At 68.7% G+C, this 56,605-nt stretch carries 51 protein-coding genes (2 of these 51 running past the window's edge); 23 read left to right on the forward strand and 28 right to left on the reverse strand.

What is annotated here, in order from left to right; genetic code table 11:
- Positions 1-451, forward strand: partial view of a winged helix-turn-helix domain-containing protein gene (locus Q8L83_RS12650; RefSeq protein ID WP_305287459.1) — the 3' end only. It extends 644 nt beyond the left edge of the window; 451 of the gene's 1,095 nt are visible here — the last part of the coding sequence; the start codon falls outside the window, past its left edge; the stop codon is at positions 449-451.
- Here the strand turns inward: Q8L83_RS12650 and Q8L83_RS12655 are convergent.
- The 3 genes from Q8L83_RS12655 to Q8L83_RS12665 all read right to left on the reverse strand — a co-directional run bounded on the left by Q8L83_RS12655 (position 441) and on the right by Q8L83_RS12665 (position 4,922).
- Positions 441-1,250: a hypothetical protein gene (locus Q8L83_RS12655; RefSeq protein WP_305287461.1), complete on the reverse strand. Its 810-nt coding sequence runs from the start codon at positions 1,248-1,250 to the stop codon at positions 441-443. The two genes, Q8L83_RS12650 and Q8L83_RS12655, sit on opposite strands and share 11 nt — an antisense overlap.
- A 71-nt stretch (positions 1,251-1,321) precedes the next feature.
- Positions 1,322-3,109: an ABC transporter ATP-binding protein gene (locus Q8L83_RS12660; RefSeq protein WP_305287462.1), complete on the reverse strand. Its 1,788-nt coding sequence runs from the start codon at positions 3,107-3,109 to the stop codon at positions 1,322-1,324.
- Positions 3,110-3,128: 19 nt separating this feature from the next.
- Entirely contained in the window at positions 3,129-4,922 is a 1,794-nt protein-coding gene (locus Q8L83_RS12665) for an ABC transporter ATP-binding protein (protein ID WP_305287464.1), read from the reverse strand.
- A gap of 404 nt (positions 4,923-5,326) precedes the next feature.
- On the opposite strand from Q8L83_RS12665, the gene ubiA reads away from it, so the two are divergent.
- The 7 genes from ubiA (at position 5,327) to Q8L83_RS12700 (ending at position 12,423) form a co-directional block, all read left to right on the forward strand.
- Positions 5,327-6,259, forward strand: coding sequence for a 4-hydroxybenzoate octaprenyltransferase (gene ubiA, locus Q8L83_RS12670; RefSeq protein ID WP_305287466.1), 933 nt, complete (start codon positions 5,327-5,329; stop codon positions 6,257-6,259).
- A gap of 85 nt (positions 6,260-6,344) precedes the next feature.
- On the forward strand, positions 6,345-7,184 hold the full coding sequence (locus Q8L83_RS12675) for a helix-turn-helix domain-containing protein (protein WP_305287468.1): 840 nt from the start codon (positions 6,345-6,347) through the stop codon (positions 7,182-7,184).
- Between the two features lie 47 nt (positions 7,185-7,231).
- Positions 7,232-8,182 (forward strand): fatty acid desaturase family protein, encoded by a 951-nt coding sequence (locus Q8L83_RS12680; protein WP_305287471.1) that lies wholly within the window; start codon positions 7,232-7,234, stop codon positions 8,180-8,182.
- A 66-nt stretch (positions 8,183-8,248) separates the two neighbouring features.
- Positions 8,249-8,911 carry a methyltransferase gene (locus tag Q8L83_RS12685; protein WP_305287473.1) on the forward strand — a complete coding sequence of 221 codons (663 nt, stop codon included), beginning with the start codon at positions 8,249-8,251 and terminating at the stop codon, positions 8,909-8,911.
- 40 nt (positions 8,912-8,951) lie between these two features.
- The gene (locus tag Q8L83_RS12690; RefSeq protein WP_305287475.1) at positions 8,952-10,220 is read left to right on the forward strand and encodes a S1C family serine protease; all 1,269 of its coding nucleotides are present in this window, start codon (positions 8,952-8,954) and stop codon (positions 10,218-10,220) included.
- 62 nt (positions 10,221-10,282) lie between these two features.
- Positions 10,283-12,058, forward strand: a complete 1,776-nt coding sequence (gene ggt, locus Q8L83_RS12695; RefSeq protein WP_305287477.1) for a gamma-glutamyltransferase — start codon at positions 10,283-10,285, stop codon at positions 12,056-12,058.
- A gap of 14 nt (positions 12,059-12,072) precedes the next feature.
- On the forward strand, positions 12,073-12,423 hold the full coding sequence (locus Q8L83_RS12700; RefSeq protein WP_305287478.1) for an MmcQ/YjbR family DNA-binding protein: 351 nt from the start codon (positions 12,073-12,075) through the stop codon (positions 12,421-12,423).
- Here the strand turns inward: Q8L83_RS12700 and Q8L83_RS12705 are convergent.
- Both Q8L83_RS12705 and Q8L83_RS12710 read right to left on the reverse strand, forming a co-directional pair.
- The gene (locus tag Q8L83_RS12705) at positions 12,420-12,716 is read right to left on the reverse strand and encodes a UrcA family protein (protein ID WP_305287480.1); all 297 of its coding nucleotides are present in this window, start codon (positions 12,714-12,716) and stop codon (positions 12,420-12,422) included. The two genes, Q8L83_RS12700 and Q8L83_RS12705, sit on opposite strands and share 4 nt — an antisense overlap.
- A 283-nt stretch (positions 12,717-12,999) precedes the next feature.
- On the reverse strand, positions 13,000-13,227 hold the full coding sequence (locus tag Q8L83_RS12710) for a hypothetical protein (RefSeq protein WP_305287482.1): 228 nt from the start codon (positions 13,225-13,227) through the stop codon (positions 13,000-13,002).
- A 95-nt stretch (positions 13,228-13,322) separates the two neighbouring features.
- On the opposite strand from Q8L83_RS12710, the gene Q8L83_RS12715 reads away from it, so the two are divergent.
- Positions 13,323-14,840, forward strand: coding sequence for a UbiD family decarboxylase (locus Q8L83_RS12715; protein ID WP_305287484.1), 1,518 nt, complete (start codon positions 13,323-13,325; stop codon positions 14,838-14,840).
- A 156-nt stretch (positions 14,841-14,996) separates the two neighbouring features.
- Here Q8L83_RS12715 and Q8L83_RS12720 read toward each other — a convergent pair whose 3' ends face one another.
- Positions 14,997-15,899 (reverse strand): EamA family transporter, encoded by a 903-nt coding sequence (locus tag Q8L83_RS12720; protein ID WP_305287485.1) that lies wholly within the window; start codon positions 15,897-15,899, stop codon positions 14,997-14,999.
- 163 nt (positions 15,900-16,062) lie between these two features.
- Here Q8L83_RS12720 and Q8L83_RS12725 point away from each other — a divergent pair, with 163 nt between their 5' ends.
- Entirely contained in the window at positions 16,063-16,464 is a 402-nt protein-coding gene (locus Q8L83_RS12725) for an MAPEG family protein (RefSeq protein WP_305287487.1), read from the forward strand.
- Positions 16,465-16,512: 48 nt separating this feature from the next.
- On the opposite strand, the gene katG is transcribed toward Q8L83_RS12725, so the two are convergent.
- A complete protein-coding gene (gene katG / locus Q8L83_RS12730) occupies positions 16,513-18,753 on the reverse strand; it encodes a catalase/peroxidase HPI (protein WP_305287489.1) in 2,241 nt (746 codons plus the stop codon).
- 180 nt (positions 18,754-18,933) lie between these two features.
- Here katG and Q8L83_RS12735 point away from each other — a divergent pair, with 180 nt between their 5' ends.
- The 5 genes from Q8L83_RS12735 (at position 18,934) to Q8L83_RS12755 (ending at position 23,310) form a co-directional block, all read left to right on the forward strand.
- Positions 18,934-20,265, forward strand: a complete 1,332-nt coding sequence (locus Q8L83_RS12735) for a TldD/PmbA family protein (protein WP_305287491.1) — start codon at positions 18,934-18,936, stop codon at positions 20,263-20,265.
- Positions 20,262-21,071, forward strand: coding sequence for a 3'(2'),5'-bisphosphate nucleotidase CysQ (locus Q8L83_RS12740; protein ID WP_305287493.1), 810 nt, complete (start codon positions 20,262-20,264; stop codon positions 21,069-21,071). The genes Q8L83_RS12735 and Q8L83_RS12740 overlap by 4 nt, the downstream gene beginning before the upstream one ends.
- Positions 21,072-21,090: 19 nt before the next feature.
- Positions 21,091-21,333 (forward strand): DUF4170 domain-containing protein, encoded by a 243-nt coding sequence (locus tag Q8L83_RS12745; protein ID WP_305287495.1) that lies wholly within the window; start codon positions 21,091-21,093, stop codon positions 21,331-21,333.
- 149 nt (positions 21,334-21,482) lie between these two features.
- On the forward strand, positions 21,483-22,517 hold the full coding sequence (locus tag Q8L83_RS12750) for a substrate-binding domain-containing protein (protein ID WP_305287496.1): 1,035 nt from the start codon (positions 21,483-21,485) through the stop codon (positions 22,515-22,517).
- Between the two features lie 37 nt (positions 22,518-22,554).
- Entirely contained in the window at positions 22,555-23,310 is a 756-nt protein-coding gene (locus Q8L83_RS12755) for an A24 family peptidase (protein WP_370868391.1), read from the forward strand.
- On the opposite strand, the gene Q8L83_RS12760 is transcribed toward Q8L83_RS12755, so the two are convergent.
- The 15 genes from Q8L83_RS12760 to Q8L83_RS12830 form a co-directional block, all read right to left on the reverse strand.
- Positions 23,296-24,033, reverse strand: a complete 738-nt coding sequence (locus Q8L83_RS12760) for a type II secretion system protein N (protein WP_305287498.1) — start codon at positions 24,031-24,033, stop codon at positions 23,296-23,298. The two genes, Q8L83_RS12755 and Q8L83_RS12760, sit on opposite strands and share 15 nt — an antisense overlap.
- A complete protein-coding gene (gspM, locus tag Q8L83_RS12765) occupies positions 24,030-24,500 on the reverse strand; it encodes a type II secretion system protein GspM (protein WP_305287500.1) in 471 nt (156 codons plus the stop codon). Before gspM ends, Q8L83_RS12760 begins: the two co-directional genes overlap by 4 nt.
- Complete coding sequence (gspL, locus tag Q8L83_RS12770; protein ID WP_305287501.1) at positions 24,500-25,621, reverse strand: type II secretion system protein GspL; 1,122 nt, start codon at positions 25,619-25,621, stop codon at positions 24,500-24,502. Before gspL ends, gspM begins: the two co-directional genes overlap by 1 nt.
- Positions 25,618-26,598 carry a type II secretion system minor pseudopilin GspK gene (gene gspK, locus Q8L83_RS12775; protein WP_305287502.1) on the reverse strand — a complete coding sequence of 327 codons (981 nt, stop codon included), beginning with the start codon at positions 26,596-26,598 and terminating at the stop codon, positions 25,618-25,620. The genes gspL and gspK overlap by 4 nt, the downstream gene beginning before the upstream one ends.
- Complete coding sequence (gene gspJ, locus Q8L83_RS12780) at positions 26,595-27,176, reverse strand: type II secretion system minor pseudopilin GspJ (protein ID WP_305287503.1); 582 nt, start codon at positions 27,174-27,176, stop codon at positions 26,595-26,597. Before gspJ ends, gspK begins: the two co-directional genes overlap by 4 nt.
- Positions 27,173-27,538: a type II secretion system minor pseudopilin GspI gene (gspI, locus tag Q8L83_RS12785; protein WP_305287505.1), complete on the reverse strand. Its 366-nt coding sequence runs from the start codon at positions 27,536-27,538 to the stop codon at positions 27,173-27,175. The genes gspJ and gspI overlap by 4 nt, the downstream gene beginning before the upstream one ends.
- Positions 27,522-28,019, reverse strand: a complete 498-nt coding sequence (locus tag Q8L83_RS12790; protein WP_305287508.1) for a GspH/FimT family pseudopilin — start codon at positions 28,017-28,019, stop codon at positions 27,522-27,524. The genes gspI and Q8L83_RS12790 overlap by 17 nt, the downstream gene beginning before the upstream one ends.
- Positions 27,994-28,440: a type II secretion system major pseudopilin GspG gene (gspG, locus tag Q8L83_RS12795; protein ID WP_305287510.1), complete on the reverse strand. Its 447-nt coding sequence runs from the start codon at positions 28,438-28,440 to the stop codon at positions 27,994-27,996. Before gspG ends, Q8L83_RS12790 begins: the two co-directional genes overlap by 26 nt.
- A gap of 24 nt (positions 28,441-28,464) precedes the next feature.
- Positions 28,465-29,670, reverse strand: coding sequence for a type II secretion system inner membrane protein GspF (gene gspF, locus Q8L83_RS12800; protein WP_305287512.1), 1,206 nt, complete (start codon positions 29,668-29,670; stop codon positions 28,465-28,467).
- Positions 29,657-31,150 carry a type II secretion system ATPase GspE gene (gene gspE / locus Q8L83_RS12805; protein WP_305287513.1) on the reverse strand — a complete coding sequence of 498 codons (1,494 nt, stop codon included), beginning with the start codon at positions 31,148-31,150 and terminating at the stop codon, positions 29,657-29,659. The genes gspF and gspE overlap by 14 nt, the downstream gene beginning before the upstream one ends.
- Before the next feature lies 1 nt (position 31,151).
- Positions 31,152-33,176 (reverse strand): type II secretion system secretin GspD, encoded by a 2,025-nt coding sequence (gene gspD / locus Q8L83_RS12810; RefSeq protein WP_305287514.1) that lies wholly within the window; start codon positions 33,174-33,176, stop codon positions 31,152-31,154.
- On the reverse strand, positions 33,173-33,976 hold the full coding sequence (locus Q8L83_RS12815; RefSeq protein WP_305287516.1) for a type II secretion system protein N: 804 nt from the start codon (positions 33,974-33,976) through the stop codon (positions 33,173-33,175). The genes gspD and Q8L83_RS12815 overlap by 4 nt, the downstream gene beginning before the upstream one ends.
- A gap of 179 nt (positions 33,977-34,155) precedes the next feature.
- A complete protein-coding gene (locus Q8L83_RS12820; RefSeq protein ID WP_305287518.1) occupies positions 34,156-36,744 on the reverse strand; it encodes a TonB-dependent receptor domain-containing protein in 2,589 nt (862 codons plus the stop codon).
- A gap of 73 nt (positions 36,745-36,817) precedes the next feature.
- Positions 36,818-38,299: a hypothetical protein gene (locus Q8L83_RS12825; RefSeq protein ID WP_305287520.1), complete on the reverse strand. Its 1,482-nt coding sequence runs from the start codon at positions 38,297-38,299 to the stop codon at positions 36,818-36,820.
- Positions 38,300-38,600: 301 nt separating this feature from the next.
- Positions 38,601-39,404, reverse strand: coding sequence for a potassium channel family protein (locus Q8L83_RS12830; RefSeq protein ID WP_305287521.1), 804 nt, complete (start codon positions 39,402-39,404; stop codon positions 38,601-38,603).
- A 250-nt stretch (positions 39,405-39,654) separates the two neighbouring features.
- Here Q8L83_RS12830 and Q8L83_RS12835 point away from each other — a divergent pair, with 250 nt between their 5' ends.
- Together Q8L83_RS12835 and otsA are read left to right on the forward strand one after the other, a co-directional pair.
- On the forward strand, positions 39,655-40,848 hold the full coding sequence (locus tag Q8L83_RS12835; protein WP_305287523.1) for a mechanosensitive ion channel family protein: 1,194 nt from the start codon (positions 39,655-39,657) through the stop codon (positions 40,846-40,848).
- Positions 40,848-42,233 (forward strand): alpha,alpha-trehalose-phosphate synthase (UDP-forming), encoded by a 1,386-nt coding sequence (gene otsA / locus Q8L83_RS12840; RefSeq protein WP_305287526.1) that lies wholly within the window; start codon positions 40,848-40,850, stop codon positions 42,231-42,233. The genes Q8L83_RS12835 and otsA overlap by 1 nt, the downstream gene beginning before the upstream one ends.
- Here otsA and Q8L83_RS12845 read toward each other — a convergent pair.
- From Q8L83_RS12845 to putA, 4 genes are all read right to left on the reverse strand, one after another.
- A complete protein-coding gene (locus Q8L83_RS12845; protein WP_305287528.1) occupies positions 42,230-43,486 on the reverse strand; it encodes an SLC13 family permease in 1,257 nt (418 codons plus the stop codon). The genes otsA and Q8L83_RS12845 overlap by 4 nt on opposite strands.
- 106 nt (positions 43,487-43,592) lie before the next feature.
- Positions 43,593-44,087 carry a RidA family protein gene (locus tag Q8L83_RS12850; RefSeq protein ID WP_305287530.1) on the reverse strand — a complete coding sequence of 165 codons (495 nt, stop codon included), beginning with the start codon at positions 44,085-44,087 and terminating at the stop codon, positions 43,593-43,595.
- A gap of 44 nt (positions 44,088-44,131) precedes the next feature.
- Positions 44,132-45,709 carry an FAD-dependent oxidoreductase gene (locus Q8L83_RS12855; RefSeq protein WP_305287532.1) on the reverse strand — a complete coding sequence of 526 codons (1,578 nt, stop codon included), beginning with the start codon at positions 45,707-45,709 and terminating at the stop codon, positions 44,132-44,134.
- A 152-nt stretch (positions 45,710-45,861) separates the two neighbouring features.
- Positions 45,862-48,942: a bifunctional proline dehydrogenase/L-glutamate gamma-semialdehyde dehydrogenase PutA gene (gene putA / locus Q8L83_RS12860; protein ID WP_305287533.1), complete on the reverse strand. Its 3,081-nt coding sequence runs from the start codon at positions 48,940-48,942 to the stop codon at positions 45,862-45,864.
- Between the two features lie 104 nt (positions 48,943-49,046).
- On the opposite strand from putA, the gene Q8L83_RS12865 reads away from it, so the two are divergent.
- Positions 49,047-49,508, forward strand: coding sequence for an Lrp/AsnC ligand binding domain-containing protein (locus tag Q8L83_RS12865; RefSeq protein ID WP_305287535.1), 462 nt, complete (start codon positions 49,047-49,049; stop codon positions 49,506-49,508).
- An 11-nt stretch (positions 49,509-49,519) separates the two neighbouring features.
- Here Q8L83_RS12865 and Q8L83_RS12870 read toward each other — a convergent pair whose 3' ends face one another.
- Positions 49,520-49,996, reverse strand: coding sequence for a hypothetical protein (locus Q8L83_RS12870; protein ID WP_305287537.1), 477 nt, complete (start codon positions 49,994-49,996; stop codon positions 49,520-49,522).
- The gene (locus tag Q8L83_RS12875) at positions 49,993-50,592 is read right to left on the reverse strand and encodes a PleD family two-component system response regulator (protein WP_305287539.1); all 600 of its coding nucleotides are present in this window, start codon (positions 50,590-50,592) and stop codon (positions 49,993-49,995) included. The genes Q8L83_RS12870 and Q8L83_RS12875 overlap by 4 nt, the downstream gene beginning before the upstream one ends.
- Positions 50,593-50,993: 401 nt before the next feature.
- Here Q8L83_RS12875 and Q8L83_RS12880 point away from each other — a divergent pair, with 401 nt between their 5' ends.
- The 5 genes in view from Q8L83_RS12880 to Q8L83_RS12900 are tightly spaced (at most 48 nt apart) and all read left to right on the forward strand, a layout consistent with a single transcriptional unit that may run on beyond the window.
- On the forward strand, positions 50,994-52,961 hold the full coding sequence (locus tag Q8L83_RS12880) for a methyl-accepting chemotaxis protein (RefSeq protein WP_305287541.1): 1,968 nt from the start codon (positions 50,994-50,996) through the stop codon (positions 52,959-52,961).
- Positions 52,962-53,009: 48 nt separating this feature from the next.
- Positions 53,010-53,309 (forward strand): STAS domain-containing protein, encoded by a 300-nt coding sequence (locus tag Q8L83_RS12885; protein WP_305287544.1) that lies wholly within the window; start codon positions 53,010-53,012, stop codon positions 53,307-53,309.
- Positions 53,306-53,671, forward strand: coding sequence for a response regulator (locus Q8L83_RS12890; RefSeq protein ID WP_293316234.1), 366 nt, complete (start codon positions 53,306-53,308; stop codon positions 53,669-53,671). The genes Q8L83_RS12885 and Q8L83_RS12890 overlap by 4 nt, the downstream gene beginning before the upstream one ends.
- 48 nt (positions 53,672-53,719) lie before the next feature.
- The gene (locus tag Q8L83_RS12895; protein ID WP_305287549.1) at positions 53,720-56,134 is read left to right on the forward strand and encodes a chemotaxis protein CheA; all 2,415 of its coding nucleotides are present in this window, start codon (positions 53,720-53,722) and stop codon (positions 56,132-56,134) included.
- Positions 56,135-56,148: 14 nt separating this feature from the next.
- A protein-coding gene (locus Q8L83_RS12900; protein WP_300577294.1) for a chemotaxis protein CheW crosses the window boundary here: on the forward strand, positions 56,149-56,605 show its 5' portion. It continues 11 nt past the right edge of the window; 457 of the gene's 468 nt are visible here — the first part of the coding sequence; the start codon lies at positions 56,149-56,151; its stop codon lies beyond the right edge, outside the window.

A 56,605-nucleotide genomic window follows, 5' to 3' on the forward strand; every position in this document is an offset into this window, starting at 1 on the left:
GGCCGGCGACCTCGTCCCTGTGACCGTGCGCGGCTGGGACCAGACCGCCTATCTCGACCCGGCCGCCCGTCGGCCCCGGCGGATCACCGGCGCAGCCCTGCTGTCGCCCTTCGACAACCTGATCTGGTTCCGGGAGCGGACAGAGCGCCTGTTCGGCGTGCGCGTGCGGCTTGAGATCTACACCCCGGCGGAAAAGCGCACCCACGGCTACTACGTCCTGCCCTTCCTGGAGGACGAGGCGATCACCGCCCGGGTGGACCTGAAGGCCGACCGCAAGGCCGGCCTGCTCCGCGTGATGGCGGCCCACGCCGAACCGGACGCTACGGCGGAGACGCCCGAGAGACTGACCACGGAGCTGCGCCTCATGGCAGGCTGGCTGGGCCTGACCGACGTGATGGTGGAGGCCCGCGGCGACCTTGCGCCAGCCCTGGAGGCCGCCCTCAGGCGTTGAGCGACTTCGGTCGCATCACCAGCCACGGCGTCGGGCCGAGCCGCCACTCCCAGACGGCGATCAGCTGGTCGAGGTGGTTGGAGGCCATGAGCCAGTCCGGCAGCGGCAGGGTCCGTCCGCCAAGGGCCAGCTGCGTGACATGATGGGTCGGCGCAAAACGCTCGGTCAGACGAGCGACGACGCCCGGCCGATAGACCTCATGGGCCTCGACGATGATGTGCGTGTGGGCCAGGGACGGGCTGAGGTCGGGGCGCAGCAGGTCGTCCTCGGCGCCCTCGACATCCATCAGCACCAGGCGACGCGGGCCGGCGAGGGCTTCGAAATCCTCCGGCCGCAAAGTCTCGCCGACGGTCACGCGGTCGCCGACGCCGTTCAGCGCCGCCATCTGGGCGCACGCGGCGCGCGCCTTGGGCTCGGTGTCGAAGGCGAGGATCTCGGCGTCCGGCGCCAGCAGGGCCATGCCGACGGCGTAGTAGCCCTCGGCGCACCCCACATCGATCACACAGTCCAAGCCTTCGGCCGCCAGGGCCACAAGGTACGGGTGGAGTTCGGCCTCGTAGGTCCCGAGTAGCCGGGGCGCCAGGGCGCCCTCGGTGGCGCCGGCCCCATAGGCCATGCCGACGAAGGGACCCTGGAGCACACGGCGTCCGTGGTGGGCCACAAACGCGTCCACGATCACAGAGGCGCGCCAGAGGGCCAGGACGCGGAGGGCCAGCGCCAGTTCGCGCGGCTCGGCCAGAGATGGGCCCCGATCGAGCCGTTCTCGCAGCCAGCGCACGACATTGTCGGCATAGTTCAAGGGAGCCCCGATCCTACTGAGCCCCACCCAACTTGACCGTGGCCTATTCGGCCCTCCGCGTCACGCTCAACCTAGCCGACGCCCTCCGTCACGGCGTGCAGGCGGGCATAGGCGCCGCCCTTGGCCACCAGTTCGGCGTGCCGGCCTTCCTCCACCACCCGGCCGCCTTCGAAGACCAGGATGCGGTCGGCCCCGCGGATGGTGGACAGGCGGTGGGCGATGACGATGGTCGTACGCCCCGCCATCAGCTCCTCCATGGCGCCCTGCACGTCCCGCTCGGTCTGCACGTCCAGGGACGAGGTGGCCTCGTCCAGGACCAGGATCGGCGCATCGGCGAGGAAGGCCCGCGCCAGGGCCACGCGCTGGCGCTCGCCGCCCGACAGCTTCACCCCGCGCTCGCCCACCAGGGTCTCGTACCCCTTGGGAAGGCGCATGATGAAGTCGTGCGCCCGGGCGCGACGGGCCGCCAGGGCCACCTCTTCCGGGCGGGCGTCGGGCCGCGCATAGGCGATGTTCTCCGCAATGGTGCGGTGGAACAGGGCGGGGTCCTGAGGCACCAGGGCGATGGCGCGGCGCAGGGAAGCCTGGCTGACCTTGGAGATATCCTGGCCGTCGATCAGGATGCGGCCAGACTGTACGTCGTAGAGCCGCTGCAGCAGCTTCACGAAGGTGGACTTCCCCGCCCCCGTCGCGCCGACCAGGGCGACCTTTTCCCCCGGCGCCACGATGAGGGTGAAGTTCTCATAGAGGGGCGAGGCCGCGGCCTTGTAGCCGAAGGTCACCCGGTCGAAGGCGATCTCGCCGCGCTCGCCGCGGAAGGTGGCCGCATCGGGCGCGTCGGCCACTTCGGGTGGGGTGACGGCGTAGCGGGCGACGTCCTCCACGTCGTCCAGGCCCTTCTGCATCATCCGGATGTTCTCGCCGAGATTGCGCAGATAGCCGCTCATCAGCATGAAGGCGGTGATGGCGAAGACCACGTCGCCGGCGGTGGCCTGGCCTTGCGACCATAGCCGCAGCAGCAGGCCCGTCAGGCCCGCCTGGAGGCCGACCAGCAACAGGTTGTGCCACAGCCAGACGTTCATGAATCGCGTCCAGGTGATCAGGGTCAGCCGCCGCCACAGGGCCGTGACGCCGCCGATCCGAGCCTCTTCGCGGGTCTCGGCCCCAAAGGCCTTCACCGTCGGGTTGGAGCCGATGGAGTCCGACAGGGCGCCGCCGATCCGCGAGTCCAGGGCCACCGACCTCAGGTTGGCCGGCCGCACATAGACCGTGGTCAGCCAGAGGTTGGAGACCAGGTAGAGGATCACGACGGCCAGGGAGAAGATCCCCACCAGGGGCCAGCGGGCGATCATCATCACCGACAGGCCGATCAGCACGATCAGGGCCGGTCCCAGCCACAGGATGACGGCGTCGGAGACCATGTCATAGCCCCACATACCCCGACTGAGCCGCCGCACGGTGGAGCCGGCGAAGGTGTTGGCGTGCCAGTCCGAGGAATAGGACTGGACCCGCTGGAAGCCCTCGTCGGTCATGTCCTTCATGTTGGCTGCGGCCATCGGATTCCAGAACCGGAAGGCGATGTTGCGCACCACGGTGAAGGCCAGGAAGACGCCGATGAAGATCGCCCAGGCCCGCCAGGCGAGGTCGGCCTGATCAGGACCTGCGGCCACGATGTCCATCAGCCGGCCCGCCGCCCAGGGCAGGGCGAGGTCGAAGCCGATGGCCACCAGGGTGAGCGTCACCGAGGTCCAGAACAGGACCGGCCGCCGCAGCCAGAAGGCGCCGATGAAGCCCAACACTTGGCGGTTCGAGAGGGTCCGCTCGGCCTGGTCGTCCGTATCGTCATAGTGGTCGGTCATGGTGTTCTCGTACTGGCGGTCATTCGGCGGCTTCGGAGACGGCGTGCAGGCGGGCATAGGCGCCGCCCCGGGCGAGCAGCTCTCCGTGGCGGCCCTCCTCGATGATGCGGCCCCGGTCGAAGACCAGGATCCGGTCGGCGCTGCGGATCGTCGACAGCCGGTGGGCGATCACGATCGTGGTGCGGCCGGACATCAGTTCCTCGGTGGCGGCCTGGACCTGGCGCTCGGTCTCCACGTCCAGGGACGAGGTGGCCTCGTCCAGAACGAGGATCGGGGCGTCGGCCAGGAAGGCCCGGGCGATGGCCACCCGCTGCCGCTCGCCGCCCGACAGCTTGACCCCGCGCTCGCCCACCAGGGTGTCGTACCCCTGCGGCAGGCGCGCGATGAAGTCGTGCGCCCGAGCCCGGCGGGCGGCCAGGGCCACCTCGTCCGGCGTGGCGTCCGGCCGCGCATAGGCGATGTTCTCGCCGATGCTGCGGTGGAACAGCGAGGGGTCCTGCGGCACCACGGCGATGGCCCGACGCAGGGAGCCCTGCGTCACATGGGCCACGTCCTGGCCGTCGATCAGGATGCGACCGCCGTCCAGGTCGTGCAGCCGCTGGAGCAGCTTGACGAAGGTCGACTTGCCCGAGCCCGTGGGACCCACGAGCGCGATCCGCTCGCCTGGCGCGATGGCCAGGCTGAAGTCCTGATAGAGCCGCTCCCCCTGGCTGGCGTAGCCGAAGCTCACCCGGTCGAAGGTGATCGCCCCTTCCAGCCCTTGAAAAGGTGGAGCGCCAGGCTTGTCGGCCAGCTGCGGGTCGGTGCGCATATAGACGGCCACGTCCAGCAGGTCGTCCAGACCCTTCTGCAACATGCGGGTGATCTCGCTGAAGTTCCGCATATAGCCGGCCATCAGCATGAAGGAGGTGATGGCGAAGGCGACATCGCCGGCCGTAGCCTCCCCTTGCGTCCAGGCCCACAGGATCAGCCCCGTCAGCCCGCCCTGCAAGATGACAAGCAGGACGTTCTGGCCCAGGCCCACCAGGTTGAACCGGTTCCAGGTGCGGATCACCGCCACCCGCCATTGCGCCACCGTGCCGGCGAACCTCTGGTCCTCGCGGGCCTCGGCCCCGAAGGCCTTGACCGTAGGGTTGGCGCCGATGGCGTCGGCGAGTGAGGCGCCGATCTGGGAGTCCAGGGCGTTGGACACCAGGTTGACCGGCCGCACGTAATAGGTGGCGGTCAGGACGTTATAGACCGCGAAGATGACGACCACGGTGGCGGTGAACAGGCCGGCCAGGGGCCAGCGCACGGTCATGGAGACCGCCAGGCCCGCCAGCACGATCAGGGTCGGCATGAGCATCAGCAGCAGGGCGTCGGACGCGCTGTCATAGCCCCACATGGCCCGCGACACCTTGCGCACCGTGGCCCCGGCATAGTTCGAACCGTGCCAGTCCGACGAGAAGGACTGCACCCGCTGGAAGCCCTGGGTCACGATCCGCTCCATGATCCGGGCGTAGAAGCCGTTCAGGATGCGGAAGCCCGTGGTGCGGACGCCGTAATAGACGACATAGAGCCCGGTCAGGAACGCCCAGGCCGTCCAGGCGGCCTCTGTCAGCCGGTCGGGCGAGGACACCGCATCCACCAGGGCGCCGGCGGCCCAGGGGATCGAGAGGTCGCAGGCGGTGCCCACCAGGAACAGGGAGGCGGCGGTGAAGAACCGCGGCTTGTCCACCATCCAGTGGCGCCACATGAAGCCGATCACCTGCATGTTGCCCAGGGGGCGGGTACGGGTGACGCCTTCGTCTTCGTCGAAGAATTCGCTGGTCATGGGAAAGGCCAAATATCTGGACCGCGGGCCAGGCGACCGGCGGCGATGGCGCAAGGCGCCAGGCGCGCCAAAGAGACGCGACGAGGGGCGGAATGCGGAGAGTGCCGGGAGCAGACGTCCCGGCGGATGCGGACGAACACGGGGAAATTCCTGAGGATGGGCGCCAAGGGAGACGCCGGCCCGGGAAGTTCCGCTCTGAGGTTGAGCTAGGTTCGGGTCGCGGCGACGCAGCGGTGGGGGTTCGGTGCAAACGGCATATTCATGCGAACCCTCCTGTCTGGTCGCGGGTGGTGGACGGCCGGAAGCTAGGCGGGGCGGGAATCGCAGTCAACCGCGCGTTGAACATCGTTTTGCCAACCGCTTTCACTGAGGCGCCGAAGACACGATCTGGTAGGAGAAGGGGCATGATCGCCCCCCTGCCTGATGCGGCCCCGACCAACTGGGTCGACCACCGCGCGCCCGCCGCCCTGAGACCCTGGCTGAAGCTCGGCCGTTTTGATCGGCCCACGGGAATCTGGCTGCTGATGCTGCCGGGCTGGCAAGGTCTGGCCCTGGCCGCCGCCATGAAAGGCGAGCTTCCCGACTGGCGCTGGCTGATCGCCTTCTTCGTCGGCGCGGCCCTGATGCGGGCGGCCGGCTGCGCCTATAACGACATCGTCGACCGGGATTTCGACGCCAAGGTCTCCCGCACCGCCGGCCGGCCGATTCCCTCGGGCCAGATCACCGTCCGCCAGGCCTGGGCCTTCGTCATCGGCTGCTGCCTCGTCTCGCTGGCCGTCCTGCTGGTCATGCCGCCCTTCGCCATCGCGCTGGGCGTCGGCTCCCTGGCGCTTGTGGCGGCCTATCCGTTCATGAAGCGGATCACCTGGTGGCCGCAGGCCTGGCTCGGCCTCACCTTCAACTGGGGCGCCCTCCTGGGCTTCGCCGCGGTGACCGGCGGGCTGCAGTGGCCGGCCCTGCTGCTCTATGCCGTCGGCATCTTCTGGACGCTCGGCTATGACACCATCTACGCCATCCAGGACCTGGAGGACGACGCCCTGGCCGGCGTGAAGTCGTCGGTCCGCCGGCTGGGCGCCTCCACCGCCAAGGGCGTGCTGGTCTTCTATATCGCAGCCTTTGTCCTGGCCCTTGCGACGGCCTGGGCCGCGGGGCTCGGCCCGCTCTTCCTGCCGCCAGCGGCGCTGTTTGGCCTGCACCTCTCCAACCAGGCGGCCAAGGTGCGGGTCGAGGATCCCGCAGGCGCCCTGGCGCTGTTCAAGTCGAACCCGGTGGCGGGGCTGGCGCTCTTTCTGGCGCTGGTGGCCGGCGGCTGGTCGGGGCCGCAGGGATTGTTCTGAGGCGACCATTACCTGCCGGGTCGTTGAACTGTGGACCTGGCCGCCGCACCCTTCGGCCTGATCGGCAAGCTGGGAGAGTCCGGCAGTGGCCCATGCGGCCACCTCGTCATCCGTGCGGCCCCTGGCCGACTTCCCGGCCATGCTGGGGCGCCTGCGCCGGGCGCGCGGGCTTTCCCAGCTCGGCCTCGCCCTGGCTGCGGAGGTTTCCCAGCGGCATGTTTCGTTCCTGGAGACCGGCCGCACACGGCCCTCGCGGGAAATGGTCGGCCGGCTCGCCGCCGCCCTCGACCTGGCGCTGAAGGACGAGAACGCCCTGCTGCTGGCCGCCGGCTTCGCCCCGGCCCACGGGGAGCACGCCTTCGGCGACGAGGCCGCGGCCATGGTCCGGCGGGTGACCGAACTGGCGCTGGCCGCCCACGCGCCCTTTCCCGCCTTCGCCGTGGATCGGGCCTGGCGGCCCCTGTCGGCAAACGGTCCGGCGCTCGCCCTCTTCGGCGCCCTGATCAGCGAGGGCGGGCTCGACCCGGCCGTCAGCCTCCTGCGCGCCGCGGCGACCAGCGAGGCCTTCAGAGGCGCCGTAGCCAACTGGTCGCAGCTTGCGCTTCATTTCCTCGCCCTGGCCGAGGCCGAGGCCTGGCGGGCGCCGCCCGGCCCCATGCGCGCCGAACTCGACGCCACCATCGCCGCCCTCTTGGCGCTGACGCCGGAGGGCGCGCGCCTGCACGCCGTTCAGCCCGTGGGTGCGGCCCTGATCATGCAGGTGCGCACGCCGGCCCTGTCGCTGGACCTCGTCTCCACCGTCGCCCAGTTCGGCGCGCCGCACGACACGGCCGCCGACGATCTGCGGATCGAGTTCTTCTACCCGGCCGATGCGGCCAGCGAGGCGGTGCTACGCCGCCTGGCCAAGAGCCTCGCCCAAACCTGACGCGGCGTCATTCTACCCCGGCGCCTGAAATCGTGGCATGATGGGTCATGGCCGTGGCGACCCGCATCGATCCCAAGACCCTGTTCACGCCCCAGGAATGGGCGAGCCTCTCCAACCGCTCGACCTGGAAGGGCCTGGCCCTGATCGCCCATGCCTGGGTAGTGATCCTGGCCGCCGCCGCCGTCGCGGTCATCTGGCCCCTGACCATTCCCCTGGCGGTGATGATCATCGGCGGCCGGCAATTGGGCCTGGCGATCATGATGCACGACGCCGCCCACGGCGCCCTGCACAAGAACCTCAAGGTCAATGACTGGGCCGGTGAATGGCTGACCGGCGGCGGCCTGCACCGCTACCGCCCCTATCACCTGACCCACCACAAGTTCGTGCAGCAGGCCGAGGACCCCGATCTCGTCCTCTCGGCGCCCTTCCCGATCACGCCCACCTCCCTGCGCCGCAAGATCGTCCGCGACCTGACCGGCCAGACCTGGTTCAAGCAGCGCTTCGGCCTGGTGCGCGGCCAGCTGGCCGCGCGCAAGGCGGGCGAGCCGCTGTGGCCGATCCTCAAAGCCGAGATCGTCCGCAAGCGTCGCCTGCTGATCGGGGCGGCCGTGACCATTGCGCTCACCGCGCCGTTCGGCCTGTGGTGGGCCTGGTTCGTCCTGTGGCTGCTGCCCCAGGCCACCTGGCTGCAGATGATCACCCGCCTGCGCAACATCGGCGAGCACGCCTGCGTGGCCAAGGACGAGCGCGACCCGTTCCGCTGCGCCCGCACCACCTATGCCGGCCCGATCGCGCGGGCCTTCGTCGCCCCCTATTGGGTGAACTATCACTGTGAGCACCACATCTTCATGCACCTGCCCTGCTACAGCCTGCCCAAGGCCCACCGGCTGCTGCTGAGCAAGGGTCTGGGGCCGCAGATGGAGATCCGCGGCAGCTATATGGAGGTGCTGCGCCTGGCCGCCTCCAAGCGCCCGCCTGCGACATTCGCCGCGGCCTGATCATTCCGCTTGCGCTGAGCCTGCTTCTTCGCCACTCGCCATCGGCGCAAGGTGCAGGAGAGCGGCGTGATCGAGCAGACCCCCGAGGGCCGCCGCGCCTTCATCCTGGCCAATACCCGCCAGCAGGCGCCGCCCCACACCCCTGAGCTCAGCCTCTATCTCGCCGATGAGGTCATGCCGATCTGGCGATTGACCGAAGAGGCCCTGGAAGAGATCGGCCTGCCGCCGCCCTTCTGGGCCTTCGCCTGGGCCGGCGGCCAGGCCCTGGCCCGCTACATCCTCGACAACCCCCAGATCGTGGCCGGGAAACGGGTGGTCGACTTCGCCACCGGCTCAGGGATCGTCGCTATCGCCGCGGCCAAGGCCGGCGCGTCCCACGTGCTGGCCGCCGACATCGACGCCTATTGCGGCGCGGCCCTGGCCCTGAACGCCCCGGCGAACGGCGTGGCCTGCGACTTCACCAGCCTCGACCTGCTGGACGCCCCGCCCCCGCCGGCCGACGTCTTTCTGGCCGGCGACATCTGCTACGAAAAGCCCCTGGCCGCCCGGGTCATGGCCTGGCTGGGAGAGGCCAGGGCCGCCGGCGCCACCGTCCTGATCGGCGACCCCGGCCGCAGCTACTTCCCCCGCGAAGGCCTGGTCAAACTCGCCGAATACCAGGTCGCCACCACGCGAGAGCTGGAGGACCAGGAGGTCAAGAAGACGGCGGTGTGGACCTTGCCGGGCTAGATCAGCTCTCCTAGAACAGAGGGGGAACTGGAGGGGCGTCATGAGGTTGGGATTGCGGCTGGCCTGGGCTTCTATGCTGCTGGGCGCCATTTGGGCTGGAAACGCCCTTGCAGCGCCCTTGCCGCTGCCGCCTTCCGTCGTGCCTGCGCCAATCGAGAACGCCGGCAGCGCGCGAATGCTAAAGCTTGACCGCCTGGCGTTTCGTCTGCGCGATGGGCAGGTCTGGGGCAAGAGTGGCACTTGGCTCTTCTGTGATGTGGCGCCTTTTCCGCTCTACTGGAAGGCGGAGGAGCAGGATTGGGACCTGTCTCGGTTCTCGGCGATCCTAAACGAGGAGGCCGCCCGTCTGGGCCTTCCGACAGGAGGCGACAACCTCTTTGAGGTCTCACAGCCGGCGGGAAGCCTCCTGCTGGGGGTGGCCGTCGACAATGTCGAGGCGCGTCTTTGCGTGTTCGATCCAGAAGGCGGACCCCAAAGCTTCCGGGGCGAGATGATCCTGACCATCGAGTGGCAGATCTACGACCCGTTGCAGCGCCGGCTGGTCTCCCGTGTAAAAACGCAAGCTGGATACCGACTTCACTCAGGGTACGAGGACGGTATCGACAGGCTGTTGCATGGCGCGTTTCGCGAGAACGCCGTCGCCTTGCTGGCGGACGACGATTTCCGACGATCGGTCGTCACGGACCCGGGCGCACCGTCGGCAGTCGCTCAGCAATGGCCGCCTTTGCGGCTGACCGCGGCCGGCGTGCAGCCGCAGCCCCCTGCCGCCGCCGCGCAATCGGCGGTCTCCGTTCTCTCGGACGCCGGCCATGGCAGTGGGTTCTTAGTGTCCGCGAACGGCGAGATCCTGACGAACGCGCACGTCGTTGGACGCTCGAAGTACGTCAAGGTTCGCTGGACCGATGGGACCGAGGCCCTGGGCGAGGTCGTTCGCAGCGATCCTCGCCGCGATGTGGCCCTGATCAAGATCGCCCCGCCTGAAGGCCGAGCGCCGCTGCGCCTGGACCTGAGCCCGCCGCAAGCTGGCGAGGACGTCTATGCGGTGGGCACGCCGCTGGATGAGGCCTTCGAGGGGACCATCACGCGGGGGATCGTCTCGGCCACCCGGTTGACCGAGGGCCTCCGGTTCATCCAGAGCGACGTGACGGTGAACCCAGGCAATAGCGGCGGCCCGCTCGTGAACAGCCGCGGCCAGGTCATCGCCATCACGGTGGCGAGCTTCCAGCCCGGCAGCACGCCAACCGGCATCAATCTGTTCATTCCGATCGCCGACGCCCTGACGGCGCTGAATATCCAGGTCGGGGACTAGCCTCACAAGCGGCTGTGGCGCCTATAGTGACGGCGCTGTTACATCTGATCTGGAGCCCGCCCATGCGTCGCCGCACCTTCCTGGCCGCCCTGCCCGCCGCGCTTCCGGGCGCCCTCTTCGCCAGCGGGGCTGCGGGACAAAGCCGGGAGGCGACGCCCAACCGCAACCGGCCCGACGTGGGCCCGGGCGACCGGATCGACGGGGCGACCTTCGCCAGTCGCAGCGCGGCCTGGGGGACCCACGGCGCGGCGGCCACGGCCCACCCCCTGGCGACGCTGGCGGCCATCGACGTCCTGCGGGCCGGCGGCTCGGCGGTGGATGCGGCCATCGCGGCCAATGCGGTGCTGGGCTATGCTGAGCCGATCGCGTGCGGCATCGGCGGCGACTGTTTCGTCATGCTTTGGGACCCGAAAACCAAAGAAGTCGTCGGCCTGAACGGCTCGGGCCGCAGCCCGCGGGGCCTGTCCCTGGAGACGGTGCGCGGCCGGGCCAAGAACGGCCTCATCCCCTCGCACGGCGCCATCTCGGTGAGCGTGCCCGGCGCGGTGGACGCCTGGTGGACCCTGCACGAACGCTACGGCAAGCTGCCCTGGAAGGACCTGTTCGCCCCGGCCATCGCCCACGCCAGCGAGGGCGCGCCGGTGAGCCAGAACGTCGCCTATTACCTTTCCCGCAGCTACGCCAACTTCACCGGCGGGACGCTCGGGATTGAGGAGGTCGACAACTTCAAGGCCGTCTGGGCGCCCGGCGGCGCGACGCCCCGCGAAGGCGAGATCTTCAAGAACCCGGCCCTGGCCCGCACCTACGGCCTGATCGCCGCGGGAGGCCGCGACGCCTTCTATGAGGGCGAGATCGCCCAGACCATCGAGCGCTATTTCCAACGCATCGGCGGTTGGATGACCAGGGCGGACCTCGCCGCCCACCGGGCCGAATGGACCAAGGCCTATTCCAGCAATTATCGCGGGGTGGATGTCTACAGCCTCGGCCCCAACAGCCAGGGCCTGGCCACCCTGCAGCAGCTCAACATCATGGAGCGGTTTGACATCCGCGACATGGGCTTCCAGTCGGCCGCCGCCATCCACCATGGGGCCGAGGCCAAGCGGCTCGCCTTCGAAGACCGCGCCCGTTACTACGCCGATCCGTCCTTCTATGACGTGCCGGCCGAGTGGCTGATCTCCAAGGCCTACGCCGCCGAGCGCGCGCGGCTGATCCGCCCCGACTCCATCCTGCAGACCGCCTATGCCGGCCAGGCGCCGACCCGGGGCGACACCACCTATTTCACCACCGCCGACGCCGACGGGATGATGGTCTCGATCATCCAATCCAACTATCGCGGCATGGGCTCAGGGCTGGCGCCGGACGGCCTGGGCTTCATGCTGCAGAACCGCGGCGAGATGTTCGCCCTGACCGATGGCCACCCCAATGTCTATGCGCCGGCCAAGCGGCCCTTCCAGACCATCATCCCGGGCTTTGCGGTGAAGGACGGGGCGCCGTGGCTTTCGTTCGGGGTCATGGGCGGCGACATGCAGCCCCAGGGCCAGGCCCAGATCATCTCCAACATGGTCGACTTCGACCTCTCCCTGCAGGAGGCCGGCGACAGCCCCCGCTGGCGTCACGGCGGCGGCACGGAGCCCACGGGCGAGGTCACGCCCGGAACCGGCCTGCTGCACCTGGAGAGCGGCGTGCCGGCGGCCACTCGACAGGCCCTGATCGATCTGGGCTGGAAGATCGGGGAAAGCGACGGCAGCTTCGGCGGCTATCAGGCCATCGAGCGCTGGCCCGGCCGCTACGGCGCGGCCACGGAAATGCGCAAGGATGGGGTGGCGCTCGCCTACTGACCTCGGAGGCTCCCATGACCGAAGCCGAGATGCGCGACATCATCCTCGCCTTCCCCGGCGCCGAGGACGGCACGTCCTATGGCTATCCGTCGTTCAAGGTGCGCGGCACGTTCTTCACGCGGCTGCGGGCCGAGGACGCCAGCCTCGTACTGAGCGATGTGGGCTTCGATGAGCGCGAGATGCTGATGGCGGCGGAGCCGGCCACCTTCCACCTGACGCCGCACTATCAGAACTATCCCACCGTGCTCGCCCGGATCGAGAGCCTCGATCCGGGGTCGCTGCACAGTCTATTGGAACGCCGCTGGCGCAAGCTCGCCACCAAGGCGATGGTCAAGGCCTACGAGGCGGCGCAGACGCCGGCTTAGCGAGCGGCGTAACGCTGGCCAAAGCCGACATCGGCGCGGGCCTGGGCCAAGGTCTCCTGGTAGCAGTCTGAGCGCGTCACGGTGCGCTTGAGCATCCGCACGCTGCCCTCATGACCGCCACAGGCGGCGAAGGCGGCCCGCTCCACCCGCCGCTCCAGACGCTGGGCGTCGTCGGCGTTGGCGGGGTTGAGGTTGGCGACATTGACGGTGGCCTGACCCGTCGTGGCGGGCGAAGCGAGGGCCGGAGTCGCGAGAAGCGCCGCGGCCAGCGCGGCTGGTAAAAGCTTGAACATGGTCGTCTCCCTAATGACAGACCCCACGGCGGCGGCTCTGACGGCCGCCCGGATTCCGTTGGGTCACTTGCGTAACATGGGGCGCAAATGGGGCCAGGGGAAGGCCTGGGCTCTCTGCCCCTGGGCGCGCAGCGCCAGGAAGACGGGACACGAAGGACACAAAGATGCGCAAAGAACACAAAGGAGGCGGCGGCCAAGTCTTCGTGTCCTTGGCTTCCTTCGTGTCCTTTGTGTCCCCTCTTTGACGGCGCCTGCGGCGCGCAACACGCCAAGGCTGGCGCCCCTAAAACTCGTCTTCGACCGCCGAGCGGAACTGTTCGAAGATTTCGGCGGCCCGCTGGTTGTTGTAGGGCTCGGGCTCGTCCTCGACCGTAGGCTCTGGCGCAGCGCCGCCATGGAGCCGGCCGGCCACCGCGCCGCCCTGGACGAGGATCAGTTCCTCCCCCGCCTCAAGGCCAGTGAGCAACTGGGCGATCTTGGGCGGCAGGTCGTCGAGGTCGAGGCGCTTCATGGGCGCCGAAGCTAGCGGCAAGCGCGCCCGGCGCAAAGGGTGACACCAGCCTCCCGCGGCCCTAAGTCCTGGGTGAGATCACGCTTGGAGGGCTCATGGCCTATCGGTCGCTGCGGGAATTCATCGCCAAGCTGGAAGCCGCCGGCGAACTGGTGCGGGTGACCGAGCCGGTCTCCACCGTCCTGGAGATGACCGAGATCCATCGCCGCCTGCTGCGCCAGGGCGGGCCAGCGGTATTGTTCGAGAACGTCATTCGCGCCGATGGCGAACGCTCGCCCATGCCCTGCCTGGTCAACCTGTTCGGCACGGTCAAGCGGGTGGCCATGGGCGTCACGCTCGAGGGCCGCGAACGCACGACGGCGGCCGACCTGCGCGAGGTAGGCGAGCTGCTGGCCTTCCTGCGCAGCCCCGAGCCACCGCGGGGGTTGAAGGACGCGCTGGACATGCTGCCGCTCGCCAAGACCGTCATGGCCATGCGGCCGGCCACGGTGAAGAAGGCGCCGGTGCAGGAAATCGTCTGGACCGGCGACCAGATCGACCTGACCAAGCTGCCCATCCAGACCTGTTGGCCGGGCGAGCCCGCACCCCTGATCACCTGGCCGCTGGTGGTCACCAAGGGGCCGTCCACCGAGCGGGAGGACGACTACAATCTCGGCATCTATCGCATGCAGGTGCTGGGCAAGGATCGCACCATCATGCGCTGGCTGGCCCACCGGGGCGGCGCCCAGCATCACCGGCGCTGGAAGGCGGCCGGCAAGCCCGAACCCTTGCCCGCCTGCGCCGTCCTGGGCGCCGATCCTGGCACCATACTGGCGGCGGTGACGCCGGTGCCCGAGACCCTGTCGGAATATCAGTTCGCCGGTTTGATGCGGGGCGCCAAGGCCGAGCTGGTGGCGGCCAAGACCGTGCCCCTGATGGTGCCGGCCGAGGCCGAGATCGTCATCGAGGGCCATGTCCTGCTGGACGAATACGCGGACGAAGGTCCGTACGGCGACCACACCGGCTATTACAATTCGGTCGAGAAGTTCCCGGTCTTCCAGGTCAGCGCCATCACCATGCGCCGGGACCCCATCTATCTGACCACCTTCACCGGCCGGCCGCCGGATGAGCCCAGCGTGCTCGGCGAGGCCCTGAATGAGGTCTTCATTCCCCTGCTGCGCCAGCAGTTCCCGGAGATCGTCGACTTCTGGCTGCCGCCGGAGGGCTGCTCCTACCGGATCGCCGTGGTTTCCATGAAGAAGGCCTATCCCGGTCACGCCAAGCGCGTGATGATGGGCGTCTGGAGCTATCTGCGGCAGTTCATGTACACCAAGTGGGTGATCGTCGTGGACGACGACATCGACGCCCGCGACTGGAAAGATGTCATGTGGGCGCTGTCGACCCGCATGGACCCCGCCCGGGACATCACCCTCGTCGAGGGCACCCCCATCGACTATCTCGACTTCGCCTCGCCCGAGAGCGGCCTGGGCTCCAAGATCGGCCTGGACGCCACCAACAAGTGGCCGCCCGAAACCCACCGCGAATGGGGCGAAAAGCTCGACATGGACGAAGCCACCGTCGCGCGCGTCACCGACCGCTGGGCGAGCCTGGGCCTCCCGCCCCTGAAGGGCTGAACGCCGCCAACCTTGCGCCGCAGGCGCCGTCAAAGAGGGGACACAAAGAACTCAAAGATAGCCAAGGACACGAAGAAGATGACGGCTGCACCTTTGTGTCCTTCGCGCGCCTTCGTGTTCTTTGTGTCCCCTTTTTTTTCACGCTGCGCGCGGGGATCAGGCCGCTGGTGGAGGCAGCCTTCGGGCTGCGACGATGGGCCAGAGGATGTTGAGGGCGAGGCCGGCCATGACCAGGGCCGCGGCCCCGACCTTCCAGAAGGGCATGGCCTCCCCCAGCAGCAGGGCCGAGGCGCCCATGCCGAAGACCGGCACCAGCAGGGCCATCGGCGTGACGGTCGCCGCCGGGTGCCGGGCCAGCAGCCAGCCCCAGGCGGCATAGCCGAACAGGGTGTTGCCCACCGACTGCCAAGCCACAGCCGTCCAGGCCGCCGGGCTCGCCGTCGCGAGCGCCGCGCGCACGGTCGGCCAGCCTTCCAGGATCAGGGACATCACCACCAGGGGCGGGACCGAGAACAGGCTCGCCCAGACCACATAGGCCAGCATGTTCACCCGGCCTCCCAGCTTGGCCACGTGGTTGCCGCCGGCCCAGCCCATGGCCGCCAGGATCACGAGCGCCAGGCCCAGCGGCGTGGTCGTCCGGTCCGAATGGGCGAGGATCACCCCGATTCCCGCGGTGGCCAGCACCAGGGCGGCGATCTGGAATAGCCTGATCCGCTCGCCCGTCGCGGCCATGGCCAGGCCGATGGTGAAGAAGACCTGCACCTGCACCACCAGCGAGGCGAGGCCCGGGGAGATCTGGCCGTTCATGGCGATGTAGAGCAGGCCGAACTGCCCGGCGCCGATCAGGACCCCATAGGCCGCCAGATGCCCCCAGGGGACCTTGGGCCGCGGCAGGAAGAAGACCGCTGGAAACAGGGCGAAGAAGAATCTGAGCGCCGCAAAGGCCAGCGGCGGCAGCTCTTCCAACCCATGCTTGATGACCACGAAGTTGGTCCCCCACACCGCCACCACCGCCAGAGCCAGCAGGAGGTGCGACAACGGCAGGGGGGCGACAGGCATCAGGCAGGGCCTTGGGAGACGGAACTGGCGCTCATGTGGCGCTTGGCGCCAGGCTTGTCCATGGCGGGTTCCGTTGATGTCGCAGGGCGGCCGATCCCCCCTTGCCCCCCGGGCGAATTCGCAGTCCAACTGCGTCCCGTGCGGGGGCGCACGGGGGACGACCATGAACCTGATCACGTCGGGACACGCCGCAGCGCTCTGGACGGGGCTGCATCTCTTTCTGCTGCTGGCCCTGTCGATGCTCGTCGTCCGCCAGCGGCAGCGCCACAAGGTGGCCTTCGGCGACGACGGCATTCCGGAGCTGGCCCAGGCCATCCGCGCCTTTGGCAATGCGACGGAATACATCCCGGCCGGCCTGATCGCCATCGGCGTCCTGGCCCTGGTGGAGGCCCCGCCCCTGGCGGTTCACATCTCGGGCCTGGTGTTGTTCATCGGCCGGGTGATGCACGCCGTCGGGCTGTCACAGAGCGGCGGCGCGTCGCTGCCGCGGGCGATCGGGGTCACCATGACCTGGATCTCCTACGTCTTCGCCGGCGTCGCCCTGCTGTTCTACGCGATCGTCTGAAGCTCAGCTCCCGCCGCGACGCCGCGACGGGAGCTTCGGAGCTACAGGTCAGGCCGCGCGGGCCAGGTCGAAGCGGTCGGCGTTCATCACCTTGGTCCAGGCCTTGATGAAGTCGTCAACGAACTTCCTGCCGGCGTCAGAGGCGGCATAGACCTCCGACAGGGCCCGCAGCTGCGAGTTGGAGCCGAAGACGAGATCGGTGCGGGTCGCCGTCCACTTCTCTTCATCGGTGTCGCGGAGGGTGCCGACGAAGACCTCGTCGCCGCGGTCGTCCACCTGCTTCCACGCCGTGCCCATGTCGAGCAGGTTGACGAAGAAGTCGTTGGTCAACTGACCCGGGCGATCGGTGAAGACCCCGTGGGCGGCGCCCCCGTGGTTGGCGCCCAGCACCCGCAGGCCGCCGACCAGGACCGTCATCTCCGGGGCGCTGAGGCCCAGCAGCTGCGCCCGGTCGATCAGCAGTTCCTCGGTCGGCACGCTGAACTTGACCTGCAGATAGTTGCGGAAGCCGTCGGCCTTGGGCTCGAGCACCTTGAAGTTTTCCACATCGGTCTGGTCGGCCGAGGCGTCGGTGCGTCCAGGGGTGAAGGGGACCGTGACCTCATGGCCGCCGTCCCGGGCCGCCTTCTCCACGGCTGCGGCGCCGCCCAGAACGATCAGGTCGGCGATGGACACCTTCTTGCCGCCGGCAGCTTGGGCATCGAAGTCGGCCTTGATCCCCTCCAGCACATGCAGCACCCGGGCCAGCTGGGCCGGCTGGTTGACCTCCCAGTCCTTCTGCGGCGCCAGGCGGATGCGCCCGCCATTGGCCCCGCCCCGATGATCGGAGCCGCGATAGGTCGCGGCCGAGGCCCAGGCGGTCTGCACCAGTTCAGCGACGGTGAGGCCCGAGTTCAGGATCTTGCCCTTCAGGGCGGCGACATCGGCCGCGTCGATCAGCGGATGGTCGACGGGCGGGATCGGATCCTGCCACAGCAGGTCTTCGGCCGGCACTTCGGGACCCAGGTAGCGGGACTTGGGACCCATGTCGCGGTGGCACAGCTTGAACCAGGCCCGCGCAAAGGCGTCGGCGAACTGGTCTGGATTGGCCCGGAACCGCTCGGAGATCTCCCGGTACTTCGGGTCCATCTTCATGGCCATGTCGGCGGTGGTCATCATGGTCGGCAGACGCTTGTCGGGGCTGTGGGCGCCCGGGGCCATGTCTTCCGGCTTCTGGTTGATCGGCTGCCACTGCTTGGCCCCGGCGGGGCTGCGCACCAGCTCGTAGTCATAGTCGAGCAGCATGTGGAAGTAGTTCATCGTCCACTGGATGGGGGTGGGCGTCCAGGCGCCCTCCAGGCCGCTGGTGATGGTGTGGTCGCCGACGCCGCTTTCGTGGCTGGAGGTCCAGCCCAGGCCCTGCTGGGCGATGTCGGAGCCTTCGGGCTCGGCGCCCACCTTGGAGGCGTCGCCGGCCCCGTGGCACTTGCCGAAGGTGTGGCCGCCGGCGGTCAGCGCAACGGTCTCCTCGTCATTCATCCCCATGCGGGCGAAGGTCTCGCGGATGTCGCGGCCCGACTGGATCGGATCGGGATTGCCGCCTGGACCCTCCGGATTGACGTAGATCAGGCCCATCTGGATGGCGGCCAGGGGGTCTTCCAGCGCCATCTGCTTGTCAGGCTGGATGCGGGTCTGGTTTTCCTCGTGGCCGACCCACTGCTCCTCGGTGCCCCAGTAGATGTCCTTCTCCGGCTCCCAGATGTCCTTGCGTCCGCCGCCAAAGCCGAAGACCGGGCCGCCCATGGACTCGATGGCCACATTGCCGGCCAGGATCATCAGGTCGGCCCAGGAAAGCTTGGCGCCGTACTTCTGCTTGATCGGCCACAGCAGGCGCCGCGCCTTGTCCAGGTTGGCGTTATCTGGCCAGCTGTTGAGCGGGGCGAAGCGCTGCGAGCCCGACGAAGAGCCGCCACGGCCATCGCCCGTCCGATAGGTGCCGGCGCTGTGCCAGGCCATGCGGATGAAGAAGGGGCCGTAATGGCCATAGTCGGCCGGCCACCAGGGCTGGCTGTCGGTCATCAGCGCGGTCAGGTCGCGCTTAACGGCGTCATAGTCCAGCGACAGGAAGGCCTTGGGGTAGTCGAAATCGTCCCCCATCGGGTCGCCGTTCAGGCCCTGCTGGTGGATAATCTCGATCGACAACTGGTTGGGCCACCAGTCGCGGTTGGTGCGGCCGAGCAGGGATCGGAGCGCTGCGGGCTCCTTCATCGGGCAGCCCAGCGGATCACCAGTGTTGGAGGCGTCGTCCATGGTCGTTCTCCCTCGCGTTTTAAGCGTTAGCGCAGCCTAGGCCCGGGGGCGGGGCATTGGAAAATCAATAAACTTGATGATCGCGCACGGGATTTTCTATCGGGCTGGACGAGGGCCGAGCCGGACCTGCGCGGCCTCACCCGGCTTGCTCGACAGCCTGAGGTTCGCCATATGGCAGGGATGGATCAAAACCTGCTCGCCGAGCTGATCGCCGCCGCCCGCAAGGCCGGCGCCGATGCGGCCGAGGCCGTCACCGCCGAACGCCAGTCCCTGTCGATCTCCGTCCGTGAGGGCGAGCTGGAAGAGGTGGAGCGCGAGGAGTCCCGCGACCTCGGCCTGCGGGTCTTTGTCGGCCAGCGTCAGGCGACGGTCTCGGGTTCGGATCTGTCGCCGCAAGCCCTGTCCAAGCTGGTCGATCGCGCCGTGGCCATGGCCCGCCTGGCGCCCGAAGATCCCTATGCCGGGTTCGCGCCGGCCGAGCGGCTGGCCCAGGGCCCGCACCTGGATCTCGACCTCTATGATCCGACCGAGCTTTCGCCCGAAACCCTGGAGGACCGCGCCCGCGCCGCCGAGGCCTCTGCGCGCGCCGTGAAGGGCGTGGTCAATTCCGATGGGGCCACGGCCGGCTGGTCCACCGCCAAATGGCTGATCGCCACCAGCCATGGCTTCGCAGGCTCCCATCAGGCGTCCGGCTTCTCTCTCGGCGCCTCGGCCATCGCCGGCGACGGCCAGTCCATGGAGACCGGCTATGACGGCCGCTCGGTGCGCTGGCATGAGGATCTGCCGGGTCCGGAGGGGATCGGGACTGAAGCTGGCCGCCGGGCCGCCGCACGCCTGGGCTCGCGCAAGATCGCCTCGACCACGGCGCCGGTGATCTTCGAGAACCGCCTGGCCATGTCGATCATCAGCCCCCTGATCGGCGCCATCTCCGGCCCCTCCATCGCCCGTGGCTCCTCCTTCCTGAAGGACAAGCTCGGCCAGCCGGTTTTCGCGCCTGGCGTGACCCTGACCGACGATCCCCACCGGCGCCGGGGCCTGGGCTCCAGCCCCTTCGACGACGAGGGCGTCGAGACCCGGGCCATGGACCTGATCGACAAGGGCGTGCTGACCACCTGGCTGCTCAATTCCAGCTCGGCCCGCCAGCTTGGCCTGGAGACCACCGGCCACGCCTCCCGCGGCCTGGCCGGGCCGCCGGGGGTCGGCGTCTCCAACCTGACCCTGCAGCCTGGCGCCGAGGATCAGGCGAGCCTGATGCGCAGCGCCGGCAAGGGGCTGCTGATCACCTCGATGTTTGGTCCGTCCCTGAACGGCAACACCGGCGACTGGTCGGTGGGCTGCTCAGGCTTCTGGTTCGAGGACGGCGAGCTCGCCTATCCGGTCAGCGAGATCACCGTGGCCGGCAATCTGATCGAGATGTACGCGCGTCTGGTCCCCGGCTCCGACCTGGAAATCCGCGGGGCGTCCAACGCGCCGTCCGTATTGATCGACGCCCTGGCGATCGCGGGGAAATGACCCCCAGCCCCGCCCCCAGCCCCGCTCAGGACCTGGAGCTTCTGGTGGCCGCCGCCATTGAGGCCGGAACCCTGGCCCTGGAGCTGCGGGCGCGGGGGCTCAAGATCGCGTGGAAGGAGGGCAATTCTCCGGTCACCAACGCCGATTTCGCCACCGACACTCTGTTGAAGACCACCCTTGGCCGGGCGCGCCCCGACTATGGCTGGCTGTCGGAGGAGACGGCCGACGATCTGGAGCGCTTGGATCGGCGGCGGGTCTTCGTGGTCGATCCCATCGACGGCACCCGGGCCTATATGAAGGACAAGCCCTGGTGGGTGATCTCTGCCGCCGTGGTCGAAGACGGCCAGCCGATCGCCGGCGTCGTCTATGCCCCGCAGGTGGGCGAGGTCTATACCGCCACCCGCGGCGGCGGGGCCAAGCTGAACGGCTCGCTGATCGTGCCGGCGCCCACCTTGCGCCTGGATGGCTGCGGCATGGTCGGCGACCAGCGGATGTTCGACCACCCATCCTGGCCAGAACCCTGGCCGGCCATGCGGGTGGAGTCGCGCAACTCGACGGCCTATCGCATGTGCCTGGTGGCCTCGGGGCAGTTCGACGCGGCCCTGGCCCTGGTGGCCAAGGCCGACTGGGACCTGGCCGCCGCCGACCTGGTGGCCCGGGAGGCCGGGGCCTATTGCGGCGACCATCTGGGCGGCGGCTTCGCCTATAATGGTCGAATTCCGTCCCAACGGAGTTTGTTATGCGCGGCGCCACGATTGGCCCCATTGATCATGGCGCGGGTCTCGCATATCGCCATACCAAACTGAGCCCTCTTTCGAGGAAGACATGCCCGAAAAACAGCTTTTGCATATCGTGATCGGCGGCGAACTCGAGGAAGTCGAGCAAGTTCGTTTCCGCGACCCTTCGAAGATCGACCTGGTCGGCGCCTATCCGACCTATGACGAAGCCCTGGCGGTCTGGCGCTCCAAGGCCCTGGCGACCGTCGATAACGCCCTGATGCGCTACTTCATCATCCACGCCCACAAGCTGCTCGACCCCCAGCTGGACGGCGAAAAGCCCGGCGGCTGAAACAGCCGAACGCCACAAGCTGACGGTTTGTCCGAAAACTGTCACCGGCTGCGGCGACAAGGTCGGTCTGGAAATCAACGTCACGGCGCCTTAGGCCTGTGGGCCAAACAGAGCTGGGCAGGCTCTGCCGGTGAGCTAGGAGAGACACGATGAAGACGCTTATTGGCCTCTGCGCCGCGGTCGCCCTGCTGGGCGGCGCCGGCAGCGCCCATGCGGCGCGGGACTATGTGTGGGCGGCGGGTTCTTCGACCGTCTTTCCCTTCGCCACCCGGGTCGCCGAGAACTACGGCCGAAAGACCGGCATGAAGGCCCCCAATGTCGAGTCGCTGGGGACCGGCGGCGGCATCAAGCTGTTCTGCAGCGGGGTCGGCGACAACTTCCCCGACATCGCCAACGCCTCGCGCCCCATGACCCAGCAGGAGTTCGACACCTGCCGCGCCAACGGGGTGAATGACATCGTCGAACTGAAGGTCGGCTATGACGGCATCGTCATCGCCGCCGACCGCGGCGCGCCGGACTATCAGTTCCGCCTGCCCCACCTCTATCTGGCGCTCGGCGCCAATGTGCTGCGCGGCGGCAAGTTCGTGCCCAACCCCTACACCAACTGGAACGAGATCGGCCCGGGCCTGCCGAACAACCGCATCCTGGTCTATGGGCCGCCGCCGACGTCGGGCACCCGCGACGCCTTCGTCGAGCTGGGGATCGAAGCCTCGGCTCTGACCTACCCCACCGCCCGGGCCCTGCGCGAACGGGATTCTGACGAATTCAAGCAGATGACCCACCCGCTGCGCCGGGAAGGCTGGATCGACTCCGGCGAAAACGACAACGCCATCGTCCAGACCCTGACCAAGACTCCGGGATCGCTGGGCGTGTTCGGCTACTCCTTCCTGGAAGAGAACGGCGACAAGGTGAAGGCCATGCCGATCGACGGCGTCGCGCCGACGGTCGCCACCATCGCCGAGGGAACCTACCCCCTGTCCCGCTCGATCTTCATCTATGTGAAGAAGGCCCATGTGGGGGTGACCCTCGGCCTGCAGGAATTCGTCACCGAATTCACCTCGGACGCCGCGGCGGGTCGGGGCGGCTATCTGCAGAGCCGCGGTCTGATCCCGTTGCTGCCCCCCGAGCATGAGGCTGTGAAGGCCGCCGCCCGCGCCATGACCTCCATGAGCCGGCCCGACTAAGGATCGATCGGCGGGACCTGGTCCCGCCGACGCCTCCATGCCCATGCAAGCCGATCTGAGCTGGCTGGTCGCCGCCGTGCTGCTCGGCCCGTTCGTCGGCAGTTTCCTCGGCCTGATGAGCCTGCGTCTGCCGGAGGGCAAGCCGGTCGCCCTGGCGCGCTCGGCCTGCCCCGCCTGCGCGCGGCCGCTGGGGCCGATCGATCTGGTCCCGATTCTCTCCTTCGCCGGCTTGCGAGGCCGGTGTCGCACCTGCGGCGCGCCGATCCCCCGCCGCTACCTGGCCCTGGAGCTGGCCTGCCCGGCGCTCGCCCTGTGGTCGATGCTGGCGCAGCCTTCGGCGGAGGGTTTTCTCGGCGCTCTGCTAGCCTGGCAACTGCTGCTTCTGGCCCTGCTCGACGCCGAGCACTTCTGGTTGCCGCGGATGCTGACCCTGCCGCTGATCGTCTCGGGCCTGGCTGTCGCCGCAGCCCAGGGCGTGCTGGCCAGCCATCTCCTGGGCGCAGGCCTTGGCTTCGCCGGCCTCAGTCTCCTGGCCCTGGCCTATCGGAGTTTCCGAGGGCGAGAGGGCCTGGGCGGCGGCGACGCCTGGCTCCTGGCCGGCGGCGGCGCCTGGTGCGGCGCCATCGCCCTGCCCAGCATCCTGCTCATCGGCGCGGCGTCGGGCCTGGTCTTCGTGTTGGTCCAGCGCCTGCGAGGCCGGGCGACCGCCGCCGATCAGCCCCTGCCCTTCGGCGTGTTCCTGGCGGCCGGCGTCTGGCTGACCTGGCTTTATGGGCCCCTAGGGCTGGCCTAGCCGCCCGACCAGCCGCCGTTGATAACCGTTCAAGGTCCGCTCATAGCCGGCCATCCCCAGGGCCGCCTCCACCTCGGGGCGGGTGGTGCGCAGGATCAGGTCCATCTGATAGCCGCCGTCGGCCCCGATCAGCAGGTCCGCCTGCACATCGACCCCTTCGGCCTGGCCGCGAAGCGGCAAGGCGAGCGAGGCGCCTGAGCAGGTCGGGTCGCCCACTAGGGCGAGCCCCGGAAGCTGCAGGCCGGCCAGGCCGATGTCCGCCAAGCACACCTGGCCATCCGCCCGCCGGCATTCCCCATCTCGAAGATCGAGGGACACATCGGCCATTCGCACCGTCCCGGAGAGGCCCGCGGCGGGCGCAAGCTGGCCAAGGGGCAAGGCGGCGTCCAGGTCGATCAGCTCGATCCCCCCGCGCCCCAACCGCGCGGCCCCGGTCGCGGCCTCGCCTTTGAAGCCGAGCCGCGGTCGGCCCGCCAGCAATGACAGGGGGCTGGTCCCCAACCGCACATCGCCGAGCCGCAAACCCCGATAGGCCGCGTCGGACAGGCGGCCGCGCCAGACCGTTCCCGAAACCTGGGCCGCGCTCAGACCCGCGCCCGCCGCGCGATCCCCCAGGGCGAGGCTTAACGGCGCCATGGCCAGGAGGACCAGGAGTGCGGCTACACCGAACACCGCGGCCAGGGCCGGCGCAGCGAGCGGCAGGTTTGGCGAAGCGGGCCTCATGGGGTCACCGGAAAGAAGGTGGCGTCCACATCCAGCTGGCCTATGTCGCCCTTCAACACCGTCAGGTGACGGGCGGCGATGGCGTGCTCGGCCTGCAGGAGGGCGATCCAGGGCATCACCGATGCGCTGGGTCCCATCACCACCGCCTGGACCCCGCCGTCCTCGCCAGCCTCGATCCGCACCACCTCCAGACCGGCCGCCGCGGCGGTGTCGGCCACCAGCTGCTCCACCGGCGCCGAGAGCGTGGGGGCAGGCGCAGCCTCGCCCAGGCGGGCGATCTCGGAGACGGCGGCGTTCACGACCGCCTCGTCGGCCAGGGCGCGGGCCAGGTGGTCCTCGGCGTCCCGCGCCGCGCCGCGCAGGGGCGAAGCCACACCGAACCACAGGATGAAGATCAGGAGCAGGCCGCCCAGGGCGCCCAGAAGAATCTGCTCGCGCCGGCTGCGCGTCGTCCACCAGTCCACCATCACCGTGCTCCCAGAATGACGTCGCTGATCACCCGGCCGCCCTCTTCCCGGGAGCCCTCGACCCGCACAGTGAGACCCGAGGCGTTCAGAGCCTGGGCCAGGCCTTCGCCATCGGAATAGGCCGCATGGCTGAGCGCAGCCCGGGCCGTGCCGTCAGGCATGATGATCAGGCTTTCGACCTGCACCTGATCCATCGGCTCGACGGCGAAGAACAACGTCGCGGCAAGGCCGCTGGCGCCGCCGCCAGACGCCAGGCTGAGCGCGTCCAATTGCGCCTGGGCCTGGGCGGCCGGATCGGTGACCGGCGTCCCTTGCGGCAGGATGGCGGCGACCTTGGCCTCGGCCCGGGCCTCGGCCTGACGGGCGCGCATGTGGTCGGCGCCGGCCTTGGCGCCCCAGAGGATCAGCGGGCTGATCAGCAGGGCCAGGGCCAGGGCCGCAGGCCTGACCAGGTCCCGGCGGCCCAGCGGCTCTCGCCGCGCCGGATCGAAATCGCCCTGCAGCAGATTGACGGCCGGGCTCACCGCCATGTCGGCCAGGGCGCGCTCCAGGCCCGGTCCCGCCAGCGCTTGGGCCGGGCGCTCGCCGACAATGGCCGCCACCAGGTCCGGCTCGCCGGTAAAGGCCAGCCGCTGGCCCCGCACGGCGGTCAGAGCGCCGAAGTCCGCTGTGACGATGACCGGCACGCCGTCGGGATCCTCGGGCGGCTCGGGCAGGGCCAGGCAGTCGGGAATGACCAGGTCAGGCGTCACGCCATGCAGGGCGGCGTGGTCGAGCCAGGCCTGCATCCGGGCCGTTGAGAGCGCGACGATCAGGCGATGGCCGTCGGCCTCGGGCGGCGACAGGGCCACATGGGCGCCCACGGCGCTGGTCATCTGATCTTCCAGCGACGCCAGGGCCGCCCCCCGGGCCTGAGCCTCAGAGGCCGCCTTGATCGGCGCCCAGCGCACCAGCACGTCGGCGCCGGGGATCACCAGCACGTTGCGCATCGGCGTCAGGGCCGAGGCCTCCTGCACGGGCAGGATGCCGCGCCCGACCACCGAGCCCAGCTCGTCGAGGATCAGATAGGTCGGCTCGGCGTCAGGCGCCGCGCCGGCGAGGACGATGCGGGTTCGGTTCATTCGTCGTATGTCCATCGGCGGGCGACCAGGCGGACCTGGCCGGCGGTGTCGACCTCGAACAGGCCGCTGGCGACCACCTCGGCGTCGAGATAGTCCACCTGGGTCTGCAGGGTGAAGTAATCGGTTTTGGCTTTGATCTGGCCGGGCTCGGCGACGCCAGCCTCCACTATGGCCGGCAGCTGCAGGAAGTCGGAGGCGCTCCAGCCGCCGGCTGGCCGCCCGACGATCAGCCGTTGGGCGAGTTCCGGGCTCACCGCCCCTTCCGTCAGCATGGTGATCAACACCGCCTTGTCCGGCGTCACGGTGTTCACATTGATCGGTGACAGCTCACTGGTTGGCAAGGCGCACACATAGGGCCGCAGGCGGGCATAGACCGCCGGCGTGAAGCCACGGATGGCCCGCAGCTCGCTGACCTCGGCCAGCAGGGTCCCGCCGGTCCGATAGGCGGGCGATCCGGCCAGATAGGCCTCATCCTCGGCGCCGCCGCTCTCGCGGACCCCGTCGCTGTCGATCCAGTCGGTCAGGGCCGCCCCCAGCATCTCAGCGTCGCGGGGCGCAAAGTTCAGCGCCGCGAGCAGGGCGTTGAACTGGGCGAGGCCGGTGTCGCGTCGGCTCAGCACATCGCCGGCCCCCTGAACGACGCTGTTCAGGTTGAAGCAGGCGGCGCCATCGGTGATGCGGCTCTGGATCAGGCCGTTCTCCACCGGGAAGCTGAAGGGCCGGTCATGCCAGCCGCCATCCAGGGTGACCCGGTCCGAGGCCCGCACCAGCTGGCCGATCTGGCCGGCCGCCAGGGTCTCGGCGCCCAGGGCGTACCAGCGGGCCTGGCCAACGGCCTCGGCGTTGGCGGCCCGACGTATCCCGAAGCGGATGTCGTCCAGCACCACGGCGGCGAGCGTCGCCAGCACGGCGACCAGCAGCAGCACCGTCAGCAGGGCGACGCCCCGCTCCGAGGGCTTGTCCAGACGCCGCCTCATGCGCCGCCATCCGGCAGCAGAACCAGCTGGGTCACCTCGCCGAAGGATTCCAGGTCCATCTGCAGACGAACCGCCTGCGGCAGGGGCCGATCGGCCGTGGGGGCCCAGGCCGGCGCCCAGGACCCACGGGCGTAGAAGGCGACGACCAGCCCCCTCACCCCGCGCAACAGCACCTGGGGCTCGCCCAAGGCCGCGCCGTCCAGGGCCGGGCGAGCGCGCCGCTCCAGGCGGTCTTCCACCAGGCGGTATTCGACATACTGCAGGGCCGCCCGCGGCGCGGCGTCGGGATTGTCCCAGCCGCGGCGGGTGAAGGCCAGCACCGGCGCCCCCGCGCTCTCGCCGCCGCTGAGGCTACGGCTGGGGGCGCCGCCGTCGGCGCGGGTACGGCGATCGGCGATCTGCTCCAGGTCGGTCTTGATCAGGGCGCGGGCGCTCTGCAGGGCGGCGATCTCGTCCATACGTTCGCGGACCACGGCGCGGTTGTCGGCGGCGAAGCCCAGCACGGCCACGCCGGCGGCCGAGAGCAGGCTGAAGACCAGCAGGGCCACCAGCATCTCCACCAGGGTGAAGCCCTTCATGCGCCCACCCGGAAGACGATGACCTCGGCCAGGGTTCGCGGCTCGCTGACGCCCCTGACCTGAATGTCGATCCGCAGCAGGCCCTGGTCTGCAGCCGCAGTGGTGCGACGCCAGACCCAGTCCTGGCCACCGAGCTGGACCTGACCCTCGGTGTCGCCCAGGGCCGGCGGCTCCGGCGAGATCAGGGCCTCGACGGCGGCGTTCTCCGCCACTATAGCCGCCAGGGTGCGGGTCTGGAGCAGCTGGGCGGTGCGGGTGTTTTCCCCCGCCAGGTTCAGGAGCGCGAGAACCACCAGGCTGAACACCGCCAGGGCGACCAGCAGCTCGATGAGCGTGAAGCCCTGGTCAGCCGGCCGGCGCATCGAGCCGCACCTCACCGGTTACGTCGACGCTGACCGTCATCTGCTGATCGGCCCGCGACAGGGTCACCTTGGCGGGCTCGGCCGAACCGGTGGGATCGAACCGCACGGCGTCGCGCCCCGGCGCGGCCTGAAGACGCGCAGATACGCCCGGCAGCCAGGCGTGGGCCTTGAAAGGCGCCGCCTCCAGCGGCTCCCACTGTCCCCGGCGCAGAACGCGGAAGTCATAGCCATCCGCAGCCAGTCGAACCTCCACGGCGCGGTTGGTCAGCAGGGATTCCTCGCGGGCGCGCACAAGGCGGCCAGCCAGGTTCTCGGCCTCTCGCCGCACCTCGCCCCGGCCATCCGGCGCGGTCATCACCACCGCGGCGCCCATCAGGCCCAGGATGACAAGCACCACCATCAGCTCCACCAGGGTGAAGCCGGCCTCAGCGCGGCGGCGCGTCCTGGGGACGGCCTCAGTTCCAGTTGCCGATGTCCGCATCCTCGCCTTCGCCGCCCTTGGCCCCGTCGGCGCCGAAGGAATAGACATCGAACCGGCCCCGCTCGCCGGGATAGGCGTACTGATAGGGATTGCCCCAGGGGTCCTCAGGCAGGCGGCGGATATAGCCGCCGTCCCGATAGCGATCGGCCCGGGGAACGCCGGCCGGAAGCTGGGTCAGGGCCGCCAGGCCCTGGCTGGTGGTGGGATAGGCCAGCATCTCCAGCCGATAGGTTTCGACCGCCTGTTCCAGGGTGGAGACATCGGCCTTGGCCTTCTCACGCATGGCGCGGTCCTGGCTGGGCAGGACGTTGATCATCACCACCGTGGCCAGCAGGCCGATGATGACCACCACCACCATCAGCTCCACCAGGGTGAAGCCGGCCTCGGAAGCTGGGCGGGGTCGCATGGGGCGTCGGGTCATGACGGGTCCTTCGAACGCGAAAACCTAGCCCAGGGCCAGGGTGTTGATCTGCAGGATGGGCAGCAGGATGGACAGGACGATGACCGCCACCAGCCCGCCCATGAGAATGATGATCGCCGGCTCCAGCAGGCTCAGCGCCACGGCGGTGAAGGTCGCGAACTCGCGCTCCATATACTCCGCCGCCCGGCCCAGCATCAGCTCGACCCGGCCGCTGTTCTCGCCGCTGGCGGTCATATAGACGAGCAAGGGCGGGAAAACCGCCACCTTGCGCATGGCCGAGGACAGGGCCCCGCCCTCGCGGATCATCTCGGCCATGTCGACGGTCGCCTGGCGCAGGACGTGATTGTGGATGGTGGGCGCGGTGATCTGCAGCCCCTCCAGGATCGGCAGACCGCTGGCGATCATGGTCGACAGCGTGCGGGCCAGTCGCGCCGCATGCAGGTCGCGGGTCAGTCGTCCCAGGATTGGCAGGCGCAGCATGAGCGCATCGGCCTTCATCCGGATGTCCGGCCGCCGCAGGGCGCGGGCCGCCCCGAAGCCGGCGACCACCAGCACCAGCAGCATGACCAGGCCATAGCTGCGGATCGCGTCCGAGGTCCCGATCACCAGGCGGGTCAGCAGCGGCAGGGTCTGGCCCATGGACTCGAACTGGTCGACCACCTTGGGCACCACGAAGGTCATCAGGGCCAGGACCACCAGCAGGGCGGTGACGGCCAGGACGGCCGGATAGATCAGCGCCGCAGTCACCTTGCTCTGGGCCTGCTGGTCACGCTCCAGCAGATCGGCCAGACGCTCCAGGATCGACGGCAGGGCGCCGGAGCCTTCGCCGGCCGCGACCATGGCCCGGTAGAGCGGTGGAAAGGCGCGGCCCTGGCGCGCCATGGCGTCCGAGAGGCGGTAGCCTTCCAGCACGCCGCCATGCACCCCCATCAGCGCATTGCGCACGGCGGGCTTCTCCGCCTGGACGGCGATCGTCCGCAAAGCTTCTTCCAGCGGCGCGACCGCGACCAGCGTTGCGAGCTGCCGGGTGGCGAGCGCCAGGGACCGGGCGTCCAGCCGCCCGCCGAACAGGCCTGCCGAGCCCGGCTTGGCCTTGCCCGGCGACAGGCGGATGGCGGCCAGGCGCCGACGTTCCAGAACCTCGCGCGCGGCGGTCTCGTCGGCGGCGGTCAGGTGGCCGGTGCGGGTGCGGCCGGCCAGGTCCAGGGCGACATAGTCAAAGCTGGCCATGACCGCCGCCTTCCTGGCGCGTGACCCGCATGGCCTCTTCCACGGTGGTCAGGCCCTCAAGGACGCAGGCGTGCGCCTCGGCCGAAAGGCTGCCGCCGCCTGAGGCCACGCCGGCCGCGGCGATGGTGGCCTCGTCGGCGTTCTCGCCGATCAGCCGGCGCACATGGCCGTCGATCCAGATGGCCTCATAGATGCCGATCCGACCCACATAGCCGGTCTGGCCGCAGTCGCCGCAGCCCTGGGCGCGGTACAGGATCTGACCCTGCGCCACCCCGGCCTGGCGGGCTGTCGCCTCATCGGCGGGCTCGGGCCGGCGACAGGTGGGGCAGAGCCGGCGGACCAGGCGCTGGGCCACGATCAGCCGCACGGTGGAGGCCAGCAGGAAGGGTTCGACCCCCATGTCGCGCAGCCGCGTCACCGCGCCTGCGGCGTCATTGGTGTGGACGGTCGACAGCACCAGGTGGCCGGTCAGGCTGGCCTGGACGGCGATCTGGGCGGTCTCCACGTCGCGGATTTCGCCGACCATGACCACGTCGGGGTCCTGGCGCAGGATGGCCCGCAGACCGGCGGCGAAGGTCATGCCGACCTTGGCGTTGACCTGGGTCTGGCCGACGCCGGGCACGGCGTACTCCACCGGGTCCTCGATGGTCAGGATGTTGCGGCTGGCGTCGTTGAGGAGGCTCAGGCCGGCATAGAGGCTGGTGGTCTTGCCCGAGCCCGTGGGGCCGGTGACCAGGATCACCCCATTGGGTTCGGCGAGCGCCCGCTGGAAGGCCGTCAGCACGGCAGGCCGCATGCCCAGCTCCGGCAGCGGAATGCCGGCCTGTTCCTGATCCAGGATGCGCATCACCACCCGCTCGCCGGCCCGGGACGGCAGGGTGGAGACCCGGACATCGAGGCTGCGACCGCCGAGCGCCAGGGAGATGCGGCCATCCTGGGGGGTGCGCCGCTCGGCGATGTCCAGGCGGGCCATGACCTTGATGCGGCTGACGATCAGCGGACTCAGCCGATGAGACAGGCTGAGCACCTCGCGCAGCACACCGTCGATCCGCAGCCGGATGATCAGCGCGGTCTCGAAGGGCTCCACATGCACGTCGGAGGCGCCGCGGCGGATGGCCTCGGCGATGACGCCATTGATCAGTCGGATGATCGGGGCGTCGTCCTGGCTGTCGAGCAGGTCGGCGGCGGCGGGAATGTCCTCGGCCAGGCTGTCGAGGCCGCCGGGCATGTCGAGATCGTCCGAGCCGCCGGCCGACAGGCCGTCATCGGCATAGGCCTCCGACAGGCGCCGCTCGAACTCGGCCCGCGGGAGGGTGTGGATCTTCAGGGCGCGACCCAGGGCGCGGCGGGCCTCCACCAGGGCCAGGGGATCGGCGCCGTCGCGCAAGGCCACATGGGCGACCTCGTCCATGCCCAGCAGCACCACGCCGTGCCGCTTGGCGAATCCGTAGGGCAGCAGGGGCGGACCGTCGGCCTCCATCTCAGAGCCCCGGCGGCGGAGGCGGCGGGGGCGGCAGGGCCGTGATGGGCTCGGCCTGCATGTAGTCGCGGACCAGGGCGTCGAGATTGCTCAGGCCGTCGGGGCTGCGGGCCAGCTCCCGGTCGCGGATATAGGCGTAGCGGGGCGCGGTCAGGGCCTGGGCGTCGGCGGCGCTTTCGATGATCGTCGGACGGATGAAGACCATCAGGTTGCGCTGCACGTTCTGGCGCGAGGTGGCCTTGAACAGATTCCCCACCACGGGGATGTCGCCCAGGATCGGCGTGCGCTCGACGGTGGTGCGTTCATTGCGGTCCAGCAGGCCGCCCAGGACAACGATGGCGCCGTCGTCCACCGCCACCGTGGTCTGGATGGAGCGCTTGTCGAGGATCAGCTCGTTATAGTCCTCGCTCACCGGCCCGGCGATGCTGGACACTTCCTGGCGCAGGAACAGGGTGATGGCGCCGCCGGCGTTGATCTGCGGCTTGACCTCCAGCTGGATGCCGACGTCCTGCCGCTGCACGGTGCGGAAGGGGTTGCTGTTGGAGTCGCCCAGCACCTCGCCGGTGGTGATCGGGATCTCCTGACCCACCAGGATGGTCGCCTCCTGGTTGTCCAGGGTCATCACCGAGGGGGTCGAGAGCAGGTTCGAGGTGGTGTCGTTCTTCACCGCATTGATGATGAAGCCGAACAGGGCGTCGCCGCTGCGCCCATAGCCGCCAGTGATCATGCCCCGTGCGCCCAGCAGGGAGTCCATCGCCGTCTGGCGCAGGGCGGCCAGGGCGGCGGAATCTTCCGGCAGGTTGGCTTCCCCCGCCGCGGCCCCGGCCAGGGCCAGGAGGTTTGGCGCGGCGTTGGAATAGTTGGTGGCCGAGAACGGAATGCTGGAGCCGTTGATCCCGGCCAGGGCGAACTGGACGCCCAGCTGCTGGGCGGCGTTGTCGGAGAGCTCCACCACCACGGCCTCGACCAGAACCTGGCGACGGCGGGTGTCGAGCTGGCGGATCACCTCGCCCAGCACCCGCTGGGTGTCGGGGTCGGCGGCGATGACGATGGCGTTGGCGCCGGGATAGCGAGCGATATTGGCGCGGCGTCCGCCCCCGCCCGCCGTGGCCGTCTGGTCTCCCGCCGCGGCCGTCTGCGTGGCCGAGGCGGCGTCATTTCCGCTCTGGGTCGGCGCCTGGCCCACCAGTTGTTGAAGCACGGGCACAAGCTGTTCGGCGTCGGCGTGCTGCAGGTTGATGACCCGCACGTCGCCGCTGGTCTCAGCCCGGCTGTCGAGATCACGCACCAAATCCAGGAGGGGGCGCACAGCCTCGGGCTCCCCGCGCAGGATCAGCGAATTGCTGCTCTCCACCACCACCAGCGACACGATGCCGTTGCGGGAGCCCGGATCGGCGCCCGGCGGATTGAGCACCTGGTTGACCACGCTGGCGATCTCTCGGGCCGAGCTGGAGCGCAGGGTGACGGTTTCGGTGAGCGTCCGGTCCTGATCCACCTGGCCCAGCAGGCTACGGATGCGGGTCAGGTTGTCGGCATAGTCGGCGACCACCAGCAGGTTCCCGCGCGGGCTGGGCATGATCACGCCCTGGCGGCCGATCAGGGGCTTCAGCGTCTCGGCGGCCGAGACGGCGTCGATATTCCGCAGCCGGAAGACCTGGGTGGAGAAGCCATATCCGCCCCCGCCGCTGAGGCTGGAGGGCTGGGCGGCCGCGCCCTCTTCGGGCGTGATGCGGTAGACCCCGGCCCCGGCCGGCACGGCGACCAGACCGTTGGCGCGCAGGGTCGACAGCATGACCTCGAACAGTTCGTTGCGCGACAGGGGCTCGTTGCTGCTGATGCTGACCTTCCCCTGGACGCGGGGGTCGATGATGAAGGTCTGGCCGGTGGCGCGGGCGACATCCTGGATGAAGACGCGGATGTCGGCGTCCTGGAGATTCAGGGTCTGCTGCTGGGCATAGGCGACAGGCGTCGGCCCAAGGCTCGCGCCAGAGGCCAGGAGGATGGCGAGGGCGATCAGTCTCTTCACGGGGCAGACATCCGCAGTCGAGTGTTCATGACCTGGCCGCCGCGCTCGTAGCTGAGGTCCACATGGGTGGCGGTGGCGAGAATCTGGGGCAGTTCGCTCATGCGCTCGCCATTGAGCTCCGAGCCGTCGATGGTGAGCAGAACGTCGCCGGGCTGGAGGCCCGCGCGGGCCAGGATGGCCGCGCCCTGAGCGCCCCGGGGCGTGACCGTGTACCCCGCCGAGCGGCCATCGCGCATCCGCGGCGCCAGGGCCAGGGCGGCCATGAGCTGAGCGCCTGTGTAGTCGGGCGCAGCTTCTGGGGTGGTCGCGGCCGACGAGGATTGAGGCGGCGGAACATAGGCGCCGCCGCTGGGCGTCGGAAAGCCGATCCGGCGGCGGTTGGCCCCCTGACGCACCACCACGTGATCGTCGGCGACCTCCACCAGCGTGATCCCGTCTGGCCCCTGCTCGCCAATGAAATAGAGGGTCTGGGCGCCGCCAGGCGGGCCGAGGATGGCCGAGGCGCTCGCCCCGCCGGTGCGGACCCCATAGAGCTGGAGATCCGAGCCCGCCGTCACCGGGGCGTCGGTGGGACCGCCGAGGCGGAAGAAGGGGTCGAACCGGGCGAGGATTTCGGTCTGGGCCGCCGCGCCGGCGCCGCTCGCCGGGGGGACGCCTAGCGGGCCCGAGGGCGGGGCGATGAGAATCCAGACCAGCCGCGCAGCCTGCACGGCGAGCAGCAGAACCAGGGCGATCTCCACCAGCCCCAGCAGGGTGCGGGGCTGCAAGGCGACGCCGTGACGAACGGCGGCAAGGTTCACAGGAGAATCTCCGAAGTCCCTGGGCGATGGTGGGGATGGGCCAGACGCCGCATGCCCGTCGGGGCCTTCATGTAAAGTTTTGATGACAGGTCCGTGACAGCGTCGGGATTTGATGACGCTTTGCCGCAGGTCCCTGGTCGATCAGGCGAAGGCGGCGCAAGGCCGCCTTCGCCCTGTCGTCAGAAGCGGGTCGAGAGGCTGATCGAGTAGCTGCGGCCAAGCTCGTAGTTGTTGAGGATCACCTTGTCGCCGCCCTGGGTCTGGAATTCGTCGAACTCCTCGCCCAGCAGGTTGCGGGCCTCAAGGCCGAGGGTGAATTCCGGACCCCAGATCTGGAACTTCTGGCGGAAGTTGAAGTCCAGGGTGACGCCGGGCTCCTGCAGGAAGTCCGCCGCGCCGGCCCCGCCGCGGGCGGTGGTCCGCTCGCTGGCATAGTTGGCCAGGAGGGTCGCCTGGGTGGCGCCGTCCAGGCTTTCGAAGCCGAACTGGATGTTGGCGATGTGCTCCGACGTGCCCTGGAGACGGCTGCCGTCGATCACGAAGTTCTCGGCCGGCGCCGGCTGGCCAAGCCCGGTGAGCGGGAAGACGAGGTCGCCATCGTCCACCTGCACCTCGGCCTTGGTCCAGGTGTAGTTGGCCCCGATCAGCCAGCGCTTGTCGTCGACCCAGTTCATGCCGAACTGGGGCTCGAAGAACTTCTTGAACTCGGCCTCGACACCGTAAAGCACAGCCTTGGGCGCGTTCAGGAAGGTCTGCTGCAGGCCGCCGCCGGTCTCGTTGACGATCGACTCGATCGGCTTGTCGATGTCCTTGTAGAAGGCGCCGATGGTGGCGAACTGCCCCCGCTCAAAGTAGCGCTCGTAACGGACGTCGAGGTTCAGGAGCTCGCTGTCGGTCAGGTACGGATTGCCGATGAAGGTGCGGTCCGATTCCGGGTCGAGATAGAGCTGCGGCGCCTGCTCGCGGAACTGCGGGCGGGCGATGGTCTTGGAGGCGCCAAACCGGAGCTGCTGATCCTCGGCGAAGTTCCAGGTCACCGTGGCGGCGGGCAGAACATAGTCGTTGTTCAGCTCGATCCCCAGCGGCTGGTTGGTGGAGAAGAGGTCCCGCGAGCGGACGAACTGCTCGCCTTCCTCATAGCGCACGCCCAGGCTGGCCCGCACCGCGGGCAGAACCTCACCCTCGGCCTGGAGATAGACCGCATTGGTGGTCAGCTTGGCGTCGTAAGCCGCCGCGCCTTCGGACCCGGTCACTTCGCGCAGGAACAGGGCGTTCGGACCGATATTGTAGTCCGAATAGAGGAAATCGACCCGCTGCTGCTGGAAGGCCAGCGAGGGGGTCTGGTCCATGGTGAAGCGGAAGGCCCGGGTGACGGAGTCGCGCTCGTTCTCATAATAGGCATAGCCGCCGGCGACCGTCAGATCGACGATCAGCGGATTGTCGAGACGGTAGCGGACATCGACGCCAGCGCCGTAGGCGGTGTCTTCCAGCTCGCTGAACCGGATGAAATTCGCGTCCGATTGGGGGTTATGATAGAAGGTGTCCCCGATCCGGCGATAGCGGATCTGCGTCTCATAGGGCGCATCGCGACGGGTCTGGGCGTAGGACCCGCGCCAGTCGATCTCCAGATCCCCGAAGGTGTGCTGGCCGGTCAGCTGGGTGTTGAACAGCTCGCGTTCGTACCAGGCGGTATAGTCGTCACGGATGAAGTTGCTGGAGAGCGTGCTCTCGCCTTCAACCGAGCGGGCTTCCTTGGTGACGTTCCGGACGTAGAAGTTGGTCCACTGGAACTTGTGATCGTCCAGGTCCAGCGCGATGCTGCCCAGGCCGTGCCATTCGACATCCATGTCGGTGGAGTTCGAGATCAGATCCTCGGTGATGGCCAGGCCGCCCAGGCTGACGACGCCGGCCTGCTGCACGGAACGCTTGGTCTCCCAGCCCCGGTCGTAGCCGCCGACGGCGATGACGCCCAGCGAACCCCAGTCATAGTTCCAGCGGCTGCCCGCCGACAGGCCGACGCTGCCATTGATCGGCACATCGTTCGTCGACTGCAGAAGGCGCACATTGGCGTTCTGGAAGCTGCGGCCCATGGTGGCCAGGGTGGCGGCGTCGAAATTGCTCTGGTCGATCCGCTTGCCCGTGGCGATCCCGGCGGCGATGGCCCCGGGAATGTCGCGCGTCCCGTCGTCGAAGCCGGTGAGATCGGATTCGCCGCCGAAATAGGTCAGACCTTGCTTGAGCGAGGTCTCGTCATTGACGCCCAGGCTGAAGCTGAGGGCCAGGAAGGGCTCGTCGGGCACGCCGACGGTGCGCAGGTCGATCACGCCGCCGCCGAATTCGCCCGGATAATTGGCCGAATAGGTCTTCTGGACGTTCACGCTGGCCAGGATGCCGCTGGGGAACAGGTCCAGCGGGACAACCCGCTGCAGCGGCTCGGGGCTGGGCAGGGGCGAGCCATTGAGCAGGGCCGAGGAGTAGCGCTCCCCAAGACCACGAACATAGACAAAACGACCGCCCACAACGCTGAGGCCGGTCAGGCGGGTCAGGGCCTCAGCGGCTGTGCCGTCGCCTTGGCGGACCAGGTCGTCGGCCGTAACGATGGACGCGACCTCAGCGGTTTCGCGCATCACCTCGGGGATGTAGCGGCCACGGACAACCAGTTCCTGAACCTCGGCCCCGTCAGAGGCGGCCTGGGCGGATACCACCGCCGGCGCCATCAGCGCCGTGGTGCAGAGAAGGAGGCCCGAGAGGGGGCGGAGCATATTCATGGAAGGTCGCCTTGATTGTCGACGGACGCGAAGAGAAAGGGGGCGACCCGAAGGCCGCCCCGTTCCGGCTCGATCAGCAGTTGCTTCCGCTGGCCAGACCGCAGGTCCAGCCCTGCCACCAGGTGTCGCTCGCATTGCGAACGGCGCCGACATAGTTGGTGGTGTCGAAGAAGGCGTAGATCGTCTTCGGGTCGGTGGCCGTCGCGGCGGTTTCATTGGCGCCGTTGACGAAGCCGTTCAGGGTCGAGGTGTGGTTGGCGTTGTTGTTGGTGCCGGCGGCGAACAGCGCCTGAGTGGCCGGACCGTCGACATCGCTGTCAGCGCGGAACGCAATGGCGCAGGAGAAGAGCACCGAGTCCCAACGGGGCGCAGCCGCCACGGTGGAGGGGGTGTCCACGTCCAGGCAGGCCGTGGCCGGGTTGGCCGACACGTGGATACCGTTGATGAAGCGGCCGCCAGTGCCGGTGTTCAGGATCTGAATGTCGCCGGCCCCCGACCGACCCGTGCCGATCACCGTGTAGTTGGCGATCTTGGGGATCGAGTTCAGCGAGGCCTGGACGCCGACCGAGCTCATTTCGAAGACCCGGTCGCCGCCGTTCGGACGCTGGCGAACGATCAGGTACTGAATGCCGCCGCGCCAGCCTTCATCGGTGTCGATGCTGTCGTCGTCGGCGCCGGTGATGACGACGTACTTCGCGTTGGCGGTGCCGCCGAAGAACTCCATGCCGTCGTCGGAGCCGTTGTGAACCTGGATGTATTCCAGGGTCGTGCCAGCGCCCACGCCGTTGAAGGTGATGCCGTTCAGCTCGCGGTTCGGCTGGATTTCGAAGCCGGCGTAGCGGACCTGGACGTAGCGAAGACGGCCGGAGTTGTCGTTCGGGCTGTTGCCGCCGTAGAGGGCGACGCCGCCTTCGAAGGTGGCCACGCAGTTGATGTTCGGCGGCGTCGTGCCGGCCGGGCAAGAGGCGATCGGGGCGCGGCCGGAGATGACGAGGCCGCCCCACTGGCCGATCGAGTCGGCGCCGGTCGTGCCTTGGATGTTCTGGAGGCTGGTGAAGATGATCGGATTGCTCGAGGTGCCCTCGGCGAAGATCTGCGAGCCGCGCTGGATGTTGATGTAGTCGAGGCCAGCCGAACCGAAGATGCGAACGCCCGGCTCGATGGTCAGGATGCCCTGCTGGGCGCCGGCCACCGGGTTCGCCGGATCGGCGCCGCGGTCATCGCCCACATCGGTGCGGCCGCTGATGGAGTAGATGGTGCCGGCCCGAGCCGGAACAACGAAGCTGCCGGTGATCTTGTTGGGCAGCCGGCAGTTGCGCAGGGTGTTGTTCAGGATGGTGCCGGCATCGGTGAACCCCGTCGGGCAATCGACCGCGGCCTGACCGCTGCCAGGATTGGTCGGGTTGGTCGGGTTCGTCGGATTGGTCGGCGTCGTCGGGGGGAAGGCGCCTTCGCCCGGCGAGGCGACATTGTCGGCGCCGCCGCCGCAGGCGGCCAGGGCCATGGCGCTGATCGACATGATCAGCAGGTTTCTGAGGTTGGTGGTGCCGGTCATCTTTATCTCCGCCGTGGCGATGAATTGCGCAGGCGCCGGCTTTCCCCAGATCCCACCTTGAGACCTGAACGCCCGCTTGCCCGATCGCCGTTCTAGGTAGGCTGCGTGACAGGTCGCGAACGGATGTGTGACAGTTCTGTGCAGGCTCAGGCCTGCGACATCTGGGCCACGGTCGGGGTCAAGATGTTGATCTTAAGGATATTTTTCCGCCCTCGAGCGCTTTGGCGGCGCGATTCGAGCATGTCGAAATCTGGGCGATCCACAGGGGAAGTCGAGATTTGTCGTCGCATACGCGACAATCTCAGTCCTCGTTGGGGATGTTGATCAGGGCGCCGCAGGCCTTGCAGTGGACCGCATCGGGGTCGTGTCGCATCAGGCCGCAGACCTGGCAGGTATGGCGCACCTTGTAGGGGCGGAACAGCGCCTGGGCGAACCTGACGAACAGGGTGATCCCGGAGATCATGATGACGATGGAGACCAGCCGGCCGGTGATTCCCGGCAGGATGATGTCGCCATAGCCCGTGGTCGTGAGCGATGTGACGGTGAAATATAGGGCGTCGATATAGCCGCTGACCCCACCCTCATCGCCCACATAGATGGTGTAGACGAAGCCCGTGGCCACGAAGACGAAGGTCACCAGGGTTGCGGCCGCCCGGATCACATCCTCCCAGCGGGTGTCGTCAAACCGGTGGCCCACGGTCTCCCAGAAGAAGTCGCTGTGAAACAGGGTCCAGATGCGCAGCACGCGCAGGAAGGCCAGGTTGATCAGGACGGTGGGGAACAGCAGCGTCAGCAGGACAAAGAGATCGATCATCACGATCGGCCGCCGGATCCAGGACTTCAGACTGCGCCAGGCCAGGGCCCGCGCGGTCATATCCACCGCCAGGATCGCGGCCACGGTCAGATCCAAGGGCAAGAAGGCCCGCGACTCCCGCAGGAACGGGGCGGCGATAAAGAAGGCGATCAGCGCCAGGTCCACGCCGATCACCGCCAGCCGGAACCGAACCGCGCCAGGGGATTCGCCGTGATAGAGCGAACGCAGGCGGGCGCGCAGCCGCCAAAGCGCGCGCTTGCGATCTGAAGGTTTGGCGTCCGACGCGGTCAAACGGTCCGCGCGTCTGTGCAGTTCGTCGTCAACGCTCTCGCCTTTCCCGCCTGACCATCACAGGTCTGTGAGGCGGCCCCATCCCTGGGCGCGCCCATGTTAGCTCTAACCGAGAGCCCCCTGCAGACTGAACCGATAATGCTCAGGGGCCTTAATAGATCGGCGGCCGCAGGTCGATCCAAAGGCGCAGCGCGCCCATTGGCCGCCACGACTCGACAAGACAGAACAGACAAGGAGCCCCCGCGTGGAGGTGAGCACGGCAAGCGAACAGGTCATTCTCGGTTTTCGCGAGAGCTGGAACGCTCTGCTGCGCCTTGGCCCCGGCGCGCTTGCCTTGAACATAGCCCTCTCCGCCCTGGTGATCCTAGCCGCCGTCGGGGCCGGCGTCCTGGTGCGGCGCCTGCTGAAGCGTGGCGTGCGCGCCATGCCCGGTCCCGCCGACGCCGAAAAGACCATCCGCACCCGGCGCGTGACCCAGGTGACCTGGGCGGCGTTCGAGACCGGTCTGGTCCTGGCCGCCTTTTTCGCCCTGGCCGCCATCTGGGGCTTTGACATCCTCGGCTGGCTGACGGCCGGACTGGGCCAGCGCGTGGTCGAGAGCGTCATCCGCATCGCCATCCTGGCCGTGGCCACCTTTGCGGCCGCCGAACTCGCCACCCTTCTGGTCAACCGCCTGCTGGCCCGCATGGCCGCGCGCAAGGAGGCCGGCGTACGACGCACGGCCCAGTTGAACACCATCGGGCCGCTGCTGCATGGGGTGGCCCGGGGCGTCATCATCATCATGGGCCTGATGATGATCCTGGCCGAGGTGGGCCTGGAGATCGGCCCCTTGCTGGCCGGCGCCGGCGTCATCGGCCTGGCCATCGGCTTTGGCGCCCAGACCCTGGTGAAGGACTTCCTGACCGGCATCTTCCTGATCTCGGAGGACATCGTCGCGGTCGGCGACGTGGTCGAGATCTCCGGCTCGAGCGGCGTCGTTGAGCAGATGACCATCCGCACGATCCGCCTGCGCGCCCTGGACGGCACGCTGCACGTGCTGCCCTATGGCGAGGCGCAGATCATCCACAACATGACCAAGGTGTTTTCCTATCACGTCATCGAGTTGGGCGTGTCCTACGAGTCCGACATCGACAAGGCCTTCGAGGTGATGGCGCAGGTGGTCGAGGAGATGCGGGCCGATCCCGACCTGTCGCCGCGCATTCTTGAGCCTCTGGAGGTGATGGACGTCAGCGAGCTGGCCGACAGCGGCGTGGTTCTGCGCGCCCGGATCAAGACGCCGCCGGGCGCCCAGTGGGGGGTCGGCCGCGCCTTCAACCGCAGGATCAAGGCCGCCTGGGACGCCGCCGGTGTGGAAATCCCCTATCCGCACATGCACCTTGTCATGCCGCAACTTGCGCCATCGACGCCGCAGCCGGACGACAACTCCACAGAGGCCAATGCCTGATGTCCCGTCTCGTCGTCATTTCAAATCGTGTCAGCCCCCCCAGCGATGTGGGCGGGGGCACCCAAGGGGGGCTGGCCATGGCCCTGGCCGCCGCCCTGCGGGAGCATTCCGGCATCTGGTTCGGATGGAGCGGCCAGACCACCGAGACCTATAGCGGCCAGGTCGGTGTCCAGCGCGCCGGCGGCGTCACCGTCGCCACCATGGATCTCGAGGAGCAGGACGTTCAGGAGTACTACAACGGCTACGCCAACAAGACCCTGTGGCCCCTGTTCCATCATCGGGTGGACCTGACCGCCTATGAACGCTCCTTTGGCGAGGGATATGCCCGGGTCAACGCCCGTTTCGCCGAGACCGTTCTGCCCCTGATCGAGGACGACGATTTCGTCTGGGTGCACGACTATCACCTGATCCCGCTGGCCCAGGAGCTTCGCCGGCTAGGGGTGAAGAACAGGATCGGCTTCTTCCTCCATATCCCCTGGCCCGCTCGCCACCTGATCACCACCCTGCCCCGGCATCCGCAGCTGGTGGAGGCTCTGTTCGCCTATGACCTGGTGGGCTTCCAGACCAACGATTCCCTGGAGGCCTTCGAGGACTATGTGCTGCACGAGGCGGGGGGTTCGGTCGGGCCAGACCACCGGCTCAGCGCCTTTGGCCGCACCGCAGACTTCGGGGCCTTTCCCATCGGCATGGACGTCGCGGAATTCACCGCCGCCTTGGAGCAGGACACCGCCAAGGCCGAATATGCCCGCATGCAGACCAGCATGCTGGATCGCCAGATGATCATCGGCGTCGACCGGCTGGACTATTCCAAGGGGCTGGAGGAGCGCTTCCTCGCCTACGAACAGTTCCTGCACGACAATCCGGGCCTGCACGAGAAGGTCTTTCTCCTGCAGATCGCCACCCCCAGCCGCGAGGATGTGGAGGCCTATCAGGAGATTCGCGGGCGCCTCGACGGGGTGTCGGGCCGGATCAACGGGGCCTTCTCCACTGTCGACTGGGTGCCGATCCGCTATGTGAACCGGGGCTATCGCCGCGATCAGCTGGCCGGGATCTATCGCGCGGCCAAGCTCGGCCTGGTGACGCCGCTGCGGGACGGCATGAACCTGGTGGCCAAGGAATATGTCGCCGCCCAGGACCCGGAGGATCCCGGCGTGCTGATCCTGTCGCGGTTCGCCGGCGCCGCCGAACAGATGGGCGAGGCCCTGATCGTCAATCCGTTCAGCCGCGAGGACGTCTCCGACGCCATCCTGCGGGGCTTGGCCATGCCGCTGGACGAGCGCCGGCGCCGGTGGGAGACCCTGATGGCCGACCTCAAGGCCACCGACGTATCGGCCTGGCGCGACGCCTTCGTCTCGGCCCTGATGACCGGCGAGCGCGCGACTTAGAAGGGGAACATCTTGGGGATCACCCAGACGGCCACCGCACCCGTGATGACGTTCAGCGGCAGGCCGACCCGGACGAAGTCCATATAGGTGTAGCCGCCGATCTGCTGGACGATGGCGTTGGTCTGATAGCCCACAGGCGTGGCGAAGGACGAGCTGGCCGCCATCATCACCGCCACCACGAAGGGCCGCGGGGAGACGCCGAGGTTCTCCGCCAGCCCGATGGCCAGGGGGGTGATCAGCACCGCGACGGCGGCGTTGGACATGATCTCGGTCAGGACGGAGGTGGCGATATAGATGATGGCCAGGGCGGCGATAGGCCCCAGCGGCTGGGTCCAGAGGGCCATCATGTTGGTGGCCTGGAAGGCCAGGCCCGTCTTGCCCAGGGCTTCGCCCACCACCAGCATGCCGCCGATCATCAGCAGCACCTGGGGCCTGAGCCCCGAATAGGCCTCGTCCGGCTTCATCACCTGCAAGGCCATCAACGCCATGGCCCCGACGAAGGCGACGACGGCGATGGACAAGCCCCCCGCCGCCGCGCCGAGCACGAAAGCGAAGACCGTCACGCTGATCAGGGCTGGCGCCAGCTTCAGGGGCGGGGCGATCTCCTCCAGGGCCGGGGTTGTCTCTGCGGCGTCGCTGTCATTGCCGGGCAGCAGGCGCGGCGCGACAAAGGCGAGATAGAGGGCGCCCACCGCCGCGACGCAGAGGCCGACGCCGGTGATCTCGAACAGGGTGAAGGGCGCCAGGTGCTGACGCCGCGCCATGTCGTCCACCAGCAGGTTGGTCGAGGTGCCGATCAGGGTGCAGGCGCCGCCCATGATCGAAGCGTAGGACAGGGGGATCAGCAGCCGCTTGGGCGAAATGCCCAGGCGCTTGGCCGAATCCTTGATGACCGGCGCGCCCAGGATCACCAGGGGCGTATTGTTCAGGAAGGCCGACAGCGTGCCGCACAAGGTGATGATGATCGGGGCCGAAGCCGCGCCCATGCGGTCGGTCATATTGGCCGCCGAGCGGATGATCACCCCCATGACCCCGGTCACATCCAGGGCCCTGGCGATGACGAACAGCGACGCCAGCGCCACCAGGGCCGGGCTCGCCAGGCCGCGCCCCAGATCCTCCAGCGACACCACCCCAAGGCCCAGCAGGGTCGCGGCCGCCGCCATGGCCGCTACGTCGGCGCGCACCCGGTCGCTCAGCAGGGCGACGACGACCGCGGCCAGGACAGCCAGGGTGGCGAGCTGTTCGAAATTCAAGGAGGACCTTTCCCGGGGTGCGGCGCCGCGTCCGCACCGTCCTGTGGCGCCGTTGACCTTGACTGATCCTAGAGACGGGCCGGGGTTCGGGGAAGGCCCAGCGCAGCTAGTCGGGCTTCACCGCCGCCTGCACCTCGATTTCCACCATCATGCCGGGCGCCACGAGGGCCGAGACCTGCGAGGTGATGCGCGCGGGTCGGTTGGGCTGTTCGGCGTTGGCGAAGAACTGGCGGTAGCCCTCCATCATGCCCGCAAAGTCCATGACGCCGTCCTTGGCCGGGTCGCCCACGAGCAGGACGCGCATCATCACTACGTCGCCCATGCTGGCGCCCTGGCCCTCCAGGATGTCCTTGATGCGGTTGAGGACGCCGATGGTCTGGGTCTTGGTGTCGCCGAACTCTCGCGGCGTCCCCTCGGGCGCGCCCTCGTTGGTCACCGGCGGGGTGATGCCGCTGACATAGATCATGTCGTAGCCGGCCGGCACCACGACGGCGCTGGCGATGGGCGAGGTCTCAGCGCCGATGCGCTTGATCTCGGCGGCGGCCGGGCTGGCGGCCAGGGCGGTAAGGGCGGCAGCCAGGAAAAGTGTGGTCGGGCGCATGGGCGTCTCCTTGATCTTGGTTTTCATTGAAGCCTGAAAGCGCCCTAGGACGCGAGAGCTGCGCTCTTCGTCTGGGCGGCGAGGGCCTTGATGGTGCGGTGCGCCGAGAGGACCGCACCTTCCTGCCAGCCCGGCATCTGGCTGAGATGGGCGCCGGTGAAGTGGAAGGGGCCGTCGGGCTGGTTGAGCAGGCGGTAGGCCGGCATGTCCATATGGCCTTCCTGTCCCCCATGCCCCTCCCAGTCGGGCCAGGGCCCCAGGTTGTGCGGGATCTTGCTCCAGTTGACCACCACGGGCTTGGCCAGATCCCCCTCATGGCCCGGATGCACCCGGCCGACCGCGGCGCGGGCGGTGGCGATCTGGGTCTCCATCGGCAGGTCGGCGAAGGCCTTGGCGCCCGGGCCAGACCCGTAGCAGGCCAGCAGCATGCCCCGCTCGGTGTGCAGGCCGTTGCTCGGGTACCAGATCAGCGAGGTGTCGCCGCCCACCCAGGAAATGCCGCCGAAAATCTGGGACGCTTCCCAGAACCGCGGGGCCTCGAAGCCGATCTTGTTGGAATAGGCGTTGGGCACGCTGGCCACGGCCGTCCTCACCGCAGGCGAGAAGTCCGACGGGATGGCGGCCAGGATGGACAAGGGGATGGTGATGATCGCGAAGTCGGCGGCCAGGGTCTGCTCGGCGCCGCCCGCCTGCCGATAGACCACCTGCACGCCCTGGCCGGTGCGGCCGATGTGGGTCACCAGGGCCTTGCGCAGGATGGGGCTGGTGATGGCCCGCTCGAAACCCGCCACGATCTGGTCCATGCCGCCCACCGGCTGGAACATGGTGGCCTGCATGTTGATGTTGTCCTCGAACAGGGTCGCCCGCAGCTGAGGATTGGCCAGGAGGTCGCGCAAGGGCACCGGCGGACGGCGCTGGCTGAACTGGTCGGCGGCGCCGGGCGCCTGGGCGAAGCCCGACCGTTCGGTGCCCTGGAAGCTCATATCCTCCGACAGGTCGCCATAGGCCCGCAGGAAGGGCAGCAGCTTCTCCTTGTCGGCGAGGGTCAGCTCGCCGTCCAGGGCGCCCTTGTTGATCGCCTTGGCCAGCAGTTCGGAGACATGGCCGCGGGTGTCGTTGATCCCCTGGCGCAGCTGGATCGGCTTGCCCCCGTGGGCGCTGTCACCCCACAGCAGGGCGCTGCGGCTGACATTGATCTCCACTTCGAGGGGCACGCCAAGCTTGCGGCAATAGGTGAGCAGGCCCTCATGGTGGCTGGGAATGCGGGCCGGCCCCGCATTCATATAGACGTCCTTCTCGAAGGAGACGGTCTGGTCCGCCTCGCCCACCATCTCCACCTTGTCGCCGCCACGCAGGGTCCAGTTGCGGCCGCCGATGCGCTCGCGCGCCTCCAGGATCGTGACGGAAAACCCGGCCCGCTCCAGCTCGTAGGCGCTGACCAGGCCGGCAATGCCCGCTCCCAGGATCACCACCCGACGCCCCTGTCCGAGATCGGGCGACAGGGTTGGCGCGGCCGCCGCAGCCGCCGCGTTCAGGCCCAGGGCGGTCATGGCGCCATAGGCCGCGCCCAACCCGCCCACGGCCCCCAGGCGATGCAGAAACAGCCGCCGACTGACACTCATGACCCGACCCCCAACCAACGCTCGTCGGAGCTAGAGCGTCGGCGCGCCGGCGGCTTGGCAAGCCACGAGCGCGCGCCACGGCGAAGGGGGTTGAAGACCGCGCGGAATGGCGGCGTTCAGAGCGCGGCTACGCCCGAATTCTTTGCACGCGCTCAGAGATTGAGCAGGGCGGGGTCGCCCCCCTGGGCGGCGATATTGACACTCAGAGCGCGCTCCACGGCATAGCGCGAAAGCGCATTGGGACCGCCGGCCTTAGGGCCTGTGCCCGACAGGCCCTCTCCGCCGAAGGGCTGGACGCCCACCACCGCCCCAGTCATGCCCCGGTTCACATAGGCGTTGCCCGCCGGGACCAGCTCGCAGATCCGCCGCGCAAAGGCTTCGATCCGTGAATGCACCCCCAGCGTGAGCCCGTAGTTCAAACCCGCCAGCTCCCGGGCCATCGCCTCGAGCTCGCCGGCCTCGTAGCGCACCACGTGGAGGATCGGGCCGAACACCTCGCGCTCCAGGAAGCTCGGCCTCGGAATCTCGGCCAGGACCGGCCCGAAGAAGGTCCCGCCGGCCGGCGCATCTAGCCGATGCAGGATCTTCGCCTCCCGGCCCAGGCGCTCGGCATGAGCCTCCAGGGCCTCGCGGGCCTCGGCGTCGATGACCGGGCCGACATCGGTGGCCGGATCGGCGGGGTCGCCAAGCACGAGGGCGTCCATCGCCCCGATCAGGCCCTCGATCAGGCCATCGGCGGTCTCAGCCGGCAGGAAGAGGATGCGAAGGGCCGAGCAGCGTTGGCCCGCAGAGCCGAAGGCCGAGAGCATGACGTCGTCGATCACCTGCTCTCGCAGGGCCGTGGTGTCCACGAACATGCCGTTCAGGCCGCCGGTCTCGGCGATGAAGGGCACGATAGCACCACGCCGCTCGGCCAAGGCGCGGTTGATCGCCCAGGCGGTCTCGGTCCCGCCGGTGAAGGCGACGCCGTCGCAACCCGGATGGGCCACAAGCGCCGCCCCGACCTCTGCGCCCGGCCCCGGCAACAAGGCGAGGAGTTCGGGCGGCAGGCCGGCGCGATAGAAGAGCCGCACCGCCTCGGCGGCGATCAGCGGGCTCTGTTCGGCCGGCTTGGCCAGCACGGCGTTGCCGGCGGCAAGCGCCGCGCAGATCTGGCCGGTGAAGATGGCCAGCGGGAAGTTCCACGGACTGATGGCCACAAACACGCCGCGGCCGCGCAGGGCCAGGGTGTTGGTCTCGCCGACTGGACCGTCCAGCACCTGCGGCGCGCCGAAGCGCGTCTCGGCCAGATGGGCGTAGTAGCGGCAGAAATCGACGGCCTCGCGCACCTCGGCGATCCCATCGGCCAGGGTCTTGCCGGCCTCGACCGCGCAGAGGGCGATCAACCGCTCGCGCTCGGTCTCCAAGGCCTCGCCCATGGCGCGGAGCACCTTGGCCCGGCCTGCGCCACCCAAGGCGTCCCAGGCCGGCTCGGCCTTGCGAGCCGCGGCGAAGGCGGCGTCGATGTCTGCGGCGCTCGCCGCCAGCACGTGACCGGCGAGCCGGCCATGATCTGTCGGGCTGTAGAGCGGTTGGGCGGGGCCGGCGCCTTCCAGCCGACCGGCGATGACGGGGCCTGCAGCGAGGGGCTTCAGGCTCCGGGCGGCGGCGGCGAGGCTCTCGGCCGTCTGGTCGACCGTCAGATCGGGTCCGTACGAATTGGTCCGGGCCGCGCCATAGATATCGGCCGGAGCCGGAATCTTCGGATGGCGTCCCGGCCCGCTCTGCGCAATCTGCGCCAGGGGGTCGGCGACCACCTTCTCCACCGGCACGCGCTCATCGAGCAGGGCGTGGACGAAGGAGGTGTTGGCGCCGTTCTCCAGAAGTCGGCGGACCAGATAGGGCAGCAGGTCCTCATGGCCGCCCACCGGCGCATAGGCGCGCAGGCGCAGCGGCGCCTCGGCTTCGGCCGCCGCATAGAGGGCCTCGCCCATGCCATGCAGGCGCTGAAACTCTATGGCCACGCCAGCGTCAGCGGCCATCTTCCGCACCGCGGCCAGCGAATGGGCGTTGTGGGTGGCGAACTGGGCGTAGAGGTGCGGGGCCGCGGCGATCAGGGCCTTGGCGCAGACCAGATAGGAAAGATCCGTGGCCGGCTTGGTGGAATAGACCGGATAGTCGGCGCGGCCATTGACCTGGGCGCGCTTGATCTCGGTGTCCCAATAGGCGCCCTTGACCAGCCGCACCATCAGGCGTCGGCCACTGTCCTTGGCCAGTTCCGCCAGGGCGGCGATCACTTGCGGGCAGCGCTTCTGATAGGCCTGGACGGCGAGGCCCAGACCCCGCCAGTCGTCAAGCTCCGGCTCCCGCGCCAGCCGGTCCAGCAGCTTCAGCGACAGGACCAGGCGATCGGCCTCTTCGGCGTCCAGCGTCAGGTTCAGGTCGTGGCTGGCGGCCAGGAGCGCCAACCGCTTCAGGCGCGGGTAGAGTTCATCCCAGACCCGCGCCGCATGGGTCGCCTCATAGCGCGGGGAGAGCGCCGAGAGCTTGACCGATATGCCATGGCCGGCCTCCGGCCCCTGGCCACGGCTGGCCTGGCCCACCGCCTCGATGGCCTGGGCGTAGGCGGCCTCGTAGCGGGCGGCGTCGGCGGCGGTGCGCGCGCCCTCCCCCAGCATGTCGAAGGAACAGAGATAGCCTTCGGCGCCGGCCCGCTTCAGGCCTGCCTCGATATTCCGTCCGAGCACGAACTGCTCGCCCATGATGCGGACAGCCTGGCCGACCGCGGCGCGGATCACCGGCTCGCCGAGCCGGCCCGTGAGGCGGCGCAGGAAACCTCCCAGATCGCGCTGGGCCTCGTCGTCCACCTCCACCAGCCGCCCGGTGAGCATCAGGCCCCAGGTCGAGGCGTTGACGAACAGGCTGTCGGACTTGCCGAGATGGGCGGCCCAATCGGCCGAGCCGATCTTCTCGGCGATCAACCGGTCGCGGCTGTCGTCGTCGGGGGTGCGCAACAGGGCCTCGGCCAGACACATCAGGGCCAGGCCTTCCCGGGTGCCGAGGCTGAACTCCTGAAGGAAGCTCTCGACGACCCCCTGGCGGTCGGCCTTGCGCCGGGCGTTGCGCACCAGAGCCTCGGCCTGACGGCGAATGACGGCCTGGTCGGCGGGGCCGAAAGGCGCCGCCGCCAGCAGGGCGCCGACGGCCGTGGGCTCATCGAGATACTTGTCGACGTCCAGCCTGTCCCAGTTCACCGCAACCTCCGCAAGGGCTTCCCCTTCGATGTAACGTTGCCACAGGCGAATGTGCTTCGTAAGTTTGGATATCCAGCCGAATTTTTGATCATTCGAGTGCGTCTTTGCCGAATTTTGACGAGACCGACCTGCGCATCCTGCGGCTGTTGCAGGCCGATGGGCGCATCACCAACCAGGCCCTGGCCGCGCGCTGCCATCTGTCGCCCGCCGCCTGCCATGAACGCGTGCGGCGGCTGCGAGAGGCTGGCGTCATTCAAGGCTATGCCGCCCTGCTCGATCCCAAGGCGATCGATCGGGGTCTGCTGATCTTTGTCGAGGTTCAGCTGGACCGCACCACCGGCGACCTGTTCGCCGAGTTCGCCGCCGCCGCCCGCGCGGCCCCGGAGATCCTGGAGTGCCACATGGTGGCCGGCGGCTTCGACTATCTGATCAAGGCCCGCGTCGCCGACATGGAGGCCTATCGCAGCTTCCTGGGCGAGGTGCTGGTGCAGATGCCCGGCGTCCGGGAGACCCGCACCTACGCCGTGCTGGAAGAAGTGAAGAACACCGTCCGCCTGCCGCTTTAGCGGCGGGCCGCTCAGCCCGTGGAGAGGATGGCGTGGCGCTCGCGCACCCGCCGCAGGCCATCGAGCACCGGCTCGGCGACGTCGCCGGACTCCGCGGGCAGATTGCGCAGCAGGCGCAGGGCCTGGATGTGCACGCCCACCCCATCCCGGTCGAGCTTGCCTGTGGTGCGCAGGCGGTCGAGCAGATCACAGAGGCTGTGGGCGGCGTTCTCAAGGGCGTCGAGCCCACAGAGGCTGGGCAGGCCGATCAGCCGGACGGCGGCCTCGTAGTGCTCCGCCAACAGGGCGTCTTCAAAGGTCTCGCCGTAGCGGCGGAAAATCGCCTCCACCTGCGCCAGGCCCGCATCCAGTTGCGGCCAGGCCTCGGCCTGGAGGCCGTCGAGATTGGCCTCGGCCTTCTCAACCGCGTCTGCCACGGTGAGGCCGCCGGGCTTTCGCAGCATGCTGGCCAGGGCGTATTTCGGGCGGTGAATGCGGACCGAGCTCACAGGGACACCTTCCGGGCGGCGAAAAGACCATCGACCTGGTCCTGGCTCATGTTCGGCTCCTGGGCGATGCCGACCTCGGCCGGCAGGTCATCGCGGCGGCGGGGCTTGCCGTCCGGCGGCCCCTCGTTCTTGTGGCGCCGATCCGGCCCCACATAGGCGTCGCACTCGATGAACGGCCGACTCTCGCGCGCGATCCACAGGATGCGCTCCAGCATGACCACAGGGGTCAGCGGCTTCTTGACGATATAGTGCGCCCCACAGTCGCGGGCCTTCTGCACCATGGACACCGGCGTGTGGGCGGCGGTGACCACCACGGGCGCGAAGCTGTTGGGCTCTCCCCCCTGCGTGCGCAGCCACGAGACGAACTCGTAGCCTTCGCCGGCGGGGGAAAGCGCATCGGCGATGATCAGGTCGACATTATTGTTCCGCACGACGTCCTGAGCATCCTCGACGGTATTGCAGCGGTGCAGGGACTTGGCGCCGAGGCCGGTGACGATCTGGACAAGGATATCCATGCCCATGCCGTTGGCCTCGAGCATCAGGATCGACGCCTTCTCCAGATTGAAGCGGCCGCGGGATGTGGGTTCGAGAGCCATCAGGCGCTCCAGAAGGAAGGCCAGCCGCTAGGGTGGCGACGGCAAGCTGAGCCCTTGGCTTCAACCCGGGTCCGAAGGGACACGGATAGTCGTTAAGAAACTCCTTCCGGCTTACTTAACTGCAGCGGGCATTTGGTCGCAGCACACGCGTCCAGCGGGGTGGTGACGCGCCGCGCGCCAGAATGTCGCAGACGCCTTCGGCCCTTATGAATCAAGGCCTGAACATTGGTATCCGACAGATTTCTAGGCGTTGAGTAACGCTTTATTCAGCGGTCAAGCCTGTTCTCTCACCAGAGTTAACGGGCGTGCCTCGGCGTTTCTCCGCCAACGCCCATCGAAGGCCAGTGTACGGGCCGAAACCTCTCGCCACGCCATCACGGCGCGGCGAACCGAAGACTGGGATGGCTGACGTGTCGCTCAACGACTGGAAGATTTCACACAAGCTCGCAGCGGGCTTCGCCCTCATGGTGCTGGTGATCGCCGGAACCGGCGCGGCCACCTTCTATAATATGGGCCGGCTGACGGCAGCGCGCGGCGAATACGCCACGTCGCAGGACGCCATCACCCTGGCGACCCAGGCTGGCTTCCTCCTGGCCCGTCAGGAAAACAGCTATCGCGGCTATCTCATCGGCCTCGACCCCTACTATCTCGAGCGCGCCGCGGCCCACCGGGCGAACTTCGGCAAGACCCTGGACAAACTCGAGGCCCTTCTGGCGACCAACACCGAAATGGTCGCCAAGATCGAGGCTGGCCGACTGGCCGCCGACGCCTGGTATGTTCAGGTCGTTGAGGGCGGCTCCGCCCTGGCCGCCAATCCCCTGACCTATCAGGACGCCACCGACATGATCGGCGCCGATGGCCTGGCCGACAGCCTCATGGGCGCCGCCGAAGAGCCGATCGACGAAATCACCCAGTACGAAGCCGAAGCTGTCGAGGCGTCCGGCGCACGGCTGACCGAGATCAACAATCACACCACCATCGTCATCTCCGCCGCCCTGGCCTTCTCCGCCCTGGCCGCTGTCTTCCTCGGCTGGATGCTGTCGCGGGCCATCGGCTCGCCCATCGCCGCCATGACCGGCGCCATGCGCCGTCTGGCCGAGGGCGACTCCTCGGTTGAGGTCCCGGCGCGCGGCCGCAAGGACGAGGTCGGCCTGATGGCCGAAGCCGTCCAGGTCTTCAAGGACGCGGCCATCGAAAAGGCCCGCCTGGAGAACCAGACCGACGAGCAGCGTCGGGCCACGGAAGCTGAACGCGCCCGCAACGAGGCCGACCGCGCCGCCGCCGCCGAGGAACAGGCCAAGGTCGTCGCCGGTCTCGCCTCCGGCCTGGATCACCTGGCCCGCGGCGACCTGACCTTCCGGATCAACGAGCCCTTCCCCACCGACTATCTGAAGCTGCGGGACGACTTCAACGCCGCCATCGGCCAGCTGCAGGAAGCCATGTCCGTGGTCGCGGTCAATGTCCGGGCCATGCGCTCGGGCGCCGGTGAAATCAGCCAGGCCGCCGATGATCTGTCGCGCCGCACAGAGCAGCAGGCCGCCAGCCTGGAAGAAACCGCCGCCGCGCTGGACGAGATCACCGCGACGGTCCGCAAGAGCGCCGAAGGCGCCAAGCAGGCCTCCACCGTCGTCGCCACCTCGCGCGGCGACGCCGAAAAGACCGGCCTGGTCGTGGGCGACGCCGTCGACGCCATGAGCGAGATCGAGAAGTCCTCCGAGCAGATCACCCAGATCATCGGCGTCATCGACGAAATCGCCTTCCAGACCAACCTGCTGGCCCTGAACGCCGGGGTCGAGGCCGCCCGGGCCGGCGACGCCGGCCGCGGCTTCGCCGTGGTCGCCTCCGAGGTCCGGGCCCTGGCCCAGCGCTCGGCGGACGCCGCCAAGGAGATCAAGGCCCTGATCAGCGCCTCGTCTCAGCAGGTGGCCCAAGGGGTTGGCCTGGTCGGCCAGACCGGCGAGGCGCTCAAGCGCATCGTCTCTCAAGTGACCGAGATCGACAGCCTGGTCTCGGAAATCGCGGCCTCGGCCCAGGAACAGGCCACCGGCCTGCACCAGGTCAACACCGCCGTGAACGAGATGGACCGGGTCACCCAGCAGAACGCGGCCATGGTCGAGGAAACCACCGCAGCCAGCCATTCGCTGGCCACGGAAGCCGAAAGCCTGTCGCAGAGCGTGGGCCGCTTCAACATCGGCGCCACCGGCGAGCCGGTTCGGACCCAGCCCGCGCCGCGGCCGGCGCCCAAGGCTTCGCGCGGCGAACACTTCGCCAACCGTCATACGCCGCAGATGAAAACCACGTCTCGCGAAGGTTCAGCCGCCCGCAAGCCGGAACCGGCCGCCGAGAGCGAGGGGTGGGAAGAGTTTTAAGAGTTTTCATCTTAACTCGACCTGATCATTCAGGGGGGAACAAACCTGATGTCTGAAACAGACACGAACGTCGCCGAGGTCAGTCTCTGCCCGGTGCTCGATCTCCAGGCCGCCGAACCGCTTCGCGCAGAGCTCATGGCTCTGCGCGGGCGCCCCCTGCAGGTGGACGCCTCTCAGGTCAGCCGGCTCGGCGGGCTCTGCCTGCAGGTCCTGCTGTCGGCGCGGATGAGCTGGGCGGAAGACGGATTGCCTCTTCGCATTGAGCAGGCCTCCGAAGGTTTTCTTGAACAACTGGCCGCCTTCGGCGCGCCGCAGATCGATTTCGAACCCGAAGGGGCAAGCCTGTGAACAAGACCGTTCTGACCATCGACGACTCTCGCACCATGCGTGAAATGCTGAACATGGCCCTGGTGCAGGCCGGATATCGCGTGATCCAGGCCGTCGACGGCGTGGAGGGCCTCGAGGTCCTGCGCGCTGAAGGCGCCGATGTGGTCATCACCGACATCAACATGCCGCGCATGGACGGCTTTGGCGTCATCGAAGGCGTGCGGGCCGATCCGGCCCACCGGGCGACCCCGATCCTCGTCCTGACCACCGAGAGCGATGCGACCAAGAAGGAGCGGGCTCGGGCCGCCGGGGCCACCGGCTGGATCGTCAAGCCGTTCAATCCGACCAAGCTGGTGGACGCCATTCGCCGCGTCGCCGCCTAGGCGCAAGCCAGCGCCGACCCAAGCCAGCCCTGACCGCGGAGCGACCCTGTGGACCCATTTGAGAGCATCAAGGCGACCTTCTTCCAGGAGTGCGACGAGCTGCTGACCGACATGGAGTCGGGGCTGCTCGCCATGGAAGCCGGCGACGATGATTCCGAGACCATCAATGCGGTCTTCCGGGCGGTCCACTCGGTGAAGGGCGGGGCCGGAGCCTTCGGTCTCGATGAACTGATCCGCTTCGCCCACATCTTCGAAACGGTCCTGGACGAAATGCGCTCGGACCGGCTGCACCTGACCGACGAGGTCGCCAAGGTTCTCCTGCGCGCCTCCGACGTGCTGGCCGACCACGTGGCCGCCGCCCGCAGCGGCGGATCGGTCGACGAGGGCCGCACCCTGGGCATGATCGCCGACCTGCAGGGCCTGATCGACCAGGAGCGCGCCGCCGAGCTTGGCCTTGACGGCGATGGCTCCGACGACGGGGCCGATGAGGATTTCGGCTTCGTGCCGATCGTCCTCAGCCTCGATGAACCCGCCGCCGACGCGCCCGAGGTGGATGTGGCCGCCCTGATGGCCGCCGCCACGGCGCCGGCCGGTGCGCCGCCGCAGGCCACAACGGCCGCCCCGGCCTGGCTCGTCACCTTCCGGCCCAAGGCCGAGATGTACGCCAAGGCCAACGAGACGGGCCTGGTGCTGCGCGAACTCGCGCGCCTGGGGGACGTCGAGGTCGTGGTCGATACGGCCGCCGTGCCGCCCCTGGACCAGCTTTCGGCCGAACAGGCCTATCTCTCCTGGACCATCCGTCTCCGGGGCGAGGCGACCGAATCCGACGTGCGGGAAGTCTTCGAATTCGTCGAGGACGACTGCGAGCTGATCATTTGCCGTGACGGTGAGCCCGAGGCCGCAAGCGCCGAGACGCCGACCGTCGACGATCCGGAAAGCGACGCCCCGGCGAGCGCCGTGGAGGCCGCCGCCGCCGCGCCCCTCGATCTTGAGGCGCTGCTGGCCCGTGTGCAGGGAGAGCCGGCGCCCGAAGCAGCGCCGCCGCCCGCAGCCATGCCGCAGCCCGTCCCCGAGCCCGCCCAGGCCGCCCCGAAGGCCGACCCGGCCAATATGGACGTGGCCGGTCTGATCGCCCTGGCCGAACAGGCGTCCCTGGACCATGTCCAGGCCGCCGCGCCTCCCGCCAAGACCGAACCCAAGCCGGACCCGAAGGCTGACGCCCGGGCCGAGCGGACCGCGGCCGCCGCCGGCGCCACAGCGGCGACCCCGACGATCCGTGTGGATCTCGACCGCGTCGATCGCCTGATCAACGCCGTGGGCGAGCTGGTCATCCAGCAGGCCATGCTGTCCCAACGGGTCTTCGAAAGCGGCCTGGCCCGCTCCTCCGACGTGGCCCTGGGTCTTGAGGACCTGGAACTGCTGACCCGGGAGATCCAGGACAGCGTCATGGCCATCCGCGCCCAGCCGGTGAAGTCGGTCTTCCAACGGATGCCGCGTCTGGTTCGCGAAGTGGCCGACATGGTGGGCAAGAAGGTCCGCCTGGTCATGGACGGCGAGAACACCGAGGTCGACAAGACCGTCATCGAACGCCTGTCCGACCCCATCACCCACATGCTGCGCAACGCCATCGACCACGGGCTGGAGACGCCTGAGGAGCGCGAGGCCGGCGGCAAGGCCATCGAAGGCACGGTCCGCCTGGCCGCCCTGCATCGCGGCGGCCGCATCGTCATCGAGGTCCAGGACGACGGCCGGGGCATCAATCGCCCCCGGGTTCGCGGCATCGCCGTGGCCAAGGGTCTGATCGCCGAGGACGCCGTGCTGTCGGACGACGAGATCGACAACCTGATCTTCCTGCCGGGCTTCTCCACCGCCGATGTGGTGTCCGACATCTCGGGCCGCGGCGTCGGCATGGATGTGGTCAAGCGCTCCATCCAGGCGCTGGGCGGGCGGATCTCCATCACCTCGGAGCCCAGCAAGGGCTCGAAATTCTCCATGAGCCTGCCCCTGACCCTGGCCGTCCTCGACGGCATGGTGGTCTCGGCGGCCGAGCAGACCCTGGTGGCGCCGCTCTCCAACATCGTCGAGAGCCTGACGCCCCGCGCCGAGGACGTTCACCTGGTGGGCGGCCGCGACGCGGTGATCCGCATCCGCGACACCTTCGTGCCCCTGATCGACGTGGGCATGGCGCTCGGCTTCCGCGATGAGCCTCTGCCGCCGGCCTCCGGCGTCGCCGTCCTGGTCGAGAGCGAAGGCGGCGGCAAGGCGGCCCTGCTGGTCGAGGCGATCCAGGGGCAGCGCCAGGTGGTCATCAAAAGCCTGGAAGCCAATTATCAGCACATCCACGGCGTCGCTGCGGCGACCATCCTTGGCGATGGCCGCGTGGCCCTGATCCTGGATGTGGACGCCTTGGTGACCACCTCCCGTCGCAAGGCTCCCCGTATCGAGAAGCGAATGGCGGTTTGACCATGACGGACACCATGACTGACACCGTGACTCCAGGCGTCGCCCAGCGGCGCGAACTCATCGCTTTCCGCATCGGCGACCAGGAATTCTGCGTCGACATCATGTCGGTGCGGGAAATCCGCGGCTGGGCGCCGGCCACCCCCCTGCCCCGCACCCCGTCCTTCGTGAAGGGCGTCATCAACCTGCGTGGCGCGGTCCTGCCGATCATCGATCTGGGCGCACGCCTGGGCCTGACCACGTCGGAGCCCACCGCCCGCCACGTCATCATGGTGGTCCATATCGGCGAGCGGACCATCGGCCTGCTGGTGGATGCGGTCTCCGACATCATCAATATGAGCGACGATCTGGTTCAGCCGACCCCCGATGTCGCCAGCGACCAGGTGAAGACCTTCGTCAAGGGCCTGTTCGCCCTCGAAGGCCGCATGGTCAGCCTCATCGCCCTGGACCGGGTTCTGCCCGAGACCGAAGCCG

Source organism: Phenylobacterium sp. (genome assembly GCF_030680185.1).
In the GTDB taxonomy this organism is placed as follows: domain Bacteria; phylum Pseudomonadota; class Alphaproteobacteria; order Caulobacterales; family Caulobacteraceae; genus Phenylobacterium.

What these genes read in the sequence shown, in the direction of transcription:
- Q8L83_RS12660 (WP_305287462.1), bottom strand. Translation starts at nt 3,109, where the DNA reads ATGACCGACCACTATGACGATACGGACGACCAGGCCGAGCGGACCCTC.
- Q8L83_RS12665 (WP_305287464.1), bottom strand. Translation starts at nt 4,922, where the DNA reads ATGACCAGCGAATTCTTCGACGAAGACGAAGGCGTCACCCGTACCCGC.
- ubiA (WP_305287466.1), top strand. Translation starts at nt 5,327, where the DNA reads ATGATCGCCCCCCTGCCTGATGCGGCCCCGACCAACTGGGTCGACCAC.
- Q8L83_RS12680 (WP_305287471.1), top strand. Translation starts at nt 7,232, where the DNA reads ATGGCCGTGGCGACCCGCATCGATCCCAAGACCCTGTTCACGCCCCAG.
- Q8L83_RS12690 (WP_305287475.1), top strand. Translation starts at nt 8,952, where the DNA reads ATGAGGTTGGGATTGCGGCTGGCCTGGGCTTCTATGCTGCTGGGCGCC.
- ggt (WP_305287477.1), top strand. Translation starts at nt 10,283, where the DNA reads ATGCGTCGCCGCACCTTCCTGGCCGCCCTGCCCGCCGCGCTTCCGGGC.
- Q8L83_RS12700 (WP_305287478.1), top strand. Translation starts at nt 12,073, where the DNA reads ATGACCGAAGCCGAGATGCGCGACATCATCCTCGCCTTCCCCGGCGCC.
- Q8L83_RS12705 (WP_305287480.1), bottom strand. Translation starts at nt 12,716, where the DNA reads ATGTTCAAGCTTTTACCAGCCGCGCTGGCCGCGGCGCTTCTCGCGACT.
- Q8L83_RS12710 (WP_305287482.1), bottom strand. Translation starts at nt 13,227, where the DNA reads ATGAAGCGCCTCGACCTCGACGACCTGCCGCCCAAGATCGCCCAGTTG.
- Q8L83_RS12715 (WP_305287484.1), top strand. Translation starts at nt 13,323, where the DNA reads ATGGCCTATCGGTCGCTGCGGGAATTCATCGCCAAGCTGGAAGCCGCC.
- Q8L83_RS12720 (WP_305287485.1), bottom strand. Translation starts at nt 15,899, where the DNA reads ATGCCTGTCGCCCCCCTGCCGTTGTCGCACCTCCTGCTGGCTCTGGCG.
- Q8L83_RS12725 (WP_305287487.1), top strand. Translation starts at nt 16,063, where the DNA reads ATGAACCTGATCACGTCGGGACACGCCGCAGCGCTCTGGACGGGGCTG.
- katG (WP_305287489.1), bottom strand. Translation starts at nt 18,753, where the DNA reads ATGGACGACGCCTCCAACACTGGTGATCCGCTGGGCTGCCCGATGAAG.
- Q8L83_RS12735 (WP_305287491.1), top strand. Translation starts at nt 18,934, where the DNA reads ATGGATCAAAACCTGCTCGCCGAGCTGATCGCCGCCGCCCGCAAGGCC.
- Q8L83_RS12740 (WP_305287493.1), top strand. Translation starts at nt 20,262, where the DNA reads ATGACCCCCAGCCCCGCCCCCAGCCCCGCTCAGGACCTGGAGCTTCTG.
- Q8L83_RS12745 (WP_305287495.1), top strand. Translation starts at nt 21,091, where the DNA reads ATGCCCGAAAAACAGCTTTTGCATATCGTGATCGGCGGCGAACTCGAG.
- Q8L83_RS12750 (WP_305287496.1), top strand. Translation starts at nt 21,483, where the DNA reads ATGAAGACGCTTATTGGCCTCTGCGCCGCGGTCGCCCTGCTGGGCGGC.
- Q8L83_RS12755 (WP_370868391.1), top strand. Translation starts at nt 22,555, where the DNA reads ATGCCCATGCAAGCCGATCTGAGCTGGCTGGTCGCCGCCGTGCTGCTC.
- Q8L83_RS12760 (WP_305287498.1), bottom strand. Translation starts at nt 24,033, where the DNA reads ATGAGGCCCGCTTCGCCAAACCTGCCGCTCGCTGCGCCGGCCCTGGCC.
- gspM (WP_305287500.1), bottom strand. Translation starts at nt 24,500, where the DNA reads ATGGTGGACTGGTGGACGACGCGCAGCCGGCGCGAGCAGATTCTTCTG.
- gspL (WP_305287501.1), bottom strand. Translation starts at nt 25,621, where the DNA reads ATGAACCGAACCCGCATCGTCCTCGCCGGCGCGGCGCCTGACGCCGAG.
- gspK (WP_305287502.1), bottom strand. Translation starts at nt 26,598, where the DNA reads ATGAGGCGGCGTCTGGACAAGCCCTCGGAGCGGGGCGTCGCCCTGCTG.
- gspJ (WP_305287503.1), bottom strand. Translation starts at nt 27,176, where the DNA reads ATGAAGGGCTTCACCCTGGTGGAGATGCTGGTGGCCCTGCTGGTCTTC.
- gspI (WP_305287505.1), bottom strand. Translation starts at nt 27,538, where the DNA reads ATGCGCCGGCCGGCTGACCAGGGCTTCACGCTCATCGAGCTGCTGGTC.
- Q8L83_RS12790 (WP_305287508.1), bottom strand. Translation starts at nt 28,019, where the DNA reads ATGCGGACATCGGCAACTGGAACTGAGGCCGTCCCCAGGACGCGCCGC.
- gspG (WP_305287510.1), bottom strand. Translation starts at nt 28,440, where the DNA reads ATGACCCGACGCCCCATGCGACCCCGCCCAGCTTCCGAGGCCGGCTTC.
- gspF (WP_305287512.1), bottom strand. Translation starts at nt 29,670, where the DNA reads ATGGCCAGCTTTGACTATGTCGCCCTGGACCTGGCCGGCCGCACCCGC.
- gspE (WP_305287513.1), bottom strand. Translation starts at nt 31,150, where the DNA reads ATGGAGGCCGACGGTCCGCCCCTGCTGCCCTACGGATTCGCCAAGCGG.
- Q8L83_RS12820 (WP_305287518.1), bottom strand. Translation starts at nt 36,744, where the DNA reads ATGAATATGCTCCGCCCCCTCTCGGGCCTCCTTCTCTGCACCACGGCG.
- Q8L83_RS12825 (WP_305287520.1), bottom strand. Translation starts at nt 38,299, where the DNA reads ATGACCGGCACCACCAACCTCAGAAACCTGCTGATCATGTCGATCAGC.
- otsA (WP_305287526.1), top strand. Translation starts at nt 40,848, where the DNA reads ATGTCCCGTCTCGTCGTCATTTCAAATCGTGTCAGCCCCCCCAGCGAT.
- Q8L83_RS12850 (WP_305287530.1), bottom strand. Translation starts at nt 44,087, where the DNA reads ATGCGCCCGACCACACTTTTCCTGGCTGCCGCCCTTACCGCCCTGGCC.
- Q8L83_RS12855 (WP_305287532.1), bottom strand. Translation starts at nt 45,709, where the DNA reads ATGAGTGTCAGTCGGCGGCTGTTTCTGCATCGCCTGGGGGCCGTGGGC.
- Q8L83_RS12875 (WP_305287539.1), bottom strand. Translation starts at nt 50,592, where the DNA reads ATGGCTCTCGAACCCACATCCCGCGGCCGCTTCAATCTGGAGAAGGCG.
- Q8L83_RS12880 (WP_305287541.1), top strand. Translation starts at nt 50,994, where the DNA reads ATGGCTGACGTGTCGCTCAACGACTGGAAGATTTCACACAAGCTCGCA.
- Q8L83_RS12885 (WP_305287544.1), top strand. Translation starts at nt 53,010, where the DNA reads ATGTCTGAAACAGACACGAACGTCGCCGAGGTCAGTCTCTGCCCGGTG.